The following is a 56,308-nucleotide window of genomic DNA, read 5'->3' as shown; positions in this document are numbered from 1 at the left end:
GAAACCAAGGGCCTGGAGCCGGAGGAGGACGGGCCGCGCGTGCGGCGCCGGATGAGCGGTCAGGCGGCGCCGATCGTGGTTCCGGCGGTCGCCTGCCGGATCGTGCGCCAGCTTGTGCTGGAAATGACGGCGATGGCAAGCGAACGACCGCTCTGGCGCCGTGACGGCCGCCGGTCCACCTGCCATGTCCGGCAGATCGCCATGTATGTCTGCCATGTCGTGCTGCGCCTGTCGCAGTCGGATATTGGCATCGCCTTCGGCCGCGACCGTACGACGGTCGGCCATGCTTGCAACCGGGTGGAGGACCGGCGCGACGATGTGGCGTTCGATGCCTTCGTTTCGGCAATCGAGCGGGTCGTGCAGTCGGTCTTCGGTCCGGCGGGGATCGGCAGCCATGAGTGAGGCGGACGGGAAGGGGAATGCCGATGCCCTTGCCAGGCTTCTGCGCTTTGTGCTCGCCGCAGGCGAGGTGAGGATTGTCGAGGACGATGCGCTGGTCGCAGCCGATGGCCGCGGGCAGCCGCTGGCGCCGGCCGTGTTGGCGGAGGCGCTCAGCCGCGGTCTTCTGCGACGTGACGGGGGGAGGCTGAGCCCGTTGCCGGAGGCGCGCGCCCATCTGAAGCGACGGCTTTGTGATGCGCAAACCCCTTTTGCCGGCCAGCATCGTGATATGGCCGCGGTGACCGTGCTGCGGGACGGTGTTCAGGAAAGGGCCTTCGCCAACCGGCTGGAATCGCCGTTGGCGAGCCTTGCGCGGTTGAAGGAGAAATCGGGCGAGGCCTATCTGCCGGAGGGCGCCTTCGCTGCCGGCGAGCGGCTGCATGCGGACTTCACGCGTGGCGGCCTGCAGCCGAAAATGACCATGTCGTGGGAGCCGCGTATCGCCAGCCGCCAGAAGGGCGAGGCGGGCGTGGGGCGCGACCTGACCGATACGGCGCTTGCCGCGCGGTTGCGTGTCGCCCGCGCCATCGAGGCGATCGGGCCGGAGCTTTCCGGTGTCGCGCTCGATGTCTGCTGCTTCATGAAGGGGCTGGAGACGGTGGAGCGCGAGCGTCAATGGCCCGCTCGTTCGGCAAAGCTCATGCTGCGCGCCGCACTGCTGGCCCTGGCCCGCCACTACGCGCCGCCGGCGAAGACCGCGCGGCACCGCCACGTCTGGGGAGCGGAAGGGTATCGGCCGGACCTTTCACGCTGAGTTGGCGGCTGGTCTGTTGGAGGTGATCGCGACCGGCGTCAGTGGCTGCGGGTCGAGCCCCCGGCCGGCGCCGAAGCCGCAATAGGCCTGCCTGGCAAATCCGTTGCTTGCGGACACAAAAACTTCGCGTCTGGGCTGTCGAATCCTCTTGCGGAAACACGGCAAACCACTGTTAACTTGCGGTTAACCAGTCGTTGGTTTCTCCAGCTTTGCAGGCTCTCCATGACCTTTCGGCGCAGTGCTCCCGTCGCCCTCATTCTTGCGGTCGTCGTTATCGTCGCCGGGGCGGCATTGGTCACCAGCCGGTTGTTTGCCGGGATGACCGATGCGGTCGAGGCCGATCAGTTCCGTACCATGCAGGCCATCGTCGAGACCGCGATCCGCGACGCCGAAAACAAGGCGCTGGCGCGGGCTGAGCTGATTTCCGACCTGCCGGTCGTGCGAAAACTCTTTGCGGCGGGCGACCGGACCGGGCTGAACGCCGAACTTTCAAAGATGTTTGCCGGGCAGAAGGCGCGGCACGGCGTCGACCAGGCGCAGTTCCATCTGGCGTCGCTCGTGTCGTTCCTGCGGCTGCACGACCCGGCCGCGTTTGGCGACGACCTGACCCGCTTCCGCCCGTTGGTGGTCGCCGCCAACCGCGAGCAGGTTCCGATGAAGGGTGCTGCGGTCGCCCGCAACGGCCCCGCCATTTTCGGCGTCGCGCCCGTGCTGGATCCCGCTGGCAAACATATCGGCACCTTCGAGATCGGCATCGATTACGGGCCGCTGCTCGCCGCGCTGAAGACGGCCTATGGCATCGATCTTGCGCTTTACATCGACGAGGCATTGCTGAAGGAGTTTGCGGCGGGTGTCGATCCCGAACGCCTGGGCGACCAGAACCGCGTCGGCAAATATATTCGGTTCGAGGCGACGAATGCGCAATTGATGACGGAACTGGCCCGGCCGGAGGATCTGGCGGTGGTCAACGAGCCGTTGCGCTATGTGCGCGCGGCGCAGGGCCTTGCCCGCGGCGTCGTGCTGCTGCCGATCAACAGCGCTTCCGGTACGCCGCTCGGCGTCATCGCCGCCAGCCAGGATTTCAGCGCCTCGCGCGCCGCCGTCAGCCGTTCCTTGATCTGGCAGGGCGTGGTGACCCTTATCGCCATCATTCTTCTCGCCGGCTTCATCCTTGTCGTGCTGCGTGGGTTTCTCCTGCGGCCGCTCGCCGTGCTCGGCGAGCGCTTCGAGGCCGTGGGCGCGGGCACACCGCTGACGCCGATTACGGGAACGGAGAAGTTTCCGGCGGAGATGCAGCCGCTGGTCACCTTGTACGACCGTATCCGCAGTCGCCGGACCGAGCCGGAAAAGGCATGACGATGGTCCCGCTTCGTCCCTTCCTCGTCTGCCTTGCCTCGCTACTTGCACTCTTCGCCTTTGTGACGGCAGGTTTGGCCGCCCCGCCGCTGCCGCGCGACAAGGGGCTGCCGATCACCGTGCAGGCCGGCGCCTCGGTTCTGTCGATCGAGAGTTTCGACGAGAACACCGGAACGTATCGCGCAACCGTGGACCTGCGCCTGCGCTGGAACGATTCGCGTCTTGCCGCGCCCGCTGACGCCGGAGGTGCCCCGCCGGAGACGCTGCGGGGTTCTGCGGCCGAAGCCCGCATGAAGGACATCTGGATCCCGCCGGTCCGCATCGCCAACCAGACGGGTGAGGCGCTCCGCTCGGAATATGGGCTCCGGATTTATCCCTCCGGCCGCGCCGAGCTGCTGCACCGCGTGACGGCCGATTTCACCGTCGGCGTCGATGTGCAGCGCTTTCCCTTCGACCGCCAGAAACTGACCATCGAGATTGCCGCCGACACGCTGACGACCGCCGAGATGCAATTGCGCTTCGACCAGTCGGATATCGACTTCAGCCGCCCCTCCGCCAATGCCGAGCTTGCCGGCTGGAGCATCGGCCTCATCGACCTGAAGAGCGCGCCGCTGCCGGGCTGGTACAACGGAAGCCATGCGCGCATCGTAGCCGCGCTGGATATCAAGCGTCAGCCGGGGCTCGTGGTCGCCTCGATCTTCATTCCGCTGCTGGCTTCGCTGCTCATCCCGCTGCTGGCGATCTGGCTGAACAGCATGGAAGACGGCGTCTTCCAGGTGGATACCTACGAGATGGTCAACATCATCATCGGCGGCCTCTTTGCGGTGATCGCGCTGAACTTCACGGTCTATAGCAGCTACACCGTCCTGTCGGTCGGCGACAACACGGTGAACCGGCTGTTTGCCCTCAACTATATCGGGCTCGCCTCGGCGCTGTTCGTCAACATCCTGTTCTCACGCTTCAATGTCATCGCGCGCCTGTTCGGTCCCTATGTGCAGGAGCAGGCCTATGTGACGCTGATGTGGACGATCCCGACGCTGATCCTGGTCCTGGCAACCGCCTTCATGCTGGCCGCTTACGTCTGATGTCGATCAGGCCGCCACGCGGATGGCCGCCTCTTCGCGGATGCGCTTGACCATCGAGCGCAGGCCGTTGGCGCGCTGGGAGGAGAGGTGTTCGACGAGGCCGATTTCGTTGAACGTGTCGATGGCATCGAGCGCGGCGATCTCGGAGGCGTGTTTGCCCGAATAGATGGCGAGCACGATGGCGACGAGGCCGCGCACGATATGGGCATCCGAATCGCCGTCGAAGGTCATCACCGGATCGGCGCCGCCCTCAATGTGGCTGACGAGCCAGACCTGGCTGGCGCAGCCCTGCACCTTGTTGGCCGCTATGCGCTTGTCTTCCGGCAGGTCCGGCAGCGCCTTGCCGAGTTCGATGACATAGCGGTAACGGTCTTCCCATTCTTCGAGATAGGCGAAGTCGTCAATGATCTGCTGAAGCGTGGCCATGGCATTCCGTCCTGAGCAATTCCGGTGAAGGTGCGAAGCGGGTTCAGCGGAGTTGCGGCATCCTAGGGGATTACGGTCTTCATATAGGCGAGGGCGCCGGGAATTTGAACCGGAATCCTTCACCACAAAAAGAAACGCCGTACGGAACGGATCCATACGGCGGTTGCAGGGGCAACGAGTCAGGCAGGCAGTATTTCGGAAAGTCTCAGCCCTTATGGTCGGGGCGGCGGGTCGGGATGGCGACGGTGCCGGTGATGACCTCGTCGTCGGCATCGATCGCGGCGACATCCGGAAGCGGCTGGTCGAGCGCTTCGTCCTTCGCCGGATCGGCCTTGGCGACGGCAGCACCGTCTTCGGCAAACTGTGTATCGAGGAACTGGTAGGCGATGCGCGCGCCCTCACGGGCCCGGTGGCCGAGGGCGACGAAGGTTTCAGCGCCCTTCTGGCAGACGTCAGGCTTTTCCAGGCACATCGCCGTCACGTAGCCGAACGCCTCGCTTGCGGCGGTGAAGGTGTCGCCGAGTTCGACGTTCGGCCCCTTCTCGAGCTTCGCGGAGGATTCCGCGTCGAGGAACGGGAGCAGGACGAGAACCATGGAGAACCAGAACGTTCCCTTGATCAGAAACCACATCGCTTGCCATCCTTGTTATCGGGCCTCGGCTCTTTGCGGCCTTCGGCTTGTTGGTCCTTGGCGAACCGTTGATGCGAGAATAGGAGCCGGAAGGAAATTCCCCTTTTCAAGAATCACTCAGGTTTTGCCCAGATTTAAGTAAAATGCGACCTATCTCCGACTTTACCGGCATTTGAGGCAGATTTTAGCGATTGCCGTTAAGGATGAAGGCGCGGCCACCGGACCCAAGGCGCCGGAACGCCGGGAGGTGCATTTGGGGCGGGTTGCCCCAGAGGTTAACATGAACAGAAAAATGCCGCAAAATGAGGCGCTTACACCCCGTTAACCACGCCGGACGAATGGCCGGTGGATTGCCCCGAAATGGGACTTTTGAGGCTTTTTGGGCCGGTTTCGGGCCTCGTCGTTTATTCTTTCCTTAAGTCGCCGATGCGATTTTGGGCTCACACAAAAGAACATAAACGGCAGGGTTTTGCGTTGCGCCAATTGACCACCATCGCTGACAGAATGGCAGCCCGCCTGGGCGCCGTTGCGGGCGTTGCGGGCGTGGACGCCACGGATGAGCGCCCGTCCGCGTCACTGCGCGCCACGACGCTGGCGCTTCTTGCCGCCATTCCCGGCCTGCCGCTTGCGCTGTCCGCCATCATGCCTGCCTCGGCCGCACTGCCCACCGGTGTGGCGGTCGTCGGCGCCGGTGCGCTGCTTGCCGCCGCCGCGACCTCGGTGCGCCAGCCCAAGCCGCTGAAGCCGAAGACCTTTGCCGAAGAGCTGGCCGCCAGCGCGCCGGTGCAGACCTCTCCCTATGATCTGTTTGCCGGCCTCGTGACGCTGCACGATGCGCGTGGTTTCGTGACCGCCGTGCACGGCCGCGACCGTGCAGACATGCTCGCCTGGATGCGCGACCCGATGGCGCGCGGCTATCTCGACCAGATCCACATCTCCGACCGCCTCGGCTTCCTTGCCGCGATCGATCGCCTGCGCCAGGGTGGCGTGCGCGAGACGGTGGACATCCGCATCGACCGCCCGCGCCTGGAGGCGGATGCCGAGCAGTTCATGCATATGCGCGTGGAAATGACGGCGCTGTACGGTGCCGATGGCACGCTTGCCGCCGTCGTCGCCCAGTCGCGCGACATGTCCGAAGAGGCGCGGCTGAAGAGCGAAGGTGCGCGCAAGACGGCGGAAGCCGAATCGGCCAACGACGCCAAGACGCGCTTCCTCGCCGCTGTCAGCCATGAGCTGCGCACGCCGCTGAACGCCATTCTCGGTTTCTCCGACATTCTGACCGGCGAGTATTTCGGCAAGCTCGAAAACGATCGCCAGCGTGAATATGTCGCCCTGATCCACCAGTCGGGTTCGCACCTGCTGTCGGTGGTCAACACCATGCTGGACGTCTCGAAGATCGAGGCCGGGCGCTACGAACTTTTGACCGAGCCCTTCATCGTCGCCGACAGCGTGCGGGCCTGCGAGCAGATGCTCGGCCTCCAGGCGCGCGACAAGGGCATCAAGCTGACGAGCCGCGTGCCGCGTGCCATCGGCGAAGCGGTGGCCGACCAGCGGGCGATCCAGCAGATCCTGATCAACCTCGTCGGCAACGCGATCAAGTTCACCGACCGCGGCGGCGTCGTCACCATCGATGCGGCGCGCGAGGGCAAGGACCTGCTTTTGACCGTCAGCGATACCGGTATCGGCATCCCGGCCGACAAGCTTGCGCTGATCGGCCAGCCCTTCATGCAGGTGCAGAACGAATATACCCGCAAGTACGAAGGCACGGGCCTCGGCCTGTCGCTGGTCAAGGGTCTTGTGGCGCTGCATGGCGGCAGCTTCATTATCCAGAGCCGGCCGGGCGAGGGCACCGTCATTACCATCCGCGTGCCGGCGGACGGGTCCGGCGTGATGCACGAGGACGACCACCGGCTGACCACCGCATCCACCGTTGATTTCCCGCCGCGCCTTGCAGCGGGCAGTGAGACCGTTTACGAGCCGTCGCTCGATGGCAAGGACACGACCCATGAACGCGCACGTCAGAAAACAGCCTGAGCGGCGGCCGCAAGGCCAGGCCCGCAAGGGCGGTTCCGGCAAGCGCGCGGCCGCGCCGCCGCCGCGTCGGCAAAACGTCGTCATCACCGGGCTTGTCGCGCTCGGAGGCCTCGCCGCGCGCAATCCCGGCACCGTCGGCGGCACCTGCGCTTTCCTCGTCGTGTTCTCCTTCGTGGCGGCCAACGCGCTGTGGTACCAACCGGGCGGCCATCCTGCACCGTTCCTCAAGATGCGTGCGGCCGACAATTCGCTCGGCTTCACGGCGACCAAGCCCGAACCGCACGACCAGACGACCTTCGTCATCGAACGTCTGGAAGAGGGCGAGGAACTGCCTGAAGTCACCGACGTGATGCCCGGCGAGCGGCCCTTCGACGAGGTGGCCAAGGTCATCGAGAAACGGCCGGCGCCGGTAAGCGAGACCACACAGGACGTGGCCGACCCGGTCGCTGCCGCGATCATGGAGGCCGAGGCCGATCCGGCGGTCACCTCCGCCGTGGCAAAACCGGCACCGAGCGACCTGGTGATGAAGATCCAGAAGGGGCTCAGCAACATCGCCTATACGGATATCGCCGTGGACGGCCTGATCGGTGAAAAGACCCGCCTGGCGATCCGCCATTTCGAGAAGCACTACCGTCTCCCGGTGACAGGCGAGCCGAACACGCAGGTGCTCGCCAAGCTGAAAGACATCGGCGCGCTGTAATGCGCGCATGCGACCAAAGTCGTACGACTGCAACGCACACATCTACCGGTTGCTTTTAAAGGAAGCATTAACCATGCCTGCCGGATAATCTTCCGATTGCCGGGAGGATTGTCGAGCCATGTCCAACGCTGCCTTGCGTGAGACTGCGGATACTTTTGAAGATGACGCACCGGCCGATGCCGGGGCGCTGCGCCGGGTCGTGGGCGGGCTGGCCGCCGAGGCTTCGGATCTTGGCCTGCATCTGGTCGATATTGCGGGTTCCATTCAGGATACGGCCGCGCAATCGCGCGAACATGCCGGCCTCTTCACCCGACTGACCCAGTCGGCGACGGCGATTGCCAGCACCAATGGCGACATTGCCCGCACGCTTGGAGAAACCGACCAGCTGGCCGCGAGTGCCCGCAAGGTGCTGGGCGAACAGGCGGTGCAGCTCGACGGTTCCATTGCGGCCATCGACCATATGGTGACGGCCTCCAACGAGATCGGCACGGAGATTTCCGCCTTCTCCCGGGCGCTGGCGGATGTCGGCCGGCTGGCCGATGCGATCGGCACTATCGCGCGGCAGACCAACCTTCTGGCGCTCAATGCCGCCATCGAGGCGGCGCGTGCAGGCGAGGCGGGCAAGGGGTTTGCGGTGGTCGCCGCGGAGGTGCGCACACTGTCGCTGGAAACCTCCAGCACGACGGCCTCGATCCAGAAGACGTTGCAGGAACTGCGCGCGCGCATCGACCGGCTGGAAGCGGCGGGCGAGGGCGCACGCGTATCGGCAGAGGGCGTGAAGGTGACGGCGTCGCAGGTGCAGGGCTCGTTTGCCGGCGTGGAGGCGGTCATGTCGAAGATCCTCGACAGTGCGTCCTCGCTCGCGGCCACGACAGGCGCCGTCGACAAGGAATGCAGCGAGTTCGCCCGGTCGATCGGTGCAGCCTCGACGGAGATCATCCGCTCCAACGAGGTGCTGCAGAAGGCCTCCGGCAAGGTCGGCGAAGTGGTGACCATCTCCGAGCGCATCATCCAGGCGACGGCGAGCGCGGGGATCGCGACGCCGGACAGTCCCTATATTCGCCTGGTTCAGGCGTTGGCTGACGAGGTTTCGGCACGTTTTGCCGGTGCAGTGCTGAGCGGCGAGATCGGCATGGAGGCGCTGTTCGACCGGCAATACCGGCCCATCCCGGGCAGCGATCCGGTGCAGATGATGACGCGGTTCACCGACTTTACCGATCGCGTTCTTCCGGCAATCCAGGAGCCGGCCGCCACGCGCGACCAGCGCATCGCCTTCTGTGTGGCGGTGGACGAAAATGGCTACCTGCCGACGCACAACCGCAAATTCGCCGAGCCGCAGCGGCCGGGCGATCCTGCCTGGAACACCGCGAACTGCCGCAACCGCCGCATCTTCAACGATCGGGTGGGGCTGGCCGCCGGCCGCAACACACAGCCATTCCTCCTCCAGACCTATCGTCGCGACATGGGCGGTGGGCAGTTCGTGCTGATGAAGGACATTTCCGCGCCCATCACCGTCAATGGCCGGCACTGGGGCGGTCTGCGGCTGGCGATCCGCGTATAGATCTGGCGATTGCCCCGGCACCCGGCGCGGTGTATGCCGCGACCATGCGTCTTCGCACCGATATTTTCGTCTCCGCCCTGATGCGCCGTGTCTTCGCCCGCGGCGATTTTGCGGCTGTCGAGGAGAAGGGCGCGGAGGAGGCGGGGGCGGTGTTCGTCCGGCAGGTTTTTCGCGACGGGTCGGAGACCCTCTATGCCCCGGCGCCGCAGAGTTTCTTCGACGCGGAGGAGAGCGGCCAGCGGCTGTTCGAGACGCGGCTGAGCGGGGTGGACGCGGCCGCGGTTTCTGCGGCGATCGACCGGGAGCGGCGCTTCGATAGCGACCTCTGGGTGGTGACGGTCGAGACGGACGATCTCGGTGACCTGATCGATTTCGGCGCGGCCGAGCCGAAGGATGACGGGTTCTTTCGCCGTTAACCGCTTTGAGAAATTCGTCGGCACCGGCCGCATTTGAAACGGATTCTTTGCCGATAGGACTTTAAGACGTGGCCACGTCAATGATGGACGCCCGACAGGAATGACCAAGTACTATATCCAGGTCGACATGACGTCGACGCTCCTTGCCAGGCAGGCAAACAGCCAGTGGATTGTTGCGCCCGGCGTTTCGATCGCAACCAAGGGTACGGCCGTCGATGCCGCCGGCACCTATACCGGCCGCTCTCTGGTGTTCGACGGCAAGGTCACGTCTTCCGCCGGCAATGGCGTGGTTCTGGGCTCCACCGCCATCAAGGCGAATGCCGGCGACGTTACCATCAAGGCGAACGGCGTTGTCTCCGCGAAGCTGGTCGGTCTGACGGCGAGCGGGGCGGATCTGGTCCTTACCAATCACGGCACGCTGTCCGGCGGCACCTATGCTGGCGTCTTTACTGGCGAAGGCCTGAATTTCACCAACCGCGGATCCGTGTTGTCCAGCGCCGTGGGCGTCAAGGCGAGCGGCGATAATGCGCTCGTCACCAACCATGGCACGGTGAAGAGCGCCGGCGATGCGGTGATCGCATCGGGCGTGAAGACGATCGTCACCAATTACGGGCTCATCCAGTCGACGGCGGATGACGGCATTCGCAGCGCCGGCCTGAAGGCCACCGTGACCAACAGCGGCACGGTCGATGCCAAGCTCGATGCAATCACGGTCACCGGCGCGAACGCCATCATTACCAACAACGGCAAGGTCGTCTCGCGCGGCGACGAAGGAATTGTCGTGACGGGCGCTAACCTCGTCATGTCGAACAACGGCACGATCACCGCCGCCCGGGATACCGTGCGGCTGGATGGTGCGAACGCCAATTTCGCCAACCACAAGACGATCACCTCGACTATGGGTGACGGCATCGACGTCGGTGGCGCGGGCGCACGGATCACCAACAATGGCATCCTGAAGGGTGCATCCGGCATCTTCATCGACGGCGCGAATGCGACGCTGACCAACAATAGCGCCGTGACGGCGACATCGGGTGTTGCGGTGTCCCTGCTGGGCAGCGGCAAGAACATCTTTTCCAACAATGGCTCGCTGACCGCCGACAGCCTTGCGCTGAAGGGTGGCAGCGGTGTCGAGGCCATTACCAACAACGGCACGATCCGCGGCAATGTCGATCTCGGTGCCGGCAACGACATCTTCGACACACGCGGCGGCAAGGTGATCGGCTCGGTGGCGGGCGGCAAGGGCAACGACACCTATCTCGTCGCCGATGCGGCCCTGAAACTCGTCGAGAAGGCGGGCGAGGGGATCGACACGGTGCAGTCGTCGGTGAGCTACAAGCTCGGCGCCAATCTCGAAAAACTCATCCTGCTCGGCACCGCCGGCATGAGCGGCACCGGCAATGGCCTCGACAACGTGATCATCGGTAACAGCGGTGGCAACACGCTCGCCGGTGGGGCCGGCAACGATATCCTCGTCGGCCGCAAGGGCAACGACACGCTCATCGGCGGCAGCGGGGCCGATGTCTTCATCTTCTCCAGGGGCTCGGGCAAGGACAGCGTGACGGATTTTGCGCCGGGCACGGACCGCGTCGATTTCTCCGGCCTTGCGGACATCACCAGCTTTGCCGACCTCGTGAAGAACCATGCGGTGCAGAGCGGCGACGACGTGCTGATCCGCGCCGGCAACGATGTGCTGACGCTGAAGCATGTCGATCTCTCCGATCTTTCGAAGGGCGACTTCCTGTTCTGACTATCCTGTTCCTGCGGGAACAGCCGGCAGGCGGCCGACATGGGAAAAGGGAGGCACAGGCAACGGCCTGTGAAGCCCTGGAGAAACGCCCATGTTTATCGTGCTGCCTGCCCTTGCACTGCTGATTTCGGGAATGTTCGTCGTGACCATGCTGGCCGCGCTCTCCGCCGAGCGCAACGAAGGCGCGACGGTTCGCCTGCCGGCCAAGCGCCGTATTTTCTAACAGAACTGGATTTCAACCGACGGCGCGTTGCCGTTTCGTCACGGAGGACCTGTCATGGTGATCCTGCCCGTTCGCCTGCGCGTCGTCGCCATTGGCCGCCTTCGGCAGGCCGTTGCCGTTCGTGTAGCTGTCCGCCCTCTGCCAGCTTTCGACCCTGAGGATCGCCTCGGCGGGGTCTAGCGTCGACAGCAGCGCTTCCGCGCCGCCCGCGGCAAGATGCGGATAGATCTTTTCCAGAATGAACGCGCTGTCTGCTTCGGGCAGGTCGAGCGCCACCAGCGTTTCGGCAAGCTGCCGCCCGGAAACATCGAGCAGGATCCGCTCCGAAAGCCATTGGCTGGAGGCGAGTGCATCGGCGAGCGTCACCGCCAACATCCCGATTTCCCCACCGCGCGCAAAACGCACGAACAGCACCTGATGCATTTCTGTTGCCGGCTCGAGCCCGGCAGGCGCTTCGGCCGCAGGCGTTGCGGCACGAACGAGGGCGCGCAGCTCCTCGCGCATCCGTTCTTCCCGCTCCAGCCTTGCCGCTTCCGCGAGAGCCAGTTCCCGGTCTTCGCCGGTGCGGCGGCTTGCATGGTCCTGATGCGTGCCGACCAGCGCCTCGATGATGGCGGGTGAAAGATCGTCCCGCCGGCCGATGGCGTGGGCATGCTCTGGACCGGACGCGCGCAGGATGCGCATCAGCGTCGCATCGGGGATGGCCTTCGAGCCCATGAGGAATATGGCGGCGATGCCGATCGGCTGTCGGGCGATGAAGAGGGCGGTGTCGTCGGGGATCTGCGGGCAGCGCGACAGGGCGGCGACGGCCTGCCGGCGCGCTTCCTCGGTGGAGGCGTCATAGAGCGGCGCGAACAGTTCGCCGAACTGATAAAGATCCGACCGGGACGGAAAACGCAGGCTCTCGAAGCTGGAAACCGTGGCCATCAACACGATGTCCTTCGGCCGCCCCGCCTGCGGTCTCTCCAATTCGCGAAACCTGTCCGCCACAAAACACCCGTCATCCCCGGAACGGCAGCCCCTTGCCGATCCCCATTGTCGTTCATGAAAAATAGAGGAAAAGCGTTAGCGAGCCGTTAACCTTGCTCGCGCGGAAACGGCAATGTTTACAAAGCGCTGCCGCATGAGTTGCAGGCCGTGCCTTCGCTGTCGGCGTGCCGCATCAGGACGCCTATCCGGTAAGCGCCTGTGCCATAGGGAACTGCGCGCATGCGATCTTCAGGCTAGTGTTAACAGCATGTTAACCCGATAGTCGTTAGTTTTAGGGACATGGATCGGCTCGTCTAATTCGATGGACGTGGTATGATTCGGGTGTTGGAACGGCGGTCCGCCAAAGGGCGCCGCTGGTTCGATGGGAAAGGTGCGATGGTCCGGATACCGGACGGTCCCAGACAATTTCTCGTGAATGGGAAACTTTTGGACCCGTATCGCCGTTTTCCACCTGTATGCGACTGGGATGACATCAGCTCATGTCGCAGCCGGGTGACGACGGAACCGGATGCACCGGCCCGGAAACGGGCAGGGTGAGATTGTAGGAGTACTTCATCCGTCTCGATTCTTCTTTTGGAGGCGAGAATGGCAGACGTAGTACGATTAAAGGAATGGCTCGCGCGAACCACCAGACGCGACACCATTCGCCGCGAGGCCCCGGCCCAGGTGCTTCTGTTCACCGGCGTGCGCTATGAGCGCCTGACCCCGGCCATGCTTGCCGCGCGCAGCAAGGCCGCGAAGACGACCGCCCCGGATACAGCCCGCCGGCCCTGATGACGATTTCGCCGATCGCTGCGGTCGCAGCGTTTGGATTTGCGCGCTGATGGTCGCGGCGCATCTACGATCGCAGGGAAAACCTGCTCTTCGAACTCCAGGCGAGCTACTTCCTTATTGTTGTTCTGCCGGAAACGACTCGCAACTGGCATCCGCCAGGAAGGCATTTGCCGCGTTCTCGCGGCTTCGCGTGGGCACGAAAGTGCGCAGCACGGCGTAACCTTCCTCGCCGCGCATTTCGACCAGGATCGACTGTTCCAGCTCCTGCGGCACGGCCTTGCGGATGCCGATGAGCTGGATCGGCGTGGCGATCAGCGTGTCGAGCGCGCCACTGACGGAGGTGCGGTCGTTCATGCTGAAGACCTCGTTGGAGGCTTCGTCATAGACGACGAGCGACCAGAACGGCACTTCGCCCGCCGCAAAAAGGCGGATCGGGCCGTTTTCCACCGAGAAGGTGCAGACGGCGGTCTTCATGGCCGGATCGTCGTTGATCGGCGCCAGCGTATCACCGGTGTTTCCCAGCGGGAAGAAGCGGTTCGCCTCGCCGAAGCTCTGCACGCGCGTATAGGCGTCGCGGCCGGTAAAGCTCGGCAGGGAGAGGATGATGACGATGTGCAGGAGTGCGGCGCCGACGAGGCCGACGGCGATGGCATAGAGCAGACTACGCATCGGCGCAGTCCAGCCGGGTGATGCCGGGCATGGTGAGGTCGATGACGCCGGAACTGCCGGCCGTCGGCGTGTCGAGCAGGGTCATGACCAGCAGGAACGGTGCCTTGCCCTCCGGCACGGCGAGCCAGTTGCCGGGCGTGGCCGACGCGGCGATGCGGATCGAAAAACTGCTGTCGGCGCTGCGCAATACCGACCAGGCGTTGATGCCGGTCGGCAGGCCGGGCAGCGTGCCCGGCAGCGGGTTGCCGTTGCGGTCGGCCGCATGCAGCGTCCAGAGGCGGGCAGGCGGCGTGATGCCCTGGATTTCATACCGGCAATTTTCGACAAGCGAGCGGTTCTCGCTGTCCTTTGCTGCGGTGAAGGTGAGACCCTCGGCGGCGCCGAGCAGCAGCTTGCCGTCGCGTGCGCGGTGCGCCTTCGCATAGGGGTCGGCGTCGATCGTCTGGGCGGCCGGGAAGGCGGTCCACGGCCCGAGCGCAATGGCGCCGAAGCCGACCGTCGCCCTCAGCGCATAGATCGAACTCAGGATGCCGAGGCCGAAGGCGACGGCGAGCGCTGTAGCGATGACGAGGGGTGTACGGAACAAGGGCAATCGACCGTTGGAATCAGCTTCTGGTTACTCTGTCCGGTTCGGTCGAGCCCCGTCAAGCGCGGCCACGCGGCCGTCCGCCTTCAGGGGCTTCGCCTCATTGAACTGGCGGGTGATGTCTTTCAAGAGCTTGGTGACATCGGCCGAGAGCGAGCGGGGGCGGACAAGCGCCGGCAACGGGTTCTCGTCGCCGGTCGTCGCAGCCACCTCGGTCGCCTTCGTGCCGTCCGGCAGCGGGTTTTCGATGCCGGGAATGGGTTTCAGCTCGATGCCCTGATGGGCATAGTCCATCAGGCGCTTGAACGTCATGGCGGGCAGCGAGCCGCCGGTCATGTTGTTCGTCGAGGTATAGTCGTCATTGCCGAACCAGACGGCGGTCGTGTAGTTGCCGGTGAAGCCGACATACCAGGCGTCGCGATAGGCCTGGGTGGTGCCCGTCTTGCCGCCCGAGACGATGCCGCGATCGAGCGCGCCGCGCCGCGCCGTGCCGCTCACCGGAATGGTGACGAAGATGCGGTTCATCGACGAATCCGCCTGTTCGGACAGGATGCGCTTGGCCGGCGGTTCGTCGCGGCCGAAATCGTAGAGGATGTCGCCGTCGTAATTGAGCATCTGGCTGATGCCGTGGCGGCGCGACTGCAGACCGCCCGCAGGGAAGACGGCATAGGCCGTCGCCTGGTCGAGCACGGTGACTTCCGAGGTGCCGAGCGGCATGGTCTTGTCGGTGCGCAGCGGTGTTTCGACGCCCATTTCCTTGGCGATTTCCGCGATGCGCTTGGTGCCGAGCTTGTCCTTGGCGAGGCGGACCGGCACGGTGTTGATGGACTTCGCCATCGCCGTCATCAGCGTCACGCGGCCGGCAAAGCTGCGGCCGTAATTCTGCGGCGACCAGCCGTTCCAGCTGATCGGCGCATCGACGATGGTCGTCTCGGGCGTCATGCCGGATTCCATGGCGGCGGCATAGGTATAGGCCTTGAAGGACGAGCCCGGCTGGCGCAGCGCCCTTGTCGCGCGGTTGAACTGGCTCTCGCCATAATCACGCCCGCCGACCATGGCGCGCACGGCGCCGCCATTTTCCAGCATCGCCAGCGCGCCCTGCTTGACGCGGTAGCTCTCGCCATACTGGCGCAGGCCGCTTTCTACGGCTTCCTCGGCGGCGGCCTGCAGGCCCATGTCGATCGTCGTGCGCACGATGAGCGAATGCTGGGCGAAGGGTTTTGCGATGCGCTGCACCTCCTCGAAGGCCCAGTCGAGGAAGAAGTCCGGCGCCGTCTTCTCGTTGCGGTCGATGATGGTGGCGGGGTTGCGCCGGGCGGCGATCACCTGGCCCTCGGTCATCAGCCCTCCCTGCACGAGGTTGGTCAAAACCTCGTTGGCGCGTGCGCGGGCGGCGGGCAGGTTGACGTGGGGCGCGTAGCGCGCAGGCGCCTTGAACAGGCCGGCGAGCATGGCGGATTCGGCGAGGTTCACATCGGTGACGTTCTTGCCGAAATAGAACTGCGCCGCCGCCGCCGCACCAAAGGTGCCGCCGCCCATATAGGCGCGGTCGAGATAGAGCCGCAGGATTTCCTTCTTGGAAAGGTTCGCCTCCAGCCAGAGAGCGAGGAAGGCTTCCTTCACCTTGCGCTCGATGGTGCGCTCGTTCGACAGGAACAGGTTTTTCGCGAGCTGCTGGGTGAGGGTGGAACCGCCCTGCACGACGCCGCCGGCGCGGGCATTCTCGTTCATGGCGCGGGCGAGGCCGAGGAAATCGATGCCGAAATGGCTGAAGAAGCGGCGGTCTTCCGTCGCGAGTACCGCTTTGATGAGATGGTCCGGCAGTTCATCGATCGGCGCGGAATCCTCGTGGATGATGCCGCGGTGGCCGATCTCGTTGCCGTAGCGATCGAGGAAGGTGACGGCGAAATCGCTCTGCGCGCGCCAGTTGCCCGTGGTTTCCTCGAAGGCGGGGAGCGCCAGGGCAAGCAGCAGCACGAAGCCGGCAGTGCCGAGGTTCATGCCTTCGCCGGCGACCTCGAAGACAGCCTTTTTCCAGCCTTTGACGTGGAAGCGGCGGGAGAAGATGGTGATCTCTTCCCAGATTTCGGCCAGGCGAAAACCGGCGTTCCAGACCGTGGAGTCGATCCAGGAATCGATGCGCAGAAGAAAGTGCCGCTTGCGGCGGCGGGGTTTTGTCGGTTTCTGGCTGTCGTCTTCCACGATCGCGGACCTCTTGGCGGGCGGTCACAACCTGCCCGTATTCGGTTAACGTCCTCTCACCACCGGTTTATTCAGGGACGATATCAGTCTTTTGAAGGCGACAGAACGGAATTTGCGGGAAACGGTTAGCGGCCACAGCCCTTGACCTTTGGCCCCGAGGGGTTCAGGGGTCGGACATGATGAGCAACAATGCGGAAAAGCCCGGCGATCTGCCTTTCTGGAAGACGAAGTCGCTTGCCGAAATGAACGACACGGAGTGGGAAAGCCTGTGCGATGGCTGCGGGCTCTGTTGTCTCAACAAGCTGGAAGACTGGGACACCGGCGAAATCGCCTGGACGTCGATCCGCTGCGTGCTGCTCGACGGCGAAAGCTGTCGCTGCTCGGACTACGAAAACCGCCAGGCGACCGTGCCCGACTGTATCCGGCTGACGGTGGAGAGCGTCGATACGATCAGCTGGCTGCCGCCGACCTGCGGCTACCGCCTTGTGCGCGACGGCCACGACCTCTACTGGTGGCACCCGCTGGTTTCCGGCGACCCGGACACCGTGCACCAGGCCGGCATTTCGGCCCGTGGGCGCACGATCAGCGAAGAGGGCATCGATACCGACGACTACGAGGACTATCTCGTGACCTGGCCCATGGAGGTGGGTGAGGAAAAATAGGCGGCGTCAGTGCAGGCTGGCGGCGACAAGTGTTTTCGGCGCCACGTTGCGCCAGGCGGTGCCGATCAGGTCGCGAACGCGCTCGCCGTCCGCGCTGTCGAAATAGACCGACGTCCAGCCCTTGAGGCCCCATCCGCCCGGCACCGGTGCGCATAGCCCCGGATCGGTTTCGACGAACATTGCCTGCTAGCCCGGCGTCAGTTTCAGCACTGCGCGGCCCGGCTGCGGCAGCGACATGAAAATCTTCTCGCCCACCCGGAAGTCGCGCTTGCCGAAATGCGCACTCTCCTGTGCTTCCGGCATGCCGAGCGCAATCGCGATGAGATCGTTTGATTTCATGGGGCGATAGTATCACGAGCCATGCCTTGCGGAAACTGCCGAGTGTCGCCGGCATATCCGAACTCGCTTTATCAATTCCAGATTGATTTATGTGGCGCAAATTGTAGCATCGGCTGTAGGTCGTTGGGGCACGGGCCTTGTTCAGGGGGCACACAAATGGGGCAGAACGCACAGGATAGTGACGACTTAAAAGAGCGCATCTTCCAGAAGATACTGTCGGATAGCTCCGTTACCGGAGAGCAATGGATCCAGCTCTTTGCCCAACTGAAGGAAGCCCCTGAGACCGTGGTCGAACGGCTGAAGGGTGACACGGTGCGGCGAGCTCCATGGTTACACCTGTTCCCCTGGGCCGCCTTCTTCACTCTGCTGGGTGGTGTCGTGACTGCGGTTGTCACCGGCGGCTTTGATTTGCTGAAGGAGCAAAACGAGCAGGATGTTGGATTGCAGATCAAGCAAATGGAGCGGCAGGCCGCTATTTTTCAGCATCTGCTGATTATCGATCCTGACACGATTGCCGGCGGAGCAGACGGAAAAAACCTGCCTGAACTGGCGATGAGGGAGCGGAAGGCAAGGATTTGTCTGGCGGCAAGCTTCGGGTTGCTCGAAATTCCTGATTATGTACTCGGTGTCGGTAAGGGAAATCCCGAAAAATATGCGCTGCTTCTTCGTGAACGGCTGAACAAGGCCTATGGTTGTGATGACGCTGACCTTCCTGTGGCGTTCCCGACGCCTGCGGGCGAAGCGACATCCGGGGTAGCGTGCCCGAGCTCCGCGGAGCTGGAAAGCCGCTCCATAAAAACACCGGTTCCCGCTTCGCTCGAAGGCACGCCCGTAGGTATTATGCTCGCGGCCGGCATCGGGGAATACAACAGGGGTGTACACGAAACCTGTAACGGCGCGCCAATTCAGGAGTATATGCAAGCTGTGTCCCTACTGGCTACTGGGACTGGTTTGCCATGGTCGGCGGTGTTTACGTCCTGGCTCATCAGCAAGTCCGGAAACGCGAAGCAAATCGTTCCGAGTTCTTCGCACAAGGCGCTTTGGACAAGCGCGCTGAAAGTCGGTGCCGGGTTTGCCGTCGGACCGCAAAATCCGGTGCGGGTCGGCGACATCGTCGTCATCTGGCGCAGAAATATGGGAAGCGCGCTGAGCACGACCGCGGGGTCGTCAGCTATCGATATGAGCGGACTTTGGGTTGGGCAGTCCGGCATTGTGTTCGCAATCGAGAACGGGGTTGCTTCCTTTATCGGAGGTGACGTCCTCGATGCCGTTCAAGTGTCGACGATTGCCGTCGGCGACCCCAAAATTGTCGGGGTCATCAGGCCATAGCGCGTTCGAATAAAAATAGGAAAATAATCCTTGACGGCGTCACGGTGGTTTGATAGGGTTATGGCATAGTCGGAAAGCTGCGGGCGATTGGCTCAGTGGTGATCGATTGATAGGAATTTATTGACAGGCGCGCGGCTCCTCGGACCGGGCGCCTTTTCATTGCGGATTTTGCCATGGATGCGGTGACGATCGATATCGGGCTTTTCGGCGTCACGCCGGAGCCGGCGGTTTATGACGGGCTGGCGGGGCGGCGGGATGGGTTTGCGGGTGGGCCGGCGCTGGTGCTGGATACCAAGGCGCAGGCGCCGCTCGATCCGTTCCTCGACATGCAGGCGATGCTGCTCGAAATGACGAAGGAGCTGCGCGAGCGGTTCCAGCGCTTCCAGAGCCAGAAGGTACTGGCCGAGCGGGATGCCGACGTGGCCGAGGACGATGCGGCGCGCAAGCTTGCGCAGACCGACGCCAAGGCGGCGATCGAGGCGGTTTCGCTGATCGTGCGCACGCTGGAAAAGATCGACAGCCTGCAGCGCACGCTGATCAACGAACGCGTGGAGGCGGAAGCGGCGCGCGGCGAGCCGGACGACGAGGCGGCGCTGGCGGAGGAGTTCGAACGGTTGATCGAGGCGCGGGTGAAGGAACGGGTGCATGCCGCCAAGGAAGACTGGATGCGGGAAAGCGGGTCTGGTGGCGATGTTGCCGCGCGCGCGGAAAGTGGGCCGTAACAAACGGCGGTTGGGTAAGGCGCTTGACCGGAAGATCAAGAAGATTGCTGCAACAGCGGCTGCGGGCTTCACAATGATCGACGAAAAGCGGGACTGGCAGGACTTGCGAAAGAAAGCCGATGCGCTTGAAGCCGGGCTCGGCAGCCGGAATGTTGGTCCTGCCGATGGCACTTGCCCCTCATCCCCCTGCCGGGACCTTCTTTCCGTAGACGGGGAGAAGGGGGACGTGGAAACGGTCGAAATACCTCTAACATCAATCGATGGGGAGGGGTTGCGGCCATGCGTGGCGGTAGATGCTGGGAACCAATCGGCAGGCGACCGGCCGGAGACGGCGGCGAGGGTGTTGCCGACCCGTCGGGCCGGCCTCAACCGTTGGAAATTTCAAAGCCGGCTGGCGCAGATGCCGCCGCCTGGCGACTGGCGGGTGTGGCTGCTGATGGGTGGGCGCGGCTCCGGCAAGACGCGGGCGGGGGCGGAATGGGTGCATGCGATGGCTTTGGCGCGGCCGGATATCCGCATCGCGCTCGTGGCGGAAACGCTGGGCGACGGGCGTGAGGTCATGATCGACGGCGTTTCCGGCATCTGCCGGATTGCGGGTCGATCGCGGCCGGAATTCGAGGCGTCGCGCCGAAGGCTCGTCTGGCCGAACGGATCGATCGGGCAGATCTTTTCATCGGAAGATCCGGAAAGCCTGCGCGGACCACAGTTCCATCTCGCCTGGTGCGACGAGGTTGGCAAATGGAAACATGCGCAGGAGACCTGGGACATGCTGCAGTTCGGCCTGCGCCTGGGCGATGATCCGCGCGTGCTGGTGACGACGACGCCGCGGCCCGTGCCACTGCTGCGGGCGCTGGCGGACGATCCGCGGACGCAAGTACGGCGCATCAGCACGCAGGACAATGCGAAAAACCTGTCGCCGGGCTTCCTGACCGCCATGGCCGACCGCTACGGCGGCACGCGTCTTGGTCGGCAGGAGCTGGACGGCGAGCTTATCGCCGACCGCGAGGACGCACTGTGGAGCCGTGCGCGGCTGGAGGCGATCCGGCTGAAAAACCCGGGGCCGCTGTCACGCATCGTCGTGGCGGTCGATCCGCCGGCGACGGCATCCGCGGCTTCGGTCTGCGGCATCGTCGTGTCTGGCATGGACGGGACGGGGCGCGGTGTGGTTCTGGCCGATTGCTCGGTGACGGGCGCCAGCCCGGCGGGCTGGGCGGGCGCGGTGGTGCGCGCGTTCAGGCGGTTCGATGCCGACCGCGTGGTCGCCGAGGTGAACCAGGGCGGCGACATGGTGACGGCGATGCTGAAAAGCGTCGATGCCAACCTGCCGGTTTCGACGGTGCGGGCAACGCGCGGCAAATTTTTGCGCGCCGAGCCGGTTGCCGCGCTCTACGAGCAGGGGCGGGTGGGGCATGCGAGCGCCTTTCCTGAACTGGAAGACCAGATGTGCGACTTCGGTCCGGACGGGCTCTCCGCCGGCCGCTCGCCGGACCGGCTCGACGCGCTCGTCTGGGCGCTGACGGCACTCGTGCTCGACCGGCAGGGCGAACCGCGGGTGCGGGGGATTTGAGGGCCGCTGAGGGTTGGATTTGGTCCCGGATTGCATTTTCTGGGTGCATTTTCGCGCATTCCGTGGTTGAGTGCGCGAGTGCTGAAGTGCGGTAGTCGCTTCAGCCGTTCCAGGCATCCGCAGGCAGTTCAGGAAGTTTCCGACCGGTGCCCCATCAGGCGTCGCCGATGGCTGTGTCGTGGCCTCAAACAGGCCAGGGGAGGGTGAAATGGGAATCAACAGGACGTTTTTCTTCAATCAGGCGCGGGCCGTTCTCTTCGACGGAAGCCTGAGGCAGTCCCAGGTCGATGGGCTGACGGCGATCCTCGACAAGTGGGAAGGCGAAATGCCGGACGCGGATGATCGCTGGCTCGCCTATATGCTGGGCACCGCGCATCACGAAACCGGTCGTACCATGCAGGCCGTACGCGAAACCTTCGCCGGCACCGATGACAAGGCCATCGCCATTCTGGACAGGGCCTTCAACGCGGGCAGGCTGCCATGGGTTTCCACACCCTACTGGCACAAGGACAGCAGGGGCAGAAGCTGGCTTGGGCGCGGGTTGGTGCAACTGACCCACAAATCGAACTACGAGAAGATGTCGACGGAAACCGGCCTCGATCTTGTTGGCAATCCGACGCTGGCGATGGATCTCAAGACCGCCGTCACGATCCTGTTCAAGGGCATGATCAAGGGCAGCTTCACCGGGAAAAAGCTCGGCGACTTTTTTTCCCCCACGAAGGAAGAATGGAGGAATGCACGGCGCATGATAAACGGGCTCGAAAGGGCGGATCTCGTCGCCAGCTATGCCAAGAACTATTATGGCGCCATCAGCTACACGACGGGGGGTTGACGATGCGTAGGTTTCTTCTTGTTCTCGCCGGGCTGGCAGCAGGCGCGGCCTCCGCTGCCGATGGACCGGCGATCGTGAATTGCCGCGCGCAGGTCATCTATGATTGCACGCACGACTGTGAGCAAAACACCATGCCGGCGGACCTGCGACTGGATTTCGTGGCCAAGCAGGGAACCTTCTGCCGGGGCTCGGGCTGTGTCGAGGGATCGCTCGTGATGAGCGAAGCCAAGGGACAATGGGACGACGCGCCATACCGGATCTTCAAGCTGCAGTTCAAGGACGCTGGCAATCAGCCCGTGTCCGGCGTCCTTCACGGCGGCGTCTTCCACGCGGATGGGCTCGGCTCGATGGCCGGGACCTGCGAGGCCGAGGGCGGATGACGGGCGAAGGCCTGTTTTCGGCGTTTTGCAAACAGGCACGGCCTGATTTTTCCCCGCCCACCGGCGCCTGACGCGACGGTGGGCTGAAACAGGATGCACCCATGCGATTTTCATCTTTCCTGCCCTGGCGGCGCGCCGGGGTTTCTGCCGTGCCCGAAACCAAGGCATCGGGTGTGCTCACGCTGGCGGCCGAGGGCCGGGCGCACTGGTCGAGCCGCGCCTATGCGTCGCTTGCCCGCGAAGGGTTCATGAAGAACCCGGTGGCGCACCGTGCGGTGCGCATGATCGCGGAGGCCGCCGGCTCGGTGCCCTGGCTTGCCTATGAGGGCGACACCGAGCGGCCGGAGGATTTCCGGCTGGCGCTGCTCGCCCGGCCGAACGGGCGCATGGCGGGCATGGATTTTTTCGAGACGCTGTATGGCCACCTCCTGCTGTCCGGCAATGCCTTCGTCGAAGGCGTGCGGGTGGGGGAAGACCTGCGGGAGCTGCATCTGCTGCGGCCCGACCGGGTGCGCATCGTCGAGGGGCGGGATGGCTGGCCGGAGGCCTATGAATATCGCGCGGGCAACCATGTGCGCCGGCATGTCGTCGGCGACGGGGTCGGGGGCGAAGGGCAGGCGGTGCTGCATCTGCGGCTGTTTCATCCGCTCGACGACCGGCTGGGTTTTGCGCCGCTCGAAGCCGCCTCGATGGCGCTCGACCTCTCCAATGCGGCGGCGATCTGGAACAAGGCGCTGCTCGACAACTCGGCGCGGCCTTCCGGCGCGCTGGTCTACCAGCCGAAGGAAGGCGGCAACCTGACGCCCGACCAGTACGATCGCCTGAAGGCGGAGCTGGAGGAGGGCTATTCCGGCGCGGTGCGGGCAGGGCGGCCGATGCTGCTCGAAGGCGGGCTGGACTGGAAGGCGATGGGGCTGTCGCCCCGCGAAATGGATTTCGTCGAGGCGAAGAATGGGGCGGCGCGCGACATCGCGCTCGCCTTCGGCGTGCCGCCCATGCTGATCGGCATTCCGGGTGATGCGACCTATGCCAATTACCAGGAGGCCAACCGGGCCTTCTGGCGGCTGACCGTGCTGCCGCTGGTGACCCGCACGGCGGCGTCCTTTGCGACCTGGCTTTCCGAGGAGGGGCAAACGGCGCTGCGTCTGGTGCCGGATCTCGATCAGGTGAGCGGGCTTCAGGCGGAGCGGTCCGAACTTTGGGCTCGGGTGGGGGCGGCGGCGTTTCTCAACGATGAGGAGAAGCGGCGGGCCGTCGGGTACTGACAGGACGCAGCCCGAGCCTAGACGGCAGCGGACTGCTGGCCGTCATCATGACGGTTGCACCACCTATTTTTACCACTGGCGATGCGTCAAGTCACAGGTGCGAAATAGTCAGGGACGATCTCGGCTTCAGGCTGGACCGGTTAAAAAAGACTGAAAGAACAGCGCTCTGTGAGGTGTCGCTGAATCATCGCGCCGATCTTCGGAATCGGTTTGTGAAGAGGCTGACTCTGTCTTTGAACGGAAGGGCGCAAGCGATTCAAAAGACAGGCGGCAGCGGCGAGCCTTTCGGCCTGGTGGGGGCTCGGCGTTCTGGCGCGGGTGGCGGACCGGATGCGGCAGTAGCCGCGACCGCCAGTTTCTCAATTCACATCGGAGACTTCCATGACAACCGACGACCTGCCGGTCTGGCGGACGAAGAAATATGCCGATCTGACGCTTGCCGGCGTCGCCAGTGACGGGGTGTTTTCCGGCTATGCCAGCCTGTTCGGCGAGGTGGATTTCGGCAAGGACGCGATCGCGCCCGGCGCCTTTGTCCGCTCGCTGGAAAGGCGCGGGGCCGCCGGAGTGCGCATGCTCTTCCAGCACGATCCGGCCGAGCCGATCGGGCGCTGGCGGGCGATCCGCGAGGATGCGCGCGGCCTCTATGTCGAGGGCGTGCTTTCGCCCGGCGTGGCGCGAGCCCGCGAGGTGCTGAACCTCATGAAGTCCGGCGCGCTCGACGGGCTTTCCATCGGCTTCCAGACGGTGCGCTCGAAGACCGACCGGGCGAGCGGGGTGCGCCGCATCCTGGAGGCGGATCTCTGGGAAATCTCGGTCGTCACCTTTCCCATGCTGCCCTCGGCACGGGTGTCGAACGTGAAGAATGCGCGGTGGTTCCGCGACCGGGAAACGGAGCTCGTGCGCACCATGCGCCGGGCGGCCCGGATGATGAAACGCTAGCAACCGAAGAGGAAGACATGACGGAAATCCAGAAGACCGCGCCGGAAATCAAGGCCGTGCCGGAAACCATGACCGCTGCCTTCGACGACTTCATGGAGGCCTTCGAGGTCTTCAAGGAGACGAACGACCGCCGGCTCGGCGAAATCGAGCAGAAGATGACCGCCGACGTGGTGACGCGCGACAAGGTGGACCGCATCAACCGCGCGATGGACGAGCAGAAGCGCGTGCTCGACCAGCTGGCGCTGAAGAGGGCGCGCCCGGCGCTCGGCGGCAGCGGTGAGGGCAATCTCGAGGTGGCCGAGCACAAGGCGGCCTTCTCCGCCTATATGCGCCGCGGCGACGACGCAGCACTCCGCGCGCTGGAGAGCAAGGCCATGTCGGTCGGCTCGGCGGCTGACGGCGGTTACCTCGTGCCGCCGGAAACGGATAGCGACATCGGCCGCCGGCTGTCCGCCGCCTCGCCGATCCGTGCGCTTGCGACTGTGCGCCAGGTGTCCGGCACGGTGCTGAAGAAGCCGTTCGCGACGACCGGCATGGCGGCGGGCTGGGTGGCGGAAACCGCGGCGCGTCCGCAGACCGGCAATGCGCAGCTTGCCGAACTTTCTTTCCCGACCATGGAACTCTATGCCATGCCGGCGGCCACCCCGGCATTGCTCGACGATGCGGCGGTGGATGTCGAAAGCTGGATCGCCTCGGAGATCGACATCGTCTTCGGCGAGCAGGAGGGCACGGCCTTCGTTTCCGGCGACGGCACCAACAAGCCGAAGGGCTTCCTCAGCTACACCAACGTTGCCGAGGCGAGCTGGAGCTGGGGCAATATCGGCTATATCGCGACGGGTGCCGCCGGCGCCTTCAAGGCGAGCAATCCGTCCGACACGCTGTTCGACACGATCTATGCGCTGAAGGCCGGGCACCGGCAGAACGGCACCTTCGTGATGAACCGCAAGACGCAGGGCGCGATCCGCAAGTTCAAGGATGCGGACGGCAACTACCTGTGGCGCCCGCCGGCTTCAGTCGGCCAGTCGGCCTCGCTGCTCGGCTTTGCCATCGCGGAAGCCGAGGACATGCCGGACGTGGCAGCGGACAGTTTTTCGATCGCCTTCGGCGACTTCCGCTCCGGCTATCTCGTCGTCGACCGCACGGGCGTGCGCGTGCTGCGCGACCCGTATTCCGCCAAGCCCTACGTGCTGTTCTACACGACCAAGCGCATCGGCGGCGGTGTGCAGAACTTCGAGGCGATCAAGCTGGTGAAGTTCGCGGCGAGCTGAGGCTTCCTGCGACGAAAATTCCCCCTCATCCGCCTGCCGGCACCTTCTCCCCGAGGGGAGAAGGGGAAGATCGGCGGCCTCTCGTTTCCCTTCTCCCCGCCGGGGAGAAGGTGGCCCGAAGGGTCGGATGAGGGGGCACCTCTTCCATTGAGTTTCCCCTCGCACCGGCGGTTGTTCCCTGTCGCTGGTGCCGCGGGCGCGGTTTTCCTCCCGGTCGCGCCCGCACCCCTTTCTCCATCGGACAGGATGATCATGACCATCGCCGAACTGTTGCCGCCGCTGGCGGAGCCGATCACGCTTGCCGAGGTGAAGGCCCATTTGCGCCTTGAGACGAGTGACGAGGATGCGCTGCTGGCGGCGCTGATCCGCGCGGCGCGTGAACACCTGGAAGGGCAGACGGGGCTTTGCCTGATCGTGCGGCCGCTGCGGCTCTATCTCGACGACTGGCCCGAGAACAAGGTGATTCAGATTGCCAGGGGGCCGGTGCAAACCATTGAAACGGTGACGGTTTACGATGCGCTCGGCGATCCCGTCGAAGCGGATGTGGCCGGATACCTGCTGGACGGCGCGGCGCGGCCGGCGCGGATGTGCCGGATACGTTGAAACGGGCGCTGCTGCTGCATGTCGCGGCGATGTTCGAACTGCGGGGTGTACTTGCCCTTGACGATCAGCCGGGCGCGGTACCGCAGGGCTACGACCGGCTGATCGCACCCCATTGCATGCGGAGGCTCTGATGGCGCGGATCATCGATCCCGGCAGGCTTTCGGCGCGGCTCGTGCTGGAGCGGCCGGCAGAAACGCCGGACGGGCAGGGCGGCGTGACGCGGAGTTTTTCCGCGCTGGCGACGCCGTGGGCGCGCATCGAGCCCGTGGTCGCAAAAGCGGACGAGGCGGCGGGCGCCTTGCCGGTGACGGTGACGCACCGCATCTGGCTGCGCTGGCGGGATGATCTGGCCGGCGGCATGCGGCTGCGCAAGGGCACGCGCCTTTTTGTGATCCGTGCTTTTCGCGATCCGGACGAGGCGGGGCGTTACGCGCTCTGCGACTGTGAGGAGATCAAATCATGAGCGCGGCTTCCGCCCTGCAGAAGGCGATCTTTGCCCGGCTTTCGGGGGATGCTGCGTTGACGGCGCTTGTCGGCGCCAGCGGCGTCACGGACCGTCGGCTCACCGAGCCAGCCGCGCCGCTGGTGGTGATCGCGGGTATCGACAGCCAGGACCATTCGACGGCGAGCGAGCCGGGCGAGGAGCACACCGTGACGCTGGAGGCCTGGTCCGAGGCGGCGGGGCACAGGCAGGTGCAGGCGATCGCCGCGGCGGTGCGGGCGGCGTTGCACGATGCGGCGCTCACGCTTCCCGGCCACCACCTCGTGCTGCTCTTTCATAGCGACACCCAGCTTCGGCGCGACGAGAAATCCCGCTTCCACCGGGCGGAAATGCGGTTCCGGGCGGTGACGGAGCCGGACAGCTAACCTCAATCTCATGGAAAGGATTTCGCCATGGTGGCACAGAAGGGGCGTGACCTGCTGCTCAAGGTCGACAACGGAGCGAGCTTTACGACGGTTGCGGGGCTGCGGTCGAAGCGGCTGTCGTTCAATGCCCAGCTCGTCGACGTGACGGACGGGGATTCGGCGGGGCGCTGGCGGGAGTTGCTCGGCGGCGCCGGCGTGCAGCGCGCGGCGGTGAGCGGCACCGGGATTTTCAAGGACCAGGCCTCCGATACGCTGGTGCGTTCGCTGTTCTTCGCCGGCACGATCGTCGACTGGCAACTCGTCATTCCGAATTTCGGCACGGTCTCCGGGCCGTTCCAGATCGCGGCGCTCGAATATTCCGGCGCCCATGACGGCGAGGTCGTGTTCGAGATCGCGCTGGAATCGGCCGGGTCGCTCGCCTTCGAGGTCCTGTGATGGGTGCGCGGGCGAACCGGCACCGCGGCGAGATCGAAGGCGTGCTCGACGGCGAGCGGCGGGTGCTGTGCCTGACGCTCGGCGCGCTTGCCGAACTGGAGACGGCCTTTGCCGTCGACAGCCTGGCGGGGCTCGCCGAGCGATTTTCCGTCGGCCGGTTGAAGGCAGACGACCTGATCCGCATCATCGGTGCTGGGCTGCGCGGCGGTGGCAACCTGCTGACCGACGAGGAGGTTGCAGGCATGGCGGTGGCCGATGGGTTGGCGGGGTTTGCGCGGATCGCAGCCGCACTGCTTGAGGCAACCTTCGGTGCGGGCGGCGAGGCGGACACGCAAAACCCTCCGCCGCCGCATCCGGTGTGAGCGGCGAAGCGCCGGCCTTCCCTTGGGAAGCGGCGCTTCATGCCGGCCTCTGCCGCATGCGGCTTCCTGCAAAGGATTTCTGGGCGCTGACGCCGCGCGAACTCGGCTTCTCGCTGGGGCTGATCCGGCCGTCTCCGGCGGTGCCGGCGCGCAAAACCTTCGACGTGCTGATGCGCGCCTTTCCCGATGACACTTTTTCCGATGACAAGGAGTGAACCATGGCGAATGCGGGTGACGAACCTCTCTCCGGCACGCTGCAGGATGCCGAACAGCTTTCGACGATCCTCAACGACCTGGACCTGCGCTCGCGCTCCTTTGGTGCTGCGCTGACGAGCGCGCTCAAGGGCGCGGTCGTCGACGGCAAGGGGCTGGACGGCGTGCTGCGCGGTCTTGCGCTGCGCATGAGCGATATTGCGCTTTCGGTGGGATTGAAGCCGCTTCAGGGGCTTTTGACCTCCGGCATTTCCGGGTTGCTCGGCGGCGCCACGTCCATGTTCTCCGGTGGTGCGGCGGGCGTCTCTGCGGGTGGCGGTTTGTCTGCTGCCACGGGTGGTCTTTCGCTGTTTGCCAGGGGCGGCGTGACGCCCTTCGCCAAGGGCGGCGTCGTCGCCGCGCCGACCTATTTCGGCAGCGGCGGTGGCGTCGGGCTGATGGGCGAGGCGGGGGCGGAGGCGATCCTGCCGTTGCAGCGTGGACCGGACGGCGCGCTCGGCGTGGCGGCGGCGGATGTCGGCAGCGGGCCGCGCATCGTCTTCAACGTGACGGCGCAGGACGCGGCAAGCTTCCGCAAGTCGGAAGGCCAGATCGCCGCCATGCTGACCCGTGCCGTCGGGCGCGGGCAGCGCAGCTTGTGAGGACCGGACATGACGGCAGGATTTCACGAGGTGCGGTTTCCGCTGCGCGTGGCGCTCGGCACGAGCGGCGGGCCGGTGCGCCGAACGGATATCGTCAGCCTTTCCAACGGGCGGGAAAACCGCAACCGGCGCTGGCAGGATGCGCGGCGCCGCTATGATGCCGGCTCCGGCTTACGCTCGGTCGAGGACCTGTATGCCGTGCTCGCCTTTTTCGAGACGCGGGCGGGGCAGTTTTACGGATTCCGCTTTCGCGATCCGGTGGATCACAAGTCCTGTGCGCCGGGTGCTGCCGTTGGTGCCGGCGACCAGGTCATCGGCACGGGAAACGGCGTGACGGCGACGTTCCAGCTGGTGAAACGCTATGCGGATGCCGGTGGTGAAACCGTGCGGGTGATCGAAAAGCCGGTGGCGGAGACGGTGGTCATTTCCGTCGCCGGGGGCGCGGTGCCGCCAGTGGATTTCACCGTGGATCCCGTGCTTGGAACCGTGACCTTCAAGCCCGGCAAGATACCCACCTCGGGCACCATCCGCGCCGGGTTCGAGTTCGACGTGCCGGTGCGCTTCGACACGGATCGGATCGATATCGACCTGGCGCAGTTCGATGCCGGGCGCATCCCGTCCATTCCGCTGGTGGAGATCAAGCCATGAGGACCATACCGGCCGGTTTGCAGGCCCATCTCGACGGCGGGGTGACGACGCTCTGCCACGCCTGGAAAGTGACGCGGCGGGATGGCGCAGTAATGGGCTTTGCCGACCACGACCACACGCTCTCCTTCGACGGGGTGGATTATCTGGCGGCGAGCGGCTTCGAGGGAAGCGAGGTTGAGGATACCGGCGGGCTTTCCGCCGAGGGCGGCGATGTGTCCGGCGGTTTTTCCGCCGAGGCGATCCGCATGGAGGATCTTTCGGCCGGGCGCTACGACGGGGCGAAGGTCGAGGTCTATACCGTCAACTGGCAGGATCCGTCGCAGCGGCTGCTGTTGCGCACGGCGGAGCTTGGCGAGGTACGGCGTGAAGGCGGGTTTTTCCGCGCGGAACTGCGGCGGCTGACCCATGCGCTGGACCAGGTGCGCGGGCGGATTTACGGCCATCGCTGTGATGCGGTGCTGGGCGACACCCGGTGCGGCGTGAACATCGCCTCGCCTGATTTTCGTGGGACGGCGACGGTGAGCGCGGTGCTGGACGACATGCACATCCGCGTCAGCGGGCTTTCGAGTTTCACTGAGCGGTTTTTTCGCCATGGCGTGCTGCTCTTCATGAGCGGCGCGGCGAACGGGCTGACCGCGGATATCGAGGACCAGCGCAAGGCGGGCGGGGCGGACGAGCTGACCTTCTGGCTGCCGGTGCCGGCCGGTGTCGTCGTCGGTGATGCGGTGCTGGTGACGGCGGGGTGCGACAAGCGCTTTTCGACCTGCCGGACGAAATTCGCCAACGGGCTGAGTTTCCGCGGCTTTCCGCATATGCCGGGCAGCGACTTCACCTATGGCTATGCCGATGGCGAGACCGCGCATGACGGGAGGCCGCTCTATGAGTGAGGTCTTTGCCGATCGCGTCGTCGCCGTTGCGCGCGGGTTCGTGGGCACGCCCTATCGCCATCAGGGGGCGCTGAAGGGCGTCGGCTGCGATTGTCTGGGGCTGATCCGCGGCGTGTGGCGGGAGCTTTACGGCGTCGAGCCCGAAGTGCCCGCGCCCTATGCGATGGACTGGGCGGAGCGGGCAGGCGAGGAGCGGTTGCTCGATGCCGCGGCGCGCCATTGCGGGGCGATGCTGCCGCTGTCCCAGCTGCGGCCGGGCGATCTTCTCATCTTCCGCTGGCGGGCGGGGGTGGCGGCGAAACATGCCGGCATCGCCGCGTCCGAGGAACGTTTCATCCATGCCTATGAGCAGGCGGCGGTCATCGAATCGCCGCTCGTGCCCTCCTGGCGCCGGCGCATCGCCGGCGTCTTCCGTTTTCCGGAGCCTTTCTGATCCATGGCGACCCTTCTTTTCCAGGCGGCCGGTGCCGCGCTCGGCAGCGTTTTCGGCCCGTTCGGCGCCATTCTCGGGCGGGCGGCGGGTGCGCTGGCCGGCTCGATGGTCGACCGCGCGCTCATCAATGGCGGCACCACGATGTCCGGTGCGCGGCTGAACGACGGGCGCGTGCCGGGCGCGGAGGAGGGCACGGCGGTGAGCCGCGTTTACGGTACGGCCCGCGTCGGCGGCACGCTGATCTGGGCGACGCGCTTCGAGGAGGAGGTGACGGTCGAGCGGGCCGGCGGCAAGGCGAGCGGGCCGCGCGTGGAGACGTTTCGATATTTCGCGAACTTCGCGGTGGGGATTTGCGAGGGGCCGATCGCCGGCATCCGTCGGGTCTGGGCGGATGGGCGCGAGCTGGACCTGACGTCGATCGAGATGCGTCTGCATCGCGGCACGGCGACCCAAGCCCCCGATCCGCTGATCGAGGCGAAGCAGGGGGCGGGCAATGTGCCTGCCTATCGCGGGCTTGCCTATGCCGTGTTCGAGCGGTTGCCGCTCGATACGTTCGGCAACCGCGTGCCTGTCATGCAGTTCGAGGTGTTGAAGCCGGTCGGCTCGCTGGAGGGCAAGGTGCGGGCGGTCACGCTCATTCCCGGGTCGAGCGAGCACGGCTACGACCCGCAGCTGGTCACGGAAAAGCTCGGGGCCGGCAAGGGGCGCAACATCAACCGCAACACGCTGACCGCGGCGACCGACTGGGAAGCCTCGATCGACGAATTGCAGGCGCTGTGCCCGAACCTGGAGCGGGTGGGGCTGGTCGTCTCGTGGTTCGGGACGGACCTTCGCGCCGGTCATTGCAGGATCGTGCCGGGCGTCGAGATTGCCGCGCGCGAGGCCGAGAGCCGGCCGTGGCGCGTTTCAGGCCTGACGCGCGCCAGCGCCACGCTGGTGAGCCGGAGCGGCGGCGGGCCGGCCTATGGCGGCACGCCGTCCGATGCGAGCGTGGTCGCGGCGATCAAGGACCTGAAGGCGCGGGGGCTCAAGGTCTATTTCTATCCCTTCCTGATGATGGACGTGCCGGCGGACAATGTGTTGCCGGATCCCTATGGCGGAACCCGACAGGCGCCCTATCCCTGGCGTGGGCGTATCACCTGCCATCCGCCGTCGGCAAACGGCACCGGCGCGGCGCGCACACAGGTCGAGGCTTTTGTCGGGAGCGCGGAGGCGGGGGATTTTTCCGTTTCCGGCGAGACGGTCAACGGACCTGCGGGGGACGAAGGGTTCCGCCGGCTGATCCTGCACTATGCGTTGCTGGCGCAGGCGGCCGGTGGTGTCGATGGCTTCATCGTGGGATCGGAGCTGCGTGGCCTGACCTGGCTGCGCGACGGGACGGGACAATTTCCCTTCGTCGAGGCGCTGACGGCGCTGGCGGCGGATGTCCGGGCGATCCTTGGGCCAGCCACGAAGCTCACCTACGCGGCGGACTGGACGGAGTATTTCGGCTATCAGCCGGCGGGCAGTGGCGAGGTGCGGTTTCATCTCGATCCGCTCTGGGCCTCGCCGACGATCGACGCGATCGGCATCGACAATTATATGCCGCTTTCCGACTGGCAGGATGGCGACACGCTCTCGGGCAATCCGGATGGATTCCGGCATTCGGAAGACGCTGCGGCCATGCGCGGCATGATCGCGCGGGGCGAGGGTTTTGACTGGTACTATGCCGATATGGCGGCGCGCCGTGCGCGTGTTCGCACGCCGATTACCGACGGCATGGCGGGGAAGCCCTGGGTCTTCCGCTACAAGGACCTGGAAAACTGGTGGGGCAACCACCATTACGAGCGCGGGGTCGGCGGTGCCGAGCTTCCGACGCCTACGGCCTGGGTGCCGCGCTCCAAGCCGATCTGGTTTACGGAACTTGGCTGCCCGGCCATCGACAAGGGGCCGAACCAGCCGAATGTCTTCGTCGACCCCAAAAGTTCGGAAAATGCACTGCCCTACCATTCGGGCGGTGCGCGCAACGACGCGGTGCAGCGGCGTTTTCTCGATGCGCATCACGGCTGGTGGCAGGGAAGCGGACCGGAAGAGGGCATGGTCGATGCCGGCCACATTTTCCTGTGGACCTGGGATGCGCGGCCCTATCCGGCCTTTCCGGAGGATACCGCGCTGTGGTCGGATGGCCTCAACTGGCAGCGCGGGCACTGGCTCAATGCGCGGCTTGGGGCCGGTACGACCGCGGATGTCATTGCCGCCATCCTGAATGATCACGGGTTTTCGGACTTCGACGTCTCGGGCGTCGCGGGCGATCTGCCGGGTTTTGTGCAGGCGGAGCAGACCTCGGCGCGCACCCTGATCGAGCCGCTGATGGAAGCCTTCCAGATCGATGCGCTGGAAGCGGACGGCAGGCTCATCTTTCGCTCCCGGCGGAAATCGGCCTTGCCGCCGGTCGCAATCGACGTGTTTGCCGAGCGTCCGGACGAGGCCCTGTTCGAGGAAAGCCGCGGGCACGCGAGCGACTTTGCCGGTGAGGCGATCCTCGACCATTTCGACGATGTGGGCGGCTATGTGCGCGTTGCGGCCCGCTCGCGCCGCATGGGGGGCGGCAACGACCGCGTGCTGCGGCTGGCGCTTCCGGCGGTCCTGCATGCGGGCGCTGCTGCAACGAGCGTCGAAACGGCCCTGCGCGACCAGCGTGCGGGGCGGCAGCGGTTGACGTTCCGCCTGCCGCCAACGGTGCTTGGGACCACGCCGGGTGATGTCGTGCGGCTGGCCGGTGGTCCCGAAGGGCGCTTTCTGATCACCGGCATCACCGACGGGCTGGTGCGGGAGGTGGAGGCGCGGGCGATCGCGGCGGGGGAAAATCCCGCGCCGGTTCTTCCGGACATTCGGCGCAACCTGGCGCGCGGTGCCGGTGCGGCGGATGCCTTTTCACCGGAAATCGCGTTGCTCGACCTGCCGATCTATGGCGCCGGCGATGCGCTGGATTTTGCGCGCGTTGCCGCCTATGCGCGGCCGTGGCGGGCTATGGTCGTGTCGAATTCCCTGACGAGCGAAGGCTTTCGCGCCCGCGCCCGGCTGGAGCGGCCGGCGCGCATCGGCTGGCTGGTCGAACCGCTTATCCCCGGCGTCATCGGACGGTTTGATCCGGGCAGGACGATCGTGCTGGACATGATGTCCGGCGGGCTTGCCTCGGTATCGACACTTGCCGTGCTGAACGGTGCCAACCGTCTTGCCATCAAGGGCGGGAACGGGGCGTGGGAGATCGTCGGCTTTACCGGGGCGAGCGAGATCGCGCCGGAGCGCTGGCGGCTGACGGGCCTGCTGCGCGCCCTGAATGGCACGGACGACGCCATGCTGGCCGGTCATGTGGCTGGTGCGCAGGTGGTTTTGCTCGACGATGCGGTCCGGCCGCTCGGCCTCAATGTGGAGGAGATGGGCCGGCTTTTAAACTGGATCGTCGAGCCGGTCGGGGCGGGGCAAGGAAAAGAGGGGCCTTTTGCCTTTGCCGGTGGCGAGCGGGCGTTGACGCCGTTTTCGCCGGTGCATCTTCGCGGGAAGCGCGGGACGGACGGCGCGGTGCGGTTTTCCTGGATCCGGCGCGGGCGAATCGATTCGGACAATTGGGCCGCTGCCGAAATCCCGCTCGACGAACCGTCGGAGGCCTATCGGCTGGACATTCTCTCCGGCGAGACGGTGCTGCGGAGCGTCGACACGACGACGGCTGCCTTCACTTACCCTGCCGCATTGGAGCTTGCCGATTTCGGCGCGCCGCAGACGACACTCTCGATTCGCGTGCGCCAGCTTGGCCGGGCGGTGCCGTTCGGCCTGCCGGCGCGCGCCGTGATCACCCTTTGAACGAAAGGAAAATCGATGAACGACGACCTGAAGGCCTGGTACCAGTCGCGTACCGTCTGGGGCGCGCTGATCGCGATTCTCGCCTCGCTCGCCAACGCGGCCGGTGTCGAAGTAACGGCGGGCGTCGAAGGAGAACTCGCCGATCTCATCGTCGCGGCGGCGGGCACGATCGGCGGCATGCTGGTGCTCTACGGGCGGATTTCGGCGCGCCGGCGGGTGGGATAAACATGGACGGCCATTCATTTGCCATTCAGCGTGGATCGTTTATTGCTTGCATCAGAATGATCCGCACCTGAAAGTATGTTCATGGCCTCGCCACTTCTCATAGCCGCACTTGCGGCCAGCCTGATCCTGCCGGGGCCCATCGAGACGGGCAGCGACAGGAATGTCGTGCAGGTTGCAGGCGACTGCAGCGACGCGGCGGCGCAGGTGGTGGCCGAAACCGGTGGCGAACTGCTTTCGGCACAGCCGAAGGGTGATACCTGCGTGGTAACGGTGCTTGTGCCCGGCAAGGGCAATGCCCGGCCGCGCAAGGTGACCGTGCGCGTGCCGATGTAGCACTTCCGGGTCTTTTGCGGCGGGAAGAAAGAAGTAGAAAGAGGGCGAATGCGCATCCTGGTGGTCGAGGACGACGTCAATCTGAGCCGGCAGCTCAGCGAGGCCTTGAAGGAATCAGGCTATGTGGTGGACCAGGCCTTCGATGGCGAGGAAGGCCACTATCTCGGCGATACCGAGCCCTATGACGCCATCATCCTGGATATCGGCCTGCCGGAAATGGACGGCATCACTGCGCTTGAAAAGTGGCGCGCCGACGGCAAGACGATGCCCGTCCTCATCCTCACCGCCCGCGACCGCTGGAGCGACAAGGTGGCGGGCATCGACGCCGGTGCCGACGACTATGTGGCAAAGCCTTTCCATGTCGAGGAAGTTCTTGCTCGCATCCGGGCGCTGATCCGTCGTGCGGCCGGCCATGCGAGCCCCGATATCGTTTGCGGGCCGGTGCGGCTCGACACGAAGGGATCGAAGGCGACCGTCAATGGCGAGACGTTGAAGCTCACCTCGCATGAATACCGGCTGCTGTCCTACCTGATGCACCATATGGGCGAGGTGGTGTCGCGCACCGAGTTGGTCGAACACATGTACGATCAGGATTTCGATCGCGATTCCAACACGATCGAGGTTTTCGTCGGGCGTCTGCGCAAGAAGATCGGCGTCGACCTGATCGAGACCGTGCGTGGCCTCGGCTACCGGATGCAAGCCCCGGCCAATGGCAAATAGCGCCAGACGCTCCCGCTCGCTCACCTTCCGCGTTCTTCTCCTCGCCTCGCTGTGGGCGGCGGTCGCCCTTATCGTGATCGCTGTCGTCATCTCGACACTCTATCGCCAGAGCGCGGAAAAGAGCTTTCGCGACCTTTTGCGCGCCCAGCTCTACAACGTCATCAATTCGGTTTCGACGGGTGAGGACACGCGGCTTTCCGGTACGCCGCAACTCGGCGACCTCCGCTTCTTCCAGCCGCAATCGGGCTGGTACTGGATCGTCGAGCCGATCGGCGGGGCGCTGGCGAGCGAGACGCTGACCTCATCCTCGCTGGGCACGGGTAGCATTCCGATCGCCGACACGGACAGCATCCCCTTCGATACGCGCTATGAGCGCTTCTACACGACCATCGATTCCTTCGGCAACGAGGTGGAGGTTGGCGAGACGGAAGTGGTGCTCGACGACGAGGGGCGGACGGCGCGCTTCCGTGTCGTCGGCAACCGCGATGTGCTGGAAGCGGATATCGGCGATTTCTCCGGCAGCCTCTATCTCGCGCTCGCCGGCTTCGGTTTCGGCAGCCTGCTGCTCAACGCGGCGGCGATCCTGATCGGCCTGCGGCCGCTCGACCGGGCGCGCAAGGCGTTGGAGAAGATCAGGGCCGGGGAGAGCGAGCAGCTCGATGGCGATTTCCCACGGGAAATCCTGCCCTTGGCGAGCGAAGTGAATGCGCTGATCGACAGCAACCGGCGCATCGTCGAGCGGGCCCGCATGCAGGTCGGCAATCTCGCGCATTCGCTGAAGACGCCGATTGCCGTGCTGCTCAACGAAGCGCGGCTGCTGGCAGCGCCCCAGGGCGATCTCGTGCGCTCGCAGGCGGAGGCCATGCAGAGCCAGGTGCAATCCTATCTCAACCGCGCCCGCATCGCCGCGCAGCGCGAATCGGTGCTCGCCCGCACCGAGGCGCAGCCCGTTCTGGAGCGGCTGGTACGTGTGATGCGTCGCCTCAATGTCGATACGCAGTTCCCGCTGAAAGTCGATCCACCTGGCCTGGTTCTCGCGATGGAGCAGCAGGACGTCGAGGAGACGGTCGGCAACCTCCTGGAAAACGCCGCGCGATATGCTCGCACCGAGGTCGTCATCCGTGCCTTCGTCGCACCGGACGATGTTCGCGGCAGTGACGATGCGCGCAAAAGCTGGATCGTGATCGAGGTGGAGGACGACGGGCCGGGCCTTGAGCCGGACCAGATCCGCGAGGCGATGAAACGCGGCAAGCGGCTCGACGAGAGCAAGCCGGGCACCGGGCTGGGCTTGTCCATCGTCAGCGAGATCACGTCGGAATACCAGGGAACCTTTGGGCTTGCCCGGGGTTCGGGCGGCGGCTTGCTGGCGCGGCTGGTTTTGCCGGCCGTCACAAAGGATGTTGCCTGAGGCGTCGGACAATGCAACAAGGGAGGGGCTCGCGAATATGAGGATCGCGGGATGGACGATTTGCCGGGCGGCTCGCCGCCCCATGCGTGAAGAGAGACGGTTCCACCGGATGAAGACGGGTTTGCGCGGCGCCTTTTTCCCCCTCCTTCTGGCAACAGCGACGGTATCGGGATGCACGACCACGTCAGGCGGCAAGGGTCCGACTGGCGGCGGTGCGATTTCGGCTGGCGCGGGTGTCTACATCACCGCGCTGCAAGGCGGGCTCGTCAGCCGTAACACGGCGACCCAACTCTCCAAGGCAGACATGCAGCGGGCCCTGGAGGCCGAGTATCGCGCGCTGGAGGCTGCTCCCGGCGGCCAGCCGGTCGTCTGGCAGGGCAGCGGCGTCAGCGGCTCGGTGGTGGCGGCTGCGCCCTACCAGGTCGGTTCGCAGAACTGCAGGCAGTATAGCCATACACTCACCATCGAAGGCCGCGGGACGGCGACCCGGGGTGCTGCCTGCCGAAATGCAGACGGGGCCTGGGCACCGCTTTCCTAGAGCATTTCCAGCCGAAGCGGCGTCGTTTCGCTCTGGAATCAGCCGGTTCCCGTTGCGGGATCGTTTGACCGTTGCGGCGAAACGCCTCAATTTTGCGTCATCGTTCCCTTGGGAATTGGAAACGTCCCGGCGTTCCAGTAATTGATTGTCATGTTTTTCTGGATTCTTGTCGCCATCCTGACGGCCGCCGTTGCCGCCGTTCTGCTTCTTCCTCTCCTGCGGCGTCCCATGGCGGCGGCGGGCGAGGCCAGCCATGACATCGAAGTTTACCGCGACCAGCTCGAAGAGTTGAAGCGGGATGAGGCGACAGGCCTCATCGGCTCCAGCGAAGCAGAGCTTGCCCGCGCCGAAGTCGCGCGCCGGCTGATCGCTGCGAGCAAGGACGGGGCTAAGGGCAAGGCCGACCCTGCGGACCGTCGCAACCGGCTGGCGCAGGCGTTCGTTATCTTGCTGCTGCCTGCCATCGGCCTCTGTCTTTACTTGGCGACCGGCCGGCCGGATCTTCCGGCCCAGCCGCTCGCAGAGCGCCTTGCAAATCCGGGCAACGACATCAGCATCCTGATCGCCCGGGCTGAAAACCATCTGGCGCGCAATCCGGACGACGGAGCCGGTTGGGATCTGCTGGCGCCGATCTATTACCGCAGCGGCCGGATGGAAGATTCGGCAAACGCCTTTTCCCAGGCGATCCGCCTGCTCGGGCCGAGCACCGAGCGGCTGGACGGCCATGCGGAAACGCTGATTGCGCTTTCCAGCGGCATCGTCACGGCCGAGGCACGCAAGCAGCTTGAACAGTCGCTGAAGCTCAAGGCGGACAATCCGCGTGCTAAGTATTACCTGGCGCTGGCGCTGGAGCAGGACGGCAAGCGGGCAGAGGCACTCGCCGCCTTCGAGGCGATCGCCAAGGAAGCACCGGCCGCTGCGCCCTGGCTGCCGCTCGTCAACCGGCATATCGCGACGCTTGCCGAAGGGCAGGGCAGCGAGACCGCCGGCCAGCTCGGCAACCCGACCGCGGATGACGTGGCGGCGGCGCAGGACATGTCGACGGGTGATCGCCAGCAGATGATCGCCGGCATGGTGGAGAGCCTTGCGACGAAACTGCAGGACGATCCGAACAATTTCGAAGGATGGACGCGTATCATCCGTTCCTATGTTGTGCTGGATCAAAGGCCGAAGGCCGAGGCCGCGCTACAGACCGCGCTGAAAACCTTCCCGGCGGACAGCGAGAACGGCAAACAGCTTCTGGCACTGGCCCGGGACCTATCGATTTCGGCTGAGGGCAGCGGACAATGACACGCAAGCAGAAACGTCTGGCAGTGATCGGCGGCGGCGTCGCTTTCCTCGTGGCGGCAGTGCTGCTTGTGATGTTCGCCTTCAGCCAGTCGATCGCCTACTTCTATGTGCCGGGCGATATTGCCAAGGCGAATGTGCCGCCGGGCACGCGCATCCGCCTCGGTGGCCTCGTCGAAACCGGCACGCTCAAGCGCGGCGAGGGATCGACGATCACCTTTACGGTGACGGATACGCTCGCAACGGTGCCGGTGACCTATACCGGCATTCTTCCGGACCTTTTCCGCGAAGGGCAGGGCGTCGTGGCGGAAGGCGCTTTCGGCACGGGCGGGCTGTTCGTTGCCGATACGGTGCTCGCGAAACATGACGAGACCTACATGCCCAAGGACGTGGCCGACCGCCTCAAGGCGCAGGGCGTCGAACTCTCCGGCAAGGAAACGATCAAATGATCATCGAGCTTGGACACTATGCTCTGGTTCTCGCGCTCGCGACGGTGATCGTCCAGTCGATCCTGCCGCTGGTCGGCACGATCCGCAACGACCGCTCGTTGATGGCGGTAGCACCCGCCGCCGCCCTTGCCGGTTTCCTGCTGGTGCTTTTCTCCTTCTCGGTGCTGACCTTCGCCTATGTCGTTTCCGATTTTTCCGTCGCGAATGTCTGGGAGAATTCGCATTCGTTGAAGCCGATGATCTACAAGATCTCGGGTGTGTGGGGGAACCATGAGGGCTCGATGCTGCTCTGGCTCCTCATCCTCGTCTTCTTCAGCGCGCTGGTCGCGACCTTCGGCGGCAACCTGCCGGAACGGCTGCGCGCCAACGTGCTGGCGGTGCAGGGCCTTATCTCGACCGCCTTCGGGCTCTTCATCCTGCTGACCTCGAACCCGTTCCTGCGCCTTTCGCCCGCACCCGCCGAGGGCAAGGACCTCAATCCGGTCCTGCAGGATATCGGCCTCGCGATCCATCCGCCGCTGCTCTATCTCGGCTATGTCGGCTTCTCCGTCTGTTTCTCCTTTGCCATCGCCGCGCTCATCGACGGGCGGATCGATGCGGCCTGGGCGCGCTGGGTGCGGCCGTGGGCACTTGCCGCCTGGAGCTTTCTGACCGCCGGCATCGCCATGGGGTCGTACTGGGCCTATTACGAACTCGGCTGGGGCGGGTGGTGGTTCTGGGATCCGGTGGAGAATGCCTCCTTCATTCCGTGGCTTGCCGGTACGGCGCTGTTGCATTCCGCGCTGGTCATGGAAAAGCGCGAGGCGCTGAAGATCTGGACGGTGCTGCTGGCGATCCTCACCTTCTCCATGTCGCTGCTCGGCACGTTCCTCGTGCGCTCCGGCGTCCTGACCTCGGTGCATGCCTTCGCGACCGACCCGACGCGTGGCGTCTTCATCCTTGCCATTCTCGTCATCTTCATCGGCGGCGCGCTGTCGCTCTTTGCCTTCAGGGCCGCCACGCTGAAGGCCGGCGGCCTGTTTGCGCCGATCTCGCGCGAAGGCGCACTCGTCCTCAACAACCTGATCCTCACGACGGCGGCGGCGACGGTGCTGACCGGCACGCTCTATCCGCTGGTGCTGGAAGCGCTGACCGGTGAAAAGATTTCCGTTGGCCCGCCCTTCTTCAACCTGACCTTCGGTCTGTTGATGCTGCCGCTTCTGCTTGCAGTACCGTTCGGGCCGCTGCTTGCCTGGAAGCGCGGCGATGTCTTCGCCGCCGGCCAGCGCCTGTTTGCGGCGGTCGGCGTTGGCTTGGTCGCGGCGGCGACGGTCATCTATGCGCAGGGCGGCGGGCCGTTGCTTGCCTATTTCGGCATCGCCATCGGCTTCTACATGATCGCGGGATCGATCACCGATCTGTCGCTGCGCGCCGGCATCGGCAAGGTAACCGGCAATGTCGCCTTCCGCCGTTTCATCGGCCTGCCGGGCTCGGCCTTCGGCACGGCGCTGGCCCATATCGGCGTCGGCGTAATGGTCATCGGCGTCATCGCGGTAACAGCGTTCGAGACCGAGCATGTGGTTGAAATGAAGCCCGGCATGCAGGTGGAGGCGGGCGGCTTTACGCTGACCTTCGATGGCATGCGCCGCGGGCAGGGGCCGAATTACTCGGAAGAGTCCGGTCACTTCACGGTGGCGCGAGGCGGGGTGACGGTGACGGACATCTGGTCTTCGAAGCGGATGTATACGGCACGCCGCATGCCGACGACCGAGGCCGGCATCCGCACCTTCGGCTTCAGCCAGCTCTATGTTTCGCTCGGCGATGCGATGGCCGATGGCGGCATCGTCGTGCGTGTTTGGTGGAAGCCGATGATACTCTGTATCTGGATCGGTGCGCTGATCATGATGGCAGGCGGCGTCGTTTCGCTCTTCGACCGGCGCCTGCGCGTCGGGGCGCCGCAGAAGGCGCGCAAGGTGAAGCCTGTGCTGGAGGCGGCCGAATGATGCGCCGCCTCATTCTGGCTTTTGCCTTTATTCTCACGGCCTTTCCCGCTTTCGCCGTCAATCCGGATGAGGTGCTGGCTGATCCGGCGCTGGAGGCGCGCGCGCGGACCCTCTCTTCCCAGCTTCGCTGCATGGTCTGCCAGAATCAGTCGATCGATGATTCGAATGCCGAACTGGCGCGCGACCTGCGTCTTCTCGTGCGTGAGCGCCTGAAGAATGGCGACAGCGACGATGCGGTGATCGCCTATGTCGTTTCGCGTTATGGCGAGTTCGTGCTGCTCAATCCGCGCTTGCGTGGTGAAACCCTGCTGTTGTGGGGCGCGCCGATCGTGCTTTTCCTTGCCGGTGCGACGGCCATGGTGCTCTTCGTGCGCAAGCGTGGTGGAAAACCGACGGGAACACCGCTCTCGGAGGCTGAAAAAGCCGAGCTGGAGCGCGCTCTGACGCGCGAATAGCCCCGCTTCCCCCGAAATTCTCCAACATTACGAAAAATTCATGCGGCGGATAGTGCGCCGTAATGTGTGCAGGCCTATCTCTTCTCCCATCGGCTGCTGAGCGCAGCCATGAATGAGAGAAAAGGTGCAAAGAATGTCCAAGATTTCCGCATTCCGTCCGGGCCTCAAGACCGTACTGAAGACGACGACCGTCGCCGGACTTGCGGCCGTTATGCTGGCGACCGGCATTCCCGCGCGCGTTAGCGAAAGTTTTGCCGAAGCCGTTTCCGTCCAGGCGCCGCAGGTTGCGAGCTTTGCCGACGTTGTCTCTGCCGTTTCCCCGGCTGTCGTTTCCGTCCGTGTTCAGTCCGATATCAAGCCGGCCAATGACGAGAGCAATTTCTCGTTCAACTTCGGCGGCCGTAGCCTTGATGAACTTCCCGATGATCACCCGCTGAAGCGTTTCTTCCGTGAGTTCGGCGGGCAGGACCAGTTCCGTGGTGACCGCGGCCCGGGCCGCCAGTTTGGCGACCGTCGCGGCCCCGACCGCAAGCCGCATCTGCGTCCGACCTCGCAGGGCTCCGGCTTCTTCATCTCGGAAGACGGCTATATCGTCACCAACAACCATGTCGTCAACGATGGCTCGGCCTTCACGGTCGTCATGAATGACGGCACCGAACTCAACGCCACGCTCGTCGGCAAGGACAGCCGCACCGACCTTGCCGTGCTGAAGGTCGAGGAAAAGGACAAGCGCAAGTTCACCTATGTGAACTTCGCCGATGACAGCCAGATCCGCGTCGGCGACTGGGTCGTGGCTGTCGGCAACCCGTTCGGCCTCGGCGGTACGGTGACGGCCGGCATCATCTCGGCGCGTGGCCGTGACATCGGCTCCGGCCCTTATGATGACTATCTCCAGGTGGACGCTGCGGTGAACCGCGGCAATTCCGGTGGCCCGACCTTCAACCTCAACGGCCAGGTCGTCGGCATCAACACGGCAATCTTCTCGCCGTCCGGCGGCAATGTCGGCATCGCCTTTGCGATCCCCGCCTCCGTCGCCAAGGGCGTCGTCGCCGACCTGATGAAGGACGGCAAGGTCGATCGTGGCTGGCTCGGCGTGCAGATCCAGCCGGTAAGCCGTGACATCGCCGACTCGCTTGGCCTTGCGGATGCCGCCGGTGCCCTCGTCGTCGAGCCGCAGGCCGACTCGCCCGGCGCCAAGGCCGGCATCAAAAAGGGTGACGTGATCACGGCGCTCGATGGCGATCCGATCAAGGACCCGCGCGACCTTGCCCGCCGTGTCGCCGATATTGCCCCCGGCAAGAAGGTCGACCTGTCGGTCTGGCGTGACGGCAAGTCCGAGAGCATCTCGGTCGAGATCGGCACGCTTGCCGGTGAGCAGATCCAGGCCGCAACGGGTGCCGAAGAGGTCGAGCCGGAAGCGCCGGCCAGCGAGCAGGCGCTTGCCGATCTCGGCATCTCGGTCACGCCCGGCGATGAAGGCCTGACGGTCTCCTCGGTCGATCCGGACTCCGACGCCAGCGACCGCGGCCTCAAGGAAGGCGACCGCATCACCTCGGTCAACAACCAGGCTGTGAAGTCTGCCGACGACGTGGTGAAGGTCATCAACAACGCTCGCAAGGACGGCCGCTCCAAGGCGCTGTTCCAGATCGAGACCAATGACGGCAGCCGCTTCCTGGCGCTGCCGATCGACCAGGGCTGATCGGCTCCGGCATTCCCTGCCTACGGCGCCGCGAGATCGCAAGGTTTCGCGGCGCTGCCATATCCGGGGGCGCTGCTAGCCAACGCTCGCCGAACATGCTGTAAGGTCCGTACGATGAAGATATTGATTGTGGAAGACGATCTGGAGGCGGCCGCCTATCTCTCGAAGGCCTTTCGCGAGGCGGGCATCGTGCTCGACCATGCGAGCGACGGCGAAAGCGGCCTCTTCCTCGCGACGGAAAACAGCTACGACGTGCTGGTCATCGACCGCATGCTGCCGCGCCGCGATGGCCTCTCGCTGATTTCGGAATTGCGCCACCGCAACATTCACACGCCCGTGCTCATACTTTCTGCCCTCGGCCAGGTCGATGACCGCGTGACGGGCCTTCGTGCCGGTGGCGACGACTATCTGCCGAAACCCTATGCCTTCAGCGAACTTCTGGCTCGTGTCGAAGTACTCGGCCGCCGCAAGGGCACGCCGGAGCAGGACATGGTCTATCGGGTCGGTGACCTCGAACTCGACCGGCTCTCCCACACGGTGAAGCGGGCGGGCAAGGAAATCCTTCTCCAGCCGCGCGAGTTCCGTCTACTCGAATATCTGATGAAGAATGCCGGCCAGGTGGTGACACGCACCATGCTGCTGGAAAACGTCTGGGACTACCATTTCGACCCGCAGACCAACGTCATCGACGTCCATGTTTCGCGGCTGCGCTCGAAGATCGAGAAGGATTTCGACCAGCCGCTGCTGCGCACCGTGCGCGGCGCGGGATATATGATGAAGGAAGAGGCGGCGGGCTGATCCATGCAGCGACTGCTCGGCCGGCTGACCGCCCTCTACCGCACCACCGCGGTACGCCTCTCCGCGATCTACCTCCTGCTCTTCGCCGTCTGCGCGGCCTTTCTCGTCTTCTACGTATCCTCCATGTCGGAGGGCCTGCTGCAGCAGCAGATGCGTGAGGCAGTGGCGCAGGAAACCGAGCAGATCGAGCGCGTCTTCGACAACAACGGCATGAACGGCTTGCTGCGCACGCTGGAGCGGCGTGCCCGCCAGCCCGGCGCCAATCTCTACATCATTGCAAGCCCGACCGGCGAAGTGCTGGCCGGCAACGTCGCCTCCATCCAGCCCGGCGTGATGGACAATGAAGGCTGGACGGAGACACCGTTCCGCTACCAGCGCTACCAGGAGGAAGCGCGCGGCAACAACCGTCCGATGGCCTATGCGCAGGTGACGGTACTGTCCAATGGCCTGCGCGTTCTGGTCGGCCGCGATCTCGGCGAGCCGGAGAATTTTCGCAAGCTGGTGCGCCAGGCGCTGATGGTGGCGCTCGGCGTCATGGGCATCGGCGCGCTCGCCATATGGTATCTGATCGGCCGCAACGCCTTGAAGCGCATGGATCGCATGTCCGATGCCAGCCAGCGCATCATGGCCGGTGATCTCTCGCAGCGCCTGCCGACGAGCGGCTCGGGTGACGAGTTCGACCGGCTTTCGGAATCGCTGAACACGATGCTCGGGCGCATCGAGAAACTGAACGAGGGCCTGAAGCAGGTTTCCGACAACATTGCGCACGACCTGAAGACACCGCTGACGCGCCTGCGCAACAAGGCGGAGGCAGCCCTTGCCGGCAATGAAAAGGCCGATTACCGCATCGCGCTGGAGGAGATGATCGGCGAATCCGACCAGCTTATCCGCACCTTCAATGCGCTTCTGATGATCTCTCGCGTCGAAGCCGGCCAGGCGCCGGCGGAGATGAGCGCGATCGATATCAGCGGCATCGCCCATGATGGCGCCGAGCTCTATGAACCGGTTGCCGAGGATTGCGGCCTGAAGCTCGTGACGGAGATCGCCGATGGGGTCGAAATCAACGGCAACCGCGAACTCGTCGGCCAGGCGCTCGGCAACCTCATCGACAATGCAATCAAATATGCCGAAGGCAGCGATGATCCGGAGATCCGCGTGTCGCTCGTGCGCCGGGATGGCGATGTCGTCCTGTCGGTCGCCGATAGTGGGGCCGGCGTGCCCGATGACAAGCACGACGAGGTCGTCAAACGTTTCGTGCGGCTCGATGCCAGCCGCTCCAAGCCCGGCACGGGGCTTGGCCTGTCGCTCGTCGGCGCCGTCATGGAAATGCATCACGGCCGGCTGGAACTCGATGCGACGCATCCCGAGCGGGAAAACAATCGGGGGCTGACCGTCAGAATGGTTTTCCCCGTCCTTCCGGACTGATACACCTCGTCGTCAAAAAAGGCGAGGAGGCATCATGAGCGTGACGGAAACGACGCGGTTTTCCGATCTTTCGACCTCTCCGATCCGGCCCCTGAGCCAGACGGAAGTCAAGTCGGTCCTGTCCGACCTCAAGGACTGGGGCAAGGATCACCCCGCCATTGCCAAGCTGCTCGGCGGGAACGAACCCCTCAAGGATTTCCTCGTCGCGGCGTTTTCGCTCTCGCCCTATCTGCGTGATACAGCGCGCATCGACCCCGGCCTGCTTGCCCGCGCGCTTGAAGCGCCGATCCTGCCGATGATCGAGGACGCGATCGCCCGCGCCCGCAACGCCTGGAAGACGGAGGGCGGCGAGGTGACGGAGGCGGTGCTGATGACCCGTCTGCGCGTCGCCAAGCGCGAGGTCGCCTTCCTCACAGCGCTTGCCGATCTTGCCCGCATGTTTGATGCACGGAAAACCACCGCACTTCTCACGGACCTCGCCGAAGCGGCGACGTCGGCCGCCTTCGACTATCTGCTCCTGTCGGCGCATGAAAGCGGCAAGCTGAAACTGCCGGACCCTAAGCATCCCAGCGAAAAGTCGGGCCTGATCGTGCTCGGCATGGGCAAGCTTGGCGCGGCCGAACTCAACTATTCCTCCGACATCGACCTCGTCGTCTTCTTCGACCCGATGGCGGATATCGCGGTCGATCCGATGGAGGCGGTCGAGACGTTTTCCCGCCTCGTGCGCCGGCTGATCCGCATCATGCAGGAGCGCACGGCGGACGGCTACGTCTTCCGCACGGACCTGCGCCTGCGGCCCGATCCGGGCGCCACGCCGCTCGCCATCTCCTTCGATTCGGCCATGCTCTATTACGAGAGCCGCGGGCAGAACTGGGAGCGCGCCGCCTTCATCAAGGCCAAGCCGATTGCCGGTGATCTCGCGGCCGGCGCGGCGTTCCTCAAGGGCCTGACGCCCTTCGTCTTCCGCAAATATCTCGACTATGCGGCGATTGCCGACATTCATTCGATCAAGCGCCAGATCCATGTGCACAAGGGGCACGGCGAGATCGCCGTCAAGGGGCACAATGTCAAGCTCGGCCGCGGCGGCATCCGCGAGATCGAGTTCTTCGTTCAGACGCAGCAGCTCATCGCTGGCGGCCGCGTGCCGGCGCTGCGCCTGCGCGCCACCGAGCCGATGCTGCAGGAACTTGCAAAGGCGAACTGGATCGACAAGGGCACGGCCAGGGAACTGACCGAGGCCTACTGGTTCCTGCGCGACGTCGAGCACCGCATCCAGATGGTGCGCGACGAACAGACCCATTTGTTGCCGGAAACCGAGGCCGAGCTGAAGCGCATCGCCTTCATGATGGGCTTCGAGGATACGGCCGGTTTTTCTGCAAAACTCGTTTCCGTGCTTAAGACCGTCGAGCGCCGTTATGCGGCGCTCTTCGAGCAGGAGGCGAAGCTCTCCTCCGAGACCGGTAATCTCGTCTTCACCGGCCAGAAGGACGATCCGGACACGCTGGAAACGCTGAAGCGCCTCGGTTTCGAGCGTCCCGCCGACATTTCCCGTACGATCCGCACCTGGCACTATGGTCGCTACCGCGCCACGCAATCCGTCGAAGCACGCGAGCGACTGACGGAACTGACGCCGCAATTGCTGCGCGTCTTCGGCGAGAGCAAGCGGGCCGACGAGGCGCTGCTGCGCTTCGACAGCTTCATTTCCGGCCTGCCAGCGGGCATCCAGCTCTTCTCGCTGCTCGGCAACAATCCGGCGCTGCTTTCCCTCATCGTCAACATCATGTCGTCGGCGCCGCGCCTCGCCGAGGTGATTGCGGCAAAGCCCCATGTCTTCGACGGCATGCTGGATCCCGGCCTGCTCGCCGAACTGCCGACGCGCGCCTATCTTTCCGAGCGCATCGAGGGCTTCGTCTCCGGCGCTCGGCACTATGAGGAAATCCTCGACCGCCTGCGCATCATCGCCGCAGAACAGCGCTTCCTCATCGGCATCCGCCTGCTGACCGGTGCGATCACCGGCAAGCAGGCCGCGCGCGCGCTGACGCATGTCGCCGACCTCATCGTCGCCGCGGCACTCAAGGCCGTGCTGGAGGAAATCGAGACCGCGCATGGAAAATTCCCGGGCGGGCGCGTGGTGCTGGTCGGCATGGGCAAGCTCGGCAGCTTCGAGCTGACCGCGGGCTCGGACATCGACCTGATCCTGCTCTACGACCACGACAGCGACGCCTTTGAATCGGACGGTCCCAAGCCGCTCGACAACATGAAGTACTTTACCCGCATCACCCAGCGCCTGATCGCCGCGCTCTCGGCGCCGACGGCGGAAGGCGTGCTCTACGAGGTGGACATGCGCCTGCGCCCCTCCGGCAACAAGGGGCCGGTCGCGACGCGCATAACGTCGTTTGCCAAGTACCAGACGGAAGAGGCCTGGACGTGGGAGCACATGGCCTTGACGCGTGCCCGCGTGCTGTGCGGCGACGAGAGCCTCATGAAGGAGGCCGACGACATTTTTCGCGCGGTGCTGGGCCGAAAGCGCGAGCCGGCGAAGATCGCCAAGGATGTCGCGGAGATGCGCAACCTGATCGACCAGGAAAAGCCGCCGAAGGATGTCTGGGACCTAAAACTCATCCCGGGTGGGCTGATCGACATCGAATTCATCGCGCAGTTCCTCGCGCTGCTGGCCCCGGTGCGCGGTGTGCCACAGCCGGAGCGGGCGATGCCGACAGGGGAGGCGCTCGCCGTGCTCGGCGCGGCGATGATGGATCCGAACGACCTTGACGCCGTGCAAAGCGCGCTGGTGCTCTATACGGAGATTTCGCAGATCGTGCGCCTCTGCGTCGATGGCAGCTTCGACCCGAAGGAGGCGCCGGCCGGGCTCATCGACCTCGTCTGCCGGGCGGGTGACAGCCCCGATCTCCGCACTTTGGAGGCAGACCTCAAACAGCGATCCAAGGCGGTGCGCAAGATATTCCAGGCCCTTGTCGCAAAGCCGTGATCGGCGTGGTGTCTGTGCCCCTGAGGCCATCGTGCTGCCTGAAAGCGTCAAATTCCCTTGCGTTGGGCCTCTTGCACTTCAAGAACAGGCTTTATACGAAGGCAGCAAGACAGTTCGTTTAGAGGTTAGTTTTTAATGATTCTAATGAACCGAGAAGGCGCAGAAAGACACGTTCTGAGCTGCTATGATATAGAATTCCGGCGAAATCATAAAAACGTACTGATCATTCTGTTTTCTCACTCGCCCAATCATCATTTCAAATCGATAAAATTCTCGGCAGATGTTCTGAGTATTGCAGACACTGCGGATACATACTTCACGCGAGATGCCGAGATTTTATCTGCGCACCTGTTAAATCTGGTCTCTGATTATGATCAGGTCATCGCGATCGGGGGCAGCAAGGGAGGGCATGGCGCGCTCTACCATGCAATGCTGCTCGCCCGCGCGACAGAAAAGCCGGTTCGCGCCCTGGCGTTCAGCCCGGTGGTCGTCCTGCACGACAACAAGAATGAACTGCCCTACACGTCCTATCAACGGCTGATGGAAGAGGCGCAGGCGTCCGAGCAACTGGCGGCCGACCTGCGTGTCGCGACAGAGGTCGTGACGTCAGTGCCGCCGCGCAACCTCGCAGTTTTCTGCATTCTCGGATCGGGCAACCGTTTTGACTGCGTCGAGGTGCTCCGGATTCAGGGCGCGCATATCTTCACCCTTCCCATGCGCCATCACGAGTCCATCATCCCGTTCCTGTGCGACACAAGCGATCCCAAGGCGGTGACGAGAACCGTATTGGTGCTGCATGACAAGGCGGCTGAACAGGCGGACGTCGCGCACCTTCTGGAGGAAGGCGCCGTCGATGCGATGATCGCGGATCTGTCGGCTGTCCCGAAACAGCCGGGCCTTGACCAGGTGGCGGATCTCATCATCACGGGAGACACCGGGAAGATGTGGCTGACATCCCGGCCTTGGCGGTAGCGCATACGCCATTCCGCGAACGCCCAGCCCCTCAAAGCCTTGCGTGAGTGCAAAAGCCGAGGACGGACGCCCCCGTCCTTGCATTGCGAAAAATCCGTTACGCGGCCGCCAGATGCAGTGCCGCAAGCCGCTCCCGGTCGGGGATACGAACGGAGATGATCGTGCCCTTGCCTTCGACGGAGCGAATACGCATCGCGCCGCCATGCAGATGGGCCAGCGAGCGGGAGATGGCGAGCCCGAGGCCGGAGCCGCCCTTGCTCTTGGCATATTGGCTCTGCACCTGCTCGAAGGGCTGGCCGATCTTCTGCAGCGCCGATTTCGGAATGCCGATACCGGTATCGGCGATCGTCAGCGTGACGGCGCCATCGATCTTGCGCGCCCGCACCTCCACCTTGCCGCCGGCATTGGTGAACTTCATGGCATTCGACAAGAGGTTCAGCAGGATCTGCTTCATGGCGCGGCGGTCCGCGACGGTGAACAGGTGCTGCGGGCAGATTTGCTGCACCCGGATGTGCTTCTTCTCCGCTTGCAGCATGGTGAGGCGCAATGTTTCCTCGATCAGCGGGGCCAGATCGACGGTCTCGCAGCTGATGCGCATATGGCCGGCCTCGATCTTCGACATGTCGAGAATGTCGCTGATCACGTTGAGTAGGTGTTTGCCGCTCTCATGGATGTCGCAGGAATATTCGCGGTATTTGTCCGAGCCGATCGGACCGAACATCTGGTTCTGCAGGATCTCGGAGAAGCCGAGGATGGCATTGAGCGGCGTGCGCAGCTCATGCGACATGTTGGCGAGGAATTCCGATTTGGCGCGGTTTGCCGCCTCGGCACGGTCCTTTTCGGCCTGGTAGTTGGCAATGGCGACGGAAAGCTCCGCCTTCTGCCGCTCCAGCTTGGCGCGCGAGGCCGAAAGATCGCCGATGGTCGCCATCAGGCGGCGTTCGGATTCGCGCAGGCGCACCTGGTGGCGCTTCATCATGGTGATGTCGGTGCCGACAGAGACGAGGCCGCCGTCGCGGGTGCGCCGCTCGTTGATCTGCAGCCAGCGCTCGTCGGCAAGCTGGACCTCGCTGGTCTGCGACATGCCCGCACCGTCGGCATCCGCGATGCGCCGCTCGATGACCGGGCGGGCCGCCGCGGCATGCACCGTCGCACGATCGGTGCCGGGCACGAGCACGTCGTCGGGAAGACCATAGGCCTGCTGGTAGTGCGCATTGCACATGACGAGACGGTCGTTCTTGTCCCACAGCACGAAGGCCTCGGACGTGCATTCGATGGCGTCCGCAAGGCGCTGGTCGGCCTCCTGGTAGCGCTGGGCAAGCCGGTGCTGCTCCGTCACGTCCATCGCGATGCCGATGATATGCATGCGGCCGGAGGCCATGCGGATGACCTGTGCACGGGCACGAAGCCAGACATAGTGGCCATCGGCATGACGCATGCGGAAGACCTGTTCCACCTGCTTGGCTTCGCCGCGGGCAACCGCGCGGGCCACCTGATAGATGCCGTCATCGTCGGGATGCATCAGGCGCGCGGCATCGCCAAAGGACAGCACGCTGTCGCGCGGCGGCATGCCGAGCATTTCATACATGGAGCGCGACCAGAACAGCCGGCGGCTCGAGAGATCGAAGTCCCAGAGACCGCAACGGCCGCGGGCCAGCGCCGTTTCCACGCGCAGGTTCGATTCCGCGAAGATCGCGTCCGCATCACGCGCCCGCTTCGCCTGGATGTAATAGGCATAGAGAATGACCAGCAGGATCGCCGAAATGCCGGCAAACAGCGTCACGTTCAACGCGACCTCGTCGCGCCAGAACATGGCAATCTGGCCGAGCGGGTTGGCGACGATGACGAAGCCACCCTTCTTCGGCATCTGCACGAGCGAGGCATAATAGTCCTGCCCGCCGATGCGGGTGCGGAAGACGCCCGCCGGTTCACCGAAATATTGTGTCGCCGCGAGTTCCGGCGAGAAGCGCGCAAGGGACTGGCCGACATAGCGCGCCGCCGCCAGCGAGGCGCCGAAGACGTGCCCTTTTTCCTCGACGAACAGCACCAGCCCACCCGGCTGCAGGCGGTCCTGTGGCAGGTTGAGCGACAGTGCCGCCTCGACCGCCATGCGGTCGGACTTGGCGAGGCTTTCCGCCATGGTGCCGGAGAAGACGGCGCCGACGGCCATGGCCGTCAGCGAGGTCGTGTCCTTGACGCTCGTGTCCATCCGGTCGTGCTCGGCCATGATGCCGACCATCCGCGAGATGGCCACCACGAACAAGAAGGCGATGATCAGGATCGGTATCGATCGCTTGAGCACGGGTTCGGCCCGTGTCAAATGCCGCGCGGCAGGCCCGGCGAAAATCTTCGCCTGTCCCGTCGCCTCTTGTCCCCAGGCCGCCATTCCCGGAAATTTGAGACGAGTCCACCCGCCGGCTGCGCGTCCTCGTTGCGCGTCCGCCATAATCTTCAAACCTTGTAAGCCTCTCGTGATTCGGCGCGCCGCTCGCCCGAATCTGCCCTAATGAATCAATTGTGATTCGGCTTGTCCAGAGGAAAAGGTAAAACTTTCTTAACCATATCTCGTCGGTGCGAATTTGTATGCCAAAACGAAAACGGGCGCCGAAGCGCCCGGAATCATTAAATTTTCGGGATATCAGCCCTTTAGCATACGCTCGACAATATCCGAGACGTCGGAGGAGAGTTTTTCACCCGCTGCAATCGTCCGCAACGCATTGCGCGCGTGATCGGAGCGCACGTCCTCAAGCGCCCGCCAGGAGCGCATGGAGGTGAGGATGCGGGCGGCGAGCTGCGGGTTCTTCGGGTCGATCTCGATAATCTGGTCCGCAAGGAAGCGATAGCCTTCGCCGTCCGCGCGGTTGAAGCCGGTCGGGTTGGAGAAGGCATAGGTGCCGACGAGGGCGCGCACGCGGTTCGGGTTCGACTTGTTGAAGTGTGGGCTCGTCATCAGCGCCTTGACGCGTGCGAGGGCGCCGTCGCCCGGAATGGTCGACTGGATCGAGAACCACTTGTCGATGACCAGTGCATTGTCGGCAAAGCGGGCCCGGAAGGTTTCCAGCGCGCTTGCGGTCTCGGCGGCATCCGGGAAGCGGTGCGCGAGCACGGTAAGTGCAGCACTCAGATCAGTCATGTTGTCGGCGGCCGCAAAGGCCTCCGCGGCGCGGGCCGGCGTGCCGTCGGCGACAGCGAGATAGGCAAGCGCCGCATTGCGCAGCGCGCGATGGCCAGCACCTGCGGCATCCGGCGTGAAAGCGCCCTGCAACTGGTGGCGTTCGAAAAGCGTGGCAAAGACGGCAGGATCACGCTTCGCCACAAAGGCGAGCACGTCTTCGCGTCCGGCGCGGATGGCGTCGGGATCGTTGTTGCTGCCGAGTTCGCGGGCAATGTCGGATTCGGAGGGCAGGGCGAGCGCCTGCGCCCGGAAGGCAGGCTCCAGCGTCTCATCGCCGGCGATTGCAATCAGCGTATCGGCAAGAACGGCATTCGTCTCGACCGGCTCGCCGGCCCGTGCGCTGCGTGCTGCCGCGACGAGGTTCGGCAGCGCCAGATCGTTGAGCGCCTGCCAGCGCGCGAAGAGGTCGGCATCATAGCGGGCGATATGGGCGAGGTCGGCGGGCACCTGCTCGAAATGCAGGTTGATCGGCGCCGAAAAACTGCGGTTGAGCGAAACGACCGGGCGCGAGGCAATGCCGGAGAAGATGACGGTCTGGCGGCGCTCCTTGAGATGGAGCACGTCGCCGGTCACGTCCGCACCGCTGACGGCGCTCGGCGTGGCTTCGGAGCCATCGGCGGAGATCAGGCCGAAGCGCAACGGGATGTGCATCGGTTCCTTCGCGCTCTGGCCCGGCGTCGGCGGGATCATCTGTTCGAGCGACAGCGTGAATTCGCCCTTCGCCTGGTCATAGCTTGACGAAACACTGACGAGCGGCGTACCGGCCTGATGGTACCAGAGCGAGAACTGGCCGAGATCGACGCCGTTCGCCTCTTCAAAGCACTTTACGAAATCCTCGATCGTCGCGGCGTCGCCATCGTGCCGTTCGAAATAGAGGTCCATGCCCTTCTTGAAGCCGTCGCGGCCGACGATGGTCGCGATCATGCGCGTCACCTCGGAGCCTTTTTCGTAGACGGTCGTCGTGTAGAAGTTGTTGATTTCGCGGTATTTCGTCGGGCGCACCGGATGGGCGAGGGGGCCGGCATCCTCCGGAAACTGCTCCGACTTCAGGTGCCGCACTTCCGCGATGCGCTTGACGGCGCGCGAACGCTGGTCGGCGGAAAATTCGTGGTCGCGATAGACCGTCAGGCCTTCCTTGAGGCAGAGCTGGAACCAGTCGCGGCAGGTGACGCGGTTGCCGGTCCAGTTGTGGAAGTATTCATGCGCGATGATCGCCTCGATATTCGCGTAGTCCTGGTCGGTCGCGATTTCCGGGTCGGCGAGCACGTATTTGTCGTTGAAGACGTTGAGCCCCTTGTTCTCCATGGCGCCCATGTTGAAGTCGGAGACGGCGACGATCATGAAGATATCGAGATCGTATTCGCGGCCGAACACCTCTTCGTCCCATTTCATGGAGCGCTTCAGCGCGTCCATCGCGTAGGCCGCACGCGGCTCCTTGCCGTGCTCGACATAGATTTTCAGCGTGACCTCGCGGTCGGACATCGTCGTGAACGTGTCCTCCACCACGCCGAGGTCGCCGGCGACGAGCGCAAAGAGGTAGGACGGCTTCGGGTGCGGATCGAACCAGGCGGCAAAATGTTTGCCTTCGCCATAGCCGGCGCCGCCGAGGAAATTGCCGTTGGACAGCAAGAGCGGGCAGCTCGCCTTGTCGGCGATGATGTTGACCGTGTAGACGGCCAGCACGTCCGGCCGGTCTGGGAAATAGGTGATGCGCCGAAAACCTTCCGCCTCGCACTGGGTGCAATAGACGCCGTTCGTGCGGTAGAGGCCCATCAGCTGGGTGTTGGCCTCGGGATTGATCATCGTGGTGATGGTGATCTCGAAGGGCTCGCTTGCCGGCAGGTCGCGGATGGTCAGGCTGTCGGGCGTGGCGTCGTAGCGGGCAGTGTCCAGTTCCATCTGGTCGAAGAGCAGGCTGGTCATCGTCAGCTCGTCGCCGTCGAGAACGAGCGGCGCGGCGGGATCGACGCCGTCGCGGCGATTGAAGATCAGGCGGGCCTCGACCTTGGTCTCCGTCGGGTCCAGTTCGAAGGTCAGATCGACGCGCTCGAGAACAAAGTCAGTCTGGCGATAGTCCGCCAGGTGGATGATCTGGCCGTTCTCAGTCCGCATGGATGTGTCCTGCTCTTTGCCGTCCGGTTCCCGTTCCCCTTGTGCATGGAACGATGGATCGCCGGGACGGTCTGCCCCCAAGTTCCACGAATAGATATGCGTATTCGCTTAACATCTCATTTCCGCGAGGATCGGGAAATCATAAATTTGTGCCATGCCGGTACGGTTGCTCTCTCCCGCATCTCCGATCAAAATTATCCGCGATGCATCACCAGAATTCATCCCATCCTGCCATCAACCGCGCTAGAGTTGCAGCTCTCTGAACCGGTTCTCCGGTCTCCCTGAAATCTGTTGCCATGGCCTGCCGGCCATGATGAGTTCCGCATGGACACGCAGTCTTCCGATCCCATGAAGGGGATTTTTCTCAAGGTCGCCTCGGTGGTGATCTTCCTATGCATGTCCGCGCTCATCAAGGCGGCCGGCAAGGATCTTCCGGCGGGGCAGATCACCTTCCTGCGCTCCGCCTTCGCCATGGTGCCGATCCTCGTGTTCCTTGGCATGCATGGCCAGCTGCGTGATGCCTTCCGCACCAACGACATCTTCGGACATTTGAAGCGCGGCTTCATCGGCATTCTCTCCATGGGCTTCGGCTTCTACGGCCTCATCCACCTGCCGTTGCCGGAATCGATCGCGCTCGGTTATGCCCTGCCGCTCGTCACCGTGGTGGTCGCCGCGGTCTTCCTCAAGGAGAAGGTCGGCATCTATCGCTGGTCGGGCGTGCTTGTCGGCCTGCTGGGTGTCGCTATCATCAGCTGGCCGCGCCTCACGCTCTTCCGCACGGGAGGCATCGGCTCGTCGGAAGCCATGGGCGTGCTCGCCATGTTGGCTTTTGCCGTGCTCGGCTCCTTCGCGATGGTGCTGGTGCGCAAGCTGGTGCAGACCGAGCGCACGCCGACGATCGTGCTCTATTT

53 protein-coding genes and 4 pseudogenes (2 of these 57 running past the window's edge) are annotated in these 56,308 nt (G+C 64.5%); 47 read left to right on the top strand and 10 right to left on the bottom strand.

Translation table 11 applies throughout. The annotated features are described in order from the left end of the window. The 4 genes from BSY16_RS09455 to BSY16_RS09440 all read left to right on the top strand — a co-directional run. On the top strand, positions 1-402 hold the 3' portion of the coding sequence (locus BSY16_RS09455) for a helix-turn-helix domain-containing protein (protein WP_353652374.1). Its footprint begins 69 nt before the window's first position; only the last 402 of its 471 coding nucleotides appear in the window; its start codon lies off the left edge, out of view; its stop codon occupies positions 400-402. Further along, positions 395-1,195: a DUF6456 domain-containing protein gene (locus tag BSY16_RS09450; RefSeq protein ID WP_069059427.1), complete on the top strand. Its 801-nt coding sequence runs from the start codon at positions 395-397 to the stop codon at positions 1,193-1,195. Before BSY16_RS09455 ends, BSY16_RS09450 begins: the two co-directional genes overlap by 8 nt. Positions 1,196-1,417: 222 nt before the next feature. Further along, positions 1,418-2,551 (top strand): cache domain-containing protein, encoded by a 1,134-nt coding sequence (locus BSY16_RS09445; RefSeq protein WP_069059426.1) that lies wholly within the window; start codon positions 1,418-1,420, stop codon positions 2,549-2,551. After that, positions 2,548-3,636, top strand: a complete 1,089-nt coding sequence (locus BSY16_RS09440) for a ligand-gated ion channel (protein ID WP_069059425.1) — start codon at positions 2,548-2,550, stop codon at positions 3,634-3,636. The genes BSY16_RS09445 and BSY16_RS09440 overlap by 4 nt, the downstream gene beginning before the upstream one ends. Positions 3,637-3,642: 6 nt before the next feature. Here the strand turns inward: BSY16_RS09440 and BSY16_RS09435 are convergent, their stop codons facing one another. Further along, entirely contained in the window at positions 3,643-4,062 is a 420-nt protein-coding gene (locus BSY16_RS09435; RefSeq protein ID WP_069059424.1) for a SufE family protein, read from the bottom strand. Between the two features lie 205 nt (positions 4,063-4,267). Then, entirely contained in the window at positions 4,268-4,693 is a 426-nt protein-coding gene (locus BSY16_RS09430; protein ID WP_069059423.1) for a DUF5330 domain-containing protein, read from the bottom strand. 504 nt (positions 4,694-5,197) lie between these two features. Here BSY16_RS09430 and BSY16_RS09425 point away from each other — a divergent pair. From BSY16_RS09425 to BSY16_RS32710, 6 genes are all read left to right on the top strand, one after another. Next, positions 5,198-6,727 (top strand): sensor histidine kinase, encoded by a 1,530-nt coding sequence (locus tag BSY16_RS09425; RefSeq protein WP_069059422.1) that lies wholly within the window; start codon positions 5,198-5,200, stop codon positions 6,725-6,727. Continuing rightward, entirely contained in the window at positions 6,699-7,427 is a 729-nt protein-coding gene (locus BSY16_RS09420; protein ID WP_069059421.1) for a peptidoglycan-binding domain-containing protein, read from the top strand. Before BSY16_RS09425 ends, BSY16_RS09420 begins: the two co-directional genes overlap by 29 nt. Before the next feature lie 118 nt (positions 7,428-7,545). Then, on the top strand, positions 7,546-8,988 hold the full coding sequence (locus tag BSY16_RS09415) for a methyl-accepting chemotaxis protein (RefSeq protein WP_069059420.1): 1,443 nt from the start codon (positions 7,546-7,548) through the stop codon (positions 8,986-8,988). 44 nt (positions 8,989-9,032) lie between these two features. Next, entirely contained in the window at positions 9,033-9,404 is a 372-nt protein-coding gene (locus tag BSY16_RS09410) for a DUF1491 family protein (RefSeq protein ID WP_069061460.1), read from the top strand. Between the two features lie 100 nt (positions 9,405-9,504). Further along, complete coding sequence (locus BSY16_RS32355; protein WP_069059419.1) at positions 9,505-11,154, top strand: calcium-binding protein; 1,650 nt, start codon at positions 9,505-9,507, stop codon at positions 11,152-11,154. 91 nt (positions 11,155-11,245) lie between these two features. Beyond that, positions 11,246-11,377, top strand: coding sequence for a hypothetical protein (locus tag BSY16_RS32710; RefSeq protein WP_276508797.1), 132 nt, complete (start codon positions 11,246-11,248; stop codon positions 11,375-11,377). 12 nt (positions 11,378-11,389) lie between these two features. On the opposite strand, the gene BSY16_RS09400 is transcribed toward BSY16_RS32710, so the two are convergent. Then, positions 11,390-12,304 (bottom strand): hypothetical protein, encoded by a 915-nt coding sequence (locus BSY16_RS09400; RefSeq protein ID WP_150129915.1) that lies wholly within the window; start codon positions 12,302-12,304, stop codon positions 11,390-11,392. Between the two features lie 648 nt (positions 12,305-12,952). Here BSY16_RS09400 and BSY16_RS09395 point away from each other — a divergent pair. Further along, the gene (locus BSY16_RS09395; protein WP_069059417.1) at positions 12,953-13,141 is read left to right on the top strand and encodes a hypothetical protein; all 189 of its coding nucleotides are present in this window, start codon (positions 12,953-12,955) and stop codon (positions 13,139-13,141) included. A 114-nt stretch (positions 13,142-13,255) separates the two neighbouring features. On the opposite strand, the gene BSY16_RS09390 is transcribed toward BSY16_RS09395, so the two are convergent. From BSY16_RS09390 to BSY16_RS09380, 3 genes are read right to left on the bottom strand one after another with little or no spacing between them, the layout of a single operon-like run. Beyond that, positions 13,256-13,810 (bottom strand): DUF1254 domain-containing protein, encoded by a 555-nt coding sequence (locus tag BSY16_RS09390; protein ID WP_069059416.1) that lies wholly within the window; start codon positions 13,808-13,810, stop codon positions 13,256-13,258. Further along, on the bottom strand, positions 13,803-14,396 hold the full coding sequence (locus BSY16_RS09385) for a DUF1214 domain-containing protein (protein ID WP_069059415.1): 594 nt from the start codon (positions 14,394-14,396) through the stop codon (positions 13,803-13,805). The genes BSY16_RS09390 and BSY16_RS09385 overlap by 8 nt, the downstream gene beginning before the upstream one ends. 30 nt (positions 14,397-14,426) lie before the next feature. Further along, positions 14,427-16,598 (bottom strand): transglycosylase domain-containing protein, encoded by a 2,172-nt coding sequence (locus BSY16_RS09380; protein ID WP_150129914.1) that lies wholly within the window; start codon positions 16,596-16,598, stop codon positions 14,427-14,429. Between the two features lie 179 nt (positions 16,599-16,777). Here BSY16_RS09380 and BSY16_RS09375 point away from each other — a divergent pair, with 179 nt between their 5' ends. Then, positions 16,778-17,260: a YcgN family cysteine cluster protein gene (locus BSY16_RS09375; RefSeq protein WP_150130039.1), complete on the top strand. Its 483-nt coding sequence runs from the start codon at positions 16,778-16,780 to the stop codon at positions 17,258-17,260. 6 nt (positions 17,261-17,266) lie between these two features. On the opposite strand, the pseudogene BSY16_RS09370 reads toward BSY16_RS09375, so the two are convergent. Next, a pseudogene (locus BSY16_RS09370) lies at positions 17,267-17,599 on the bottom strand (MmcQ/YjbR family DNA-binding protein). A 156-nt stretch (positions 17,600-17,755) separates the two neighbouring features. On the opposite strand from BSY16_RS09370, the gene BSY16_RS09365 reads away from it, so the two are divergent. From BSY16_RS09365 to BSY16_RS09330, 9 genes and pseudogenes are all read left to right on the top strand, one after another. Further along, positions 17,756-18,928: a DUF2272 domain-containing protein gene (locus BSY16_RS09365; RefSeq protein WP_069059412.1), complete on the top strand. Its 1,173-nt coding sequence runs from the start codon at positions 17,756-17,758 to the stop codon at positions 18,926-18,928. Between the two features lie 173 nt (positions 18,929-19,101). Then, positions 19,102-19,650 (top strand): hypothetical protein, encoded by a 549-nt coding sequence (locus tag BSY16_RS09360; RefSeq protein WP_069059411.1) that lies wholly within the window; start codon positions 19,102-19,104, stop codon positions 19,648-19,650. Positions 19,651-19,990: 340 nt separating this feature from the next. Beyond that, positions 19,991-21,217: a DNA-packaging protein gene (locus tag BSY16_RS09355; protein WP_069059410.1), complete on the top strand. Its 1,227-nt coding sequence runs from the start codon at positions 19,991-19,993 to the stop codon at positions 21,215-21,217. 208 nt (positions 21,218-21,425) lie between these two features. Further along, complete coding sequence (locus BSY16_RS09350) at positions 21,426-22,049, top strand: glycoside hydrolase family 19 protein (RefSeq protein WP_069059409.1); 624 nt, start codon at positions 21,426-21,428, stop codon at positions 22,047-22,049. 2 nt (positions 22,050-22,051) lie between these two features. Then, a complete protein-coding gene (locus tag BSY16_RS09345) occupies positions 22,052-22,429 on the top strand; it encodes a hypothetical protein (RefSeq protein ID WP_069059408.1) in 378 nt (125 codons plus the stop codon). A gap of 101 nt (positions 22,430-22,530) precedes the next feature. Further along, entirely contained in the window at positions 22,531-23,694 is a 1,164-nt protein-coding gene (locus tag BSY16_RS09340) for a phage portal protein (RefSeq protein WP_069059407.1), read from the top strand. A 273-nt stretch (positions 23,695-23,967) separates the two neighbouring features. Further along, positions 23,968-24,036 (top strand): annotated as a pseudogene (locus BSY16_RS33075) (DUF6107 family protein); the annotation flags it as partial. A gap of 39 nt (positions 24,037-24,075) precedes the next feature. Beyond that, positions 24,076-24,633 (top strand): HK97 family phage prohead protease, encoded by a 558-nt coding sequence (locus BSY16_RS09335; RefSeq protein WP_150129912.1) that lies wholly within the window; start codon positions 24,076-24,078, stop codon positions 24,631-24,633. 17 nt (positions 24,634-24,650) lie between these two features. Then, a complete protein-coding gene (locus tag BSY16_RS09330; RefSeq protein ID WP_069059406.1) occupies positions 24,651-25,901 on the top strand; it encodes a phage major capsid protein in 1,251 nt (416 codons plus the stop codon). Between the two features lie 20 nt (positions 25,902-25,921). Here the strand turns inward: BSY16_RS09330 and BSY16_RS33240 are convergent. Continuing rightward, a pseudogene (locus BSY16_RS33240) lies at positions 25,922-26,041 on the bottom strand (endonuclease domain-containing protein); the annotation flags it as partial. 112 nt (positions 26,042-26,153) lie between these two features. Here BSY16_RS33240 and BSY16_RS09325 point away from each other — a divergent pair. The 25 genes and pseudogenes from BSY16_RS09325 (at position 26,154) to BSY16_RS09205 (ending at position 50,110) form a co-directional block, all read left to right on the top strand. Beyond that, positions 26,154-26,635, top strand: a pseudogene (locus BSY16_RS09325) (head-tail connector protein). After that, on the top strand, positions 26,635-26,967 hold the full coding sequence (locus BSY16_RS09320; protein WP_069059405.1) for a phage head closure protein: 333 nt from the start codon (positions 26,635-26,637) through the stop codon (positions 26,965-26,967). Before BSY16_RS09325 ends, BSY16_RS09320 begins: the two are co-directional and overlap by 1 nt. After that, entirely contained in the window at positions 26,964-27,371 is a 408-nt protein-coding gene (locus BSY16_RS09315) for a DUF3168 domain-containing protein (RefSeq protein ID WP_069059404.1), read from the top strand. Before BSY16_RS09320 ends, BSY16_RS09315 begins: the two co-directional genes overlap by 4 nt. 27 nt (positions 27,372-27,398) lie before the next feature. Beyond that, on the top strand, positions 27,399-27,806 hold the full coding sequence (locus BSY16_RS09310) for a phage major tail protein, TP901-1 family (protein ID WP_069059403.1): 408 nt from the start codon (positions 27,399-27,401) through the stop codon (positions 27,804-27,806). Next, on the top strand, positions 27,806-28,168 hold the full coding sequence (locus BSY16_RS09305; RefSeq protein WP_069059402.1) for a gene transfer agent family protein: 363 nt from the start codon (positions 27,806-27,808) through the stop codon (positions 28,166-28,168). Before BSY16_RS09310 ends, BSY16_RS09305 begins: the two co-directional genes overlap by 1 nt. Beyond that, on the top strand, positions 28,165-28,383 hold the full coding sequence (locus tag BSY16_RS09300; protein WP_069059401.1) for a rcc01693 family protein: 219 nt from the start codon (positions 28,165-28,167) through the stop codon (positions 28,381-28,383). Before BSY16_RS09305 ends, BSY16_RS09300 begins: the two co-directional genes overlap by 4 nt. Before the next feature lie 3 nt (positions 28,384-28,386). Continuing rightward, positions 28,387-29,022: a phage tail tape measure protein gene (locus tag BSY16_RS09295; protein ID WP_069059400.1), complete on the top strand. Its 636-nt coding sequence runs from the start codon at positions 28,387-28,389 to the stop codon at positions 29,020-29,022. 9 nt (positions 29,023-29,031) lie between these two features. After that, a complete protein-coding gene (locus tag BSY16_RS09290; RefSeq protein WP_069059399.1) occupies positions 29,032-29,670 on the top strand; it encodes a DUF2460 domain-containing protein in 639 nt (212 codons plus the stop codon). Then, positions 29,667-30,557 carry a phage/gene transfer agent baseplate hub protein gene (locus tag BSY16_RS09285; protein WP_069059398.1) on the top strand — a complete coding sequence of 297 codons (891 nt, stop codon included), beginning with the start codon at positions 29,667-29,669 and terminating at the stop codon, positions 30,555-30,557. The genes BSY16_RS09290 and BSY16_RS09285 overlap by 4 nt, the downstream gene beginning before the upstream one ends. After that, positions 30,550-30,990 carry an NlpC/P60 family protein gene (locus tag BSY16_RS09280; RefSeq protein ID WP_069059397.1) on the top strand — a complete coding sequence of 147 codons (441 nt, stop codon included), beginning with the start codon at positions 30,550-30,552 and terminating at the stop codon, positions 30,988-30,990. Before BSY16_RS09285 ends, BSY16_RS09280 begins: the two co-directional genes overlap by 8 nt. Positions 30,991-30,993: 3 nt before the next feature. Beyond that, a complete protein-coding gene (locus BSY16_RS09275; protein WP_069059396.1) occupies positions 30,994-34,830 on the top strand; it encodes a baseplate multidomain protein megatron in 3,837 nt (1,278 codons plus the stop codon). Between the two features lie 15 nt (positions 34,831-34,845). Next, a complete protein-coding gene (locus BSY16_RS09270; RefSeq protein WP_069059395.1) occupies positions 34,846-35,055 on the top strand; it encodes a hypothetical protein in 210 nt (69 codons plus the stop codon). Between the two features lie 81 nt (positions 35,056-35,136). Further along, entirely contained in the window at positions 35,137-35,388 is a 252-nt protein-coding gene (locus tag BSY16_RS09265; RefSeq protein WP_069061458.1) for a hypothetical protein, read from the top strand. 48 nt (positions 35,389-35,436) lie between these two features. Beyond that, positions 35,437-36,108 (top strand): response regulator transcription factor, encoded by a 672-nt coding sequence (locus BSY16_RS09260; RefSeq protein ID WP_069059394.1) that lies wholly within the window; start codon positions 35,437-35,439, stop codon positions 36,106-36,108. Continuing rightward, positions 36,098-37,516: an ATP-binding protein gene (locus tag BSY16_RS09255; RefSeq protein WP_069059393.1), complete on the top strand. Its 1,419-nt coding sequence runs from the start codon at positions 36,098-36,100 to the stop codon at positions 37,514-37,516. Before BSY16_RS09260 ends, BSY16_RS09255 begins: the two co-directional genes overlap by 11 nt. Before the next feature lie 109 nt (positions 37,517-37,625). Further along, positions 37,626-38,054, top strand: coding sequence for an RT0821/Lpp0805 family surface protein (locus BSY16_RS09250; protein WP_069059392.1), 429 nt, complete (start codon positions 37,626-37,628; stop codon positions 38,052-38,054). A gap of 150 nt (positions 38,055-38,204) precedes the next feature. After that, positions 38,205-39,344, top strand: coding sequence for a c-type cytochrome biogenesis protein CcmI (gene ccmI / locus BSY16_RS09245; RefSeq protein WP_069059391.1), 1,140 nt, complete (start codon positions 38,205-38,207; stop codon positions 39,342-39,344). Beyond that, entirely contained in the window at positions 39,341-39,790 is a 450-nt protein-coding gene (gene ccmE, locus BSY16_RS09240) for a cytochrome c maturation protein CcmE (RefSeq protein WP_069059390.1), read from the top strand. Before ccmI ends, ccmE begins: the two co-directional genes overlap by 4 nt. Continuing rightward, complete coding sequence (locus BSY16_RS09235) at positions 39,787-41,772, top strand: heme lyase CcmF/NrfE family subunit (protein WP_069059389.1); 1,986 nt, start codon at positions 39,787-39,789, stop codon at positions 41,770-41,772. The genes ccmE and BSY16_RS09235 overlap by 4 nt, the downstream gene beginning before the upstream one ends. Next, a complete protein-coding gene (locus tag BSY16_RS09230; protein WP_069059388.1) occupies positions 41,769-42,227 on the top strand; it encodes a cytochrome c-type biogenesis protein in 459 nt (152 codons plus the stop codon). The genes BSY16_RS09235 and BSY16_RS09230 overlap by 4 nt, the downstream gene beginning before the upstream one ends. A gap of 133 nt (positions 42,228-42,360) precedes the next feature. Then, positions 42,361-43,926: a Do family serine endopeptidase gene (locus BSY16_RS09225; protein ID WP_069059387.1), complete on the top strand. Its 1,566-nt coding sequence runs from the start codon at positions 42,361-42,363 to the stop codon at positions 43,924-43,926. Between the two features lie 114 nt (positions 43,927-44,040). Next, entirely contained in the window at positions 44,041-44,724 is a 684-nt protein-coding gene (locus BSY16_RS09220) for a response regulator transcription factor (RefSeq protein WP_069059386.1), read from the top strand. Positions 44,725-44,727: 3 nt separating this feature from the next. Continuing rightward, complete coding sequence (locus tag BSY16_RS09215; protein WP_069059385.1) at positions 44,728-46,149, top strand: ATP-binding protein; 1,422 nt, start codon at positions 44,728-44,730, stop codon at positions 46,147-46,149. A gap of 34 nt (positions 46,150-46,183) precedes the next feature. Next, positions 46,184-49,138, top strand: coding sequence for a bifunctional [glutamine synthetase] adenylyltransferase/[glutamine synthetase]-adenylyl-L-tyrosine phosphorylase (locus BSY16_RS09210; protein WP_069059384.1), 2,955 nt, complete (start codon positions 46,184-46,186; stop codon positions 49,136-49,138). A 135-nt stretch (positions 49,139-49,273) separates the two neighbouring features. Beyond that, the gene (locus tag BSY16_RS09205) at positions 49,274-50,110 is read left to right on the top strand and encodes a hypothetical protein (protein ID WP_286157197.1); all 837 of its coding nucleotides are present in this window, start codon (positions 49,274-49,276) and stop codon (positions 50,108-50,110) included. Positions 50,111-50,207: 97 nt separating this feature from the next. Here the strand turns inward: BSY16_RS09205 and BSY16_RS09200 are convergent, their stop codons facing one another. Continuing rightward, complete coding sequence (locus tag BSY16_RS09200; RefSeq protein WP_069059382.1) at positions 50,208-52,556, bottom strand: PAS domain-containing sensor histidine kinase; 2,349 nt, start codon at positions 52,554-52,556, stop codon at positions 50,208-50,210. 192 nt (positions 52,557-52,748) lie between these two features. Then, on the bottom strand, positions 52,749-55,397 hold the full coding sequence (gene pepN / locus BSY16_RS09195; RefSeq protein ID WP_069059381.1) for an aminopeptidase N: 2,649 nt from the start codon (positions 55,395-55,397) through the stop codon (positions 52,749-52,751). A gap of 324 nt (positions 55,398-55,721) precedes the next feature. On the opposite strand from pepN, the gene BSY16_RS09190 reads away from it, so the two are divergent. After that, a protein-coding gene (locus BSY16_RS09190; RefSeq protein ID WP_069059380.1) for a DMT family transporter crosses the window boundary here: on the top strand, positions 55,722-56,308 show its 5' portion. It continues 352 nt past the right edge of the window; the window shows 587 of its 939 coding nt (coding positions 1-587); the start codon lies at positions 55,722-55,724; its stop codon lies off the right edge, out of view.

Origin of the sequence: Sinorhizobium sp. RAC02 (assembly GCF_001713395.1) — a bacterium.
Classification (GTDB): Bacteria; Pseudomonadota; Alphaproteobacteria; order Rhizobiales; family Rhizobiaceae; genus Shinella.
Note: the sequence above shows the minus strand (reverse complement) of the source record. Positions and strands in the feature narration are given on the sequence as shown.

Coding starts and splice junctions, on each gene's coding strand:
- BSY16_RS09280 (WP_069059397.1), top strand. CDS start 30,550: ATGAGTGAGGTCTTTGCCGATCGCGTCGTCGCCGTTGCGCGCGGGTTC.
- BSY16_RS09350 (WP_069059409.1), top strand. CDS start 21,426: ATGGGAATCAACAGGACGTTTTTCTTCAATCAGGCGCGGGCCGTTCTC.
- BSY16_RS09345 (WP_069059408.1), top strand. CDS start 22,052: ATGCGTAGGTTTCTTCTTGTTCTCGCCGGGCTGGCAGCAGGCGCGGCC.
- BSY16_RS09235 (WP_069059389.1), top strand. CDS start 39,787: ATGATCATCGAGCTTGGACACTATGCTCTGGTTCTCGCGCTCGCGACG.
- BSY16_RS09335 (WP_150129912.1), top strand. CDS start 24,076: ATGACAACCGACGACCTGCCGGTCTGGCGGACGAAGAAATATGCCGAT.
- BSY16_RS09265 (WP_069061458.1), top strand. CDS start 35,137: ATGGCCTCGCCACTTCTCATAGCCGCACTTGCGGCCAGCCTGATCCTG.
- pepN (WP_069059381.1), bottom strand. CDS start 55,397: ATGCGGACTGAGAACGGCCAGATCATCCACCTGGCGGACTATCGCCAG.
- BSY16_RS32355 (WP_069059419.1), top strand. CDS start 9,505: ATGACCAAGTACTATATCCAGGTCGACATGACGTCGACGCTCCTTGCC.
- ccmI (WP_069059391.1), top strand. CDS start 38,205: ATGTTTTTCTGGATTCTTGTCGCCATCCTGACGGCCGCCGTTGCCGCC.
- BSY16_RS09445 (WP_069059426.1), top strand. CDS start 1,418: ATGACCTTTCGGCGCAGTGCTCCCGTCGCCCTCATTCTTGCGGTCGTC.
- BSY16_RS09230 (WP_069059388.1), top strand. CDS start 41,769: ATGATGCGCCGCCTCATTCTGGCTTTTGCCTTTATTCTCACGGCCTTT.
- ccmE (WP_069059390.1), top strand. CDS start 39,341: ATGACACGCAAGCAGAAACGTCTGGCAGTGATCGGCGGCGGCGTCGCT.
- BSY16_RS09210 (WP_069059384.1), top strand. CDS start 46,184: ATGAGCGTGACGGAAACGACGCGGTTTTCCGATCTTTCGACCTCTCCG.
- BSY16_RS09215 (WP_069059385.1), top strand. CDS start 44,728: ATGCAGCGACTGCTCGGCCGGCTGACCGCCCTCTACCGCACCACCGCG.
- BSY16_RS09420 (WP_069059421.1), top strand. CDS start 6,699: ATGAACGCGCACGTCAGAAAACAGCCTGAGCGGCGGCCGCAAGGCCAG.
- BSY16_RS09220 (WP_069059386.1), top strand. CDS start 44,041: ATGAAGATATTGATTGTGGAAGACGATCTGGAGGCGGCCGCCTATCTC.
- BSY16_RS09340 (WP_069059407.1), top strand. CDS start 22,531: ATGCGATTTTCATCTTTCCTGCCCTGGCGGCGCGCCGGGGTTTCTGCC.
- BSY16_RS09360 (WP_069059411.1), top strand. CDS start 19,102: ATGGATGCGGTGACGATCGATATCGGGCTTTTCGGCGTCACGCCGGAG.
- BSY16_RS09430 (WP_069059423.1), bottom strand. CDS start 4,693: ATGTGGTTTCTGATCAAGGGAACGTTCTGGTTCTCCATGGTTCTCGTC.
- BSY16_RS32710 (WP_276508797.1), top strand. CDS start 11,246: ATGTTTATCGTGCTGCCTGCCCTTGCACTGCTGATTTCGGGAATGTTC.
- BSY16_RS09315 (WP_069059404.1), top strand. CDS start 26,964: ATGAGCGCGGCTTCCGCCCTGCAGAAGGCGATCTTTGCCCGGCTTTCG.
- BSY16_RS09285 (WP_069059398.1), top strand. CDS start 29,667: ATGAGGACCATACCGGCCGGTTTGCAGGCCCATCTCGACGGCGGGGTG.
- BSY16_RS09295 (WP_069059400.1), top strand. CDS start 28,387: ATGGCGAATGCGGGTGACGAACCTCTCTCCGGCACGCTGCAGGATGCC.
- BSY16_RS09225 (WP_069059387.1), top strand. CDS start 42,361: ATGTCCAAGATTTCCGCATTCCGTCCGGGCCTCAAGACCGTACTGAAG.
- BSY16_RS09250 (WP_069059392.1), top strand. CDS start 37,626: ATGAAGACGGGTTTGCGCGGCGCCTTTTTCCCCCTCCTTCTGGCAACA.
- BSY16_RS09435 (WP_069059424.1), bottom strand. CDS start 4,062: ATGGCCACGCTTCAGCAGATCATTGACGACTTCGCCTATCTCGAAGAA.
- BSY16_RS09330 (WP_069059406.1), top strand. CDS start 24,651: ATGACGGAAATCCAGAAGACCGCGCCGGAAATCAAGGCCGTGCCGGAA.
- BSY16_RS09305 (WP_069059402.1), top strand. CDS start 27,806: ATGGGTGCGCGGGCGAACCGGCACCGCGGCGAGATCGAAGGCGTGCTC.
- BSY16_RS09390 (WP_069059416.1), bottom strand. CDS start 13,810: ATGCGTAGTCTGCTCTATGCCATCGCCGTCGGCCTCGTCGGCGCCGCA.
- BSY16_RS09365 (WP_069059412.1), top strand. CDS start 17,756: ATGGGGCAGAACGCACAGGATAGTGACGACTTAAAAGAGCGCATCTTC.
- BSY16_RS09310 (WP_069059403.1), top strand. CDS start 27,399: ATGGTGGCACAGAAGGGGCGTGACCTGCTGCTCAAGGTCGACAACGGA.
- BSY16_RS09260 (WP_069059394.1), top strand. CDS start 35,437: ATGCGCATCCTGGTGGTCGAGGACGACGTCAATCTGAGCCGGCAGCTC.
- BSY16_RS09375 (WP_150130039.1), top strand. CDS start 16,778: ATGAGCAACAATGCGGAAAAGCCCGGCGATCTGCCTTTCTGGAAGACG.
- BSY16_RS09410 (WP_069061460.1), top strand. CDS start 9,033: ATGCGTCTTCGCACCGATATTTTCGTCTCCGCCCTGATGCGCCGTGTC.
- BSY16_RS09440 (WP_069059425.1), top strand. CDS start 2,548: ATGACGATGGTCCCGCTTCGTCCCTTCCTCGTCTGCCTTGCCTCGCTA.
- BSY16_RS09275 (WP_069059396.1), top strand. CDS start 30,994: ATGGCGACCCTTCTTTTCCAGGCGGCCGGTGCCGCGCTCGGCAGCGTT.
- BSY16_RS09425 (WP_069059422.1), top strand. CDS start 5,198: ATGGCAGCCCGCCTGGGCGCCGTTGCGGGCGTTGCGGGCGTGGACGCC.
- BSY16_RS09205 (WP_286157197.1), top strand. CDS start 49,274: ATGATTCTAATGAACCGAGAAGGCGCAGAAAGACACGTTCTGAGCTGC.
- BSY16_RS09400 (WP_150129915.1), bottom strand. CDS start 12,304: ATGGCCACGGTTTCCAGCTTCGAGAGCCTGCGTTTTCCGTCCCGGTCG.
- BSY16_RS09395 (WP_069059417.1), top strand. CDS start 12,953: ATGGCAGACGTAGTACGATTAAAGGAATGGCTCGCGCGAACCACCAGA.
- BSY16_RS09200 (WP_069059382.1), bottom strand. CDS start 52,556: ATGGCGGACGCGCAACGAGGACGCGCAGCCGGCGGGTGGACTCGTCTC.
- BSY16_RS09450 (WP_069059427.1), top strand. CDS start 395: ATGAGTGAGGCGGACGGGAAGGGGAATGCCGATGCCCTTGCCAGGCTT.
- BSY16_RS09415 (WP_069059420.1), top strand. CDS start 7,546: ATGTCCAACGCTGCCTTGCGTGAGACTGCGGATACTTTTGAAGATGAC.
- BSY16_RS09320 (WP_069059405.1), top strand. CDS start 26,635: ATGGCGCGGATCATCGATCCCGGCAGGCTTTCGGCGCGGCTCGTGCTG.
- BSY16_RS09255 (WP_069059393.1), top strand. CDS start 36,098: ATGGCAAATAGCGCCAGACGCTCCCGCTCGCTCACCTTCCGCGTTCTT.
- BSY16_RS09290 (WP_069059399.1), top strand. CDS start 29,032: ATGACGGCAGGATTTCACGAGGTGCGGTTTCCGCTGCGCGTGGCGCTC.
- BSY16_RS09270 (WP_069059395.1), top strand. CDS start 34,846: ATGAACGACGACCTGAAGGCCTGGTACCAGTCGCGTACCGTCTGGGGC.